At 72.9% G+C, this 46,292-nt stretch carries 38 protein-coding genes and 3 pseudogenes; 19 read left to right on the plus strand and 22 right to left on the minus strand.

What is annotated here, in order from left to right; genetic code table 11:
• Positions 1–497 (plus strand): annotated as a pseudogene (locus tag ABVB68_RS33140) (pyridoxal phosphate-dependent aminotransferase); the annotation flags it as partial.
• Between the two features lie 392 nt (positions 498–889).
• Positions 890–1,927, plus strand: a complete 1,038-nt coding sequence (locus ABVB68_RS33145) for an MBL fold metallo-hydrolase (RefSeq protein ID WP_353604891.1) — start codon at positions 890–892, stop codon at positions 1,925–1,927.
• Positions 1,928–2,380: 453 nt separating this feature from the next.
• Here ABVB68_RS33145 and ABVB68_RS33150 read toward each other — a convergent pair whose 3' ends face one another.
• Together ABVB68_RS33150 and ABVB68_RS33155 are read right to left on the minus strand one after the other, a co-directional pair.
• Positions 2,381–3,013, minus strand: a complete 633-nt coding sequence (locus ABVB68_RS33150; RefSeq protein ID WP_503006441.1) for a DedA family protein — start codon at positions 3,011–3,013, stop codon at positions 2,381–2,383.
• On the minus strand, positions 3,010–3,783 hold the full coding sequence (locus tag ABVB68_RS33155; RefSeq protein ID WP_353604925.1) for an MBL fold metallo-hydrolase: 774 nt from the start codon (positions 3,781–3,783) through the stop codon (positions 3,010–3,012). Before ABVB68_RS33155 ends, ABVB68_RS33150 begins: the two co-directional genes overlap by 4 nt.
• A gap of 84 nt (positions 3,784–3,867) precedes the next feature.
• Here ABVB68_RS33155 and ABVB68_RS33160 point away from each other — a divergent pair, with 84 nt between their 5' ends.
• The 5 genes from ABVB68_RS33160 (at position 3,868) to ABVB68_RS33180 (ending at position 10,362) form a co-directional block, all read left to right on the plus strand.
• Positions 3,868–4,299, plus strand: a complete 432-nt coding sequence (locus tag ABVB68_RS33160; RefSeq protein ID WP_353604893.1) for a hypothetical protein — start codon at positions 3,868–3,870, stop codon at positions 4,297–4,299.
• Between the two features lie 95 nt (positions 4,300–4,394).
• Positions 4,395–6,710 carry a proline-rich domain-containing protein gene (locus ABVB68_RS33165; protein WP_353604894.1) on the plus strand — a complete coding sequence of 772 codons (2,316 nt, stop codon included), beginning with the start codon at positions 4,395–4,397 and terminating at the stop codon, positions 6,708–6,710.
• A gap of 309 nt (positions 6,711–7,019) precedes the next feature.
• The gene (locus ABVB68_RS33170; RefSeq protein ID WP_353604895.1) at positions 7,020–8,081 is read left to right on the plus strand and encodes an ATP-binding protein; all 1,062 of its coding nucleotides are present in this window, start codon (positions 7,020–7,022) and stop codon (positions 8,079–8,081) included.
• Between the two features lie 56 nt (positions 8,082–8,137).
• The gene (locus tag ABVB68_RS33175) at positions 8,138–9,871 is read left to right on the plus strand and encodes a vWA domain-containing protein (RefSeq protein ID WP_353604926.1); all 1,734 of its coding nucleotides are present in this window, start codon (positions 8,138–8,140) and stop codon (positions 9,869–9,871) included.
• Between the two features lie 65 nt (positions 9,872–9,936).
• Complete coding sequence (locus tag ABVB68_RS33180; RefSeq protein ID WP_353604896.1) at positions 9,937–10,362, plus strand: OsmC family protein; 426 nt, start codon at positions 9,937–9,939, stop codon at positions 10,360–10,362.
• A gap of 350 nt (positions 10,363–10,712) precedes the next feature.
• On the opposite strand, the gene narJ is transcribed toward ABVB68_RS33180, so the two are convergent.
• The 5 genes and pseudogenes from narJ to ABVB68_RS33200 all read right to left on the minus strand — a co-directional run bounded on the left by narJ (position 10,713) and on the right by ABVB68_RS33200 (position 13,466).
• Positions 10,713–11,207 carry a nitrate reductase molybdenum cofactor assembly chaperone gene (narJ, locus tag ABVB68_RS33185; RefSeq protein ID WP_353604897.1) on the minus strand — a complete coding sequence of 165 codons (495 nt, stop codon included), beginning with the start codon at positions 11,205–11,207 and terminating at the stop codon, positions 10,713–10,715.
• Entirely contained in the window at positions 11,207–11,353 is a 147-nt protein-coding gene (locus tag ABVB68_RS33190) for a hypothetical protein (RefSeq protein WP_353604929.1), read from the minus strand. The genes narJ and ABVB68_RS33190 overlap by 1 nt, the downstream gene beginning before the upstream one ends.
• A pseudogene (locus ABVB68_RS37090) lies at positions 11,341–11,560 on the minus strand (hypothetical protein); the annotation flags it as partial. The pseudogene ABVB68_RS37090 and the gene ABVB68_RS33190, both read right to left, overlap by 13 nt.
• A gap of 114 nt (positions 11,561–11,674) precedes the next feature.
• Positions 11,675–12,538, minus strand: a complete 864-nt coding sequence (locus tag ABVB68_RS33195) for a Sco1979 family transcriptional regulator (protein ID WP_353604898.1) — start codon at positions 12,536–12,538, stop codon at positions 11,675–11,677.
• 100 nt (positions 12,539–12,638) lie between these two features.
• The gene (locus ABVB68_RS33200) at positions 12,639–13,466 is read right to left on the minus strand and encodes a helix-turn-helix domain-containing protein (protein WP_353604899.1); all 828 of its coding nucleotides are present in this window, start codon (positions 13,464–13,466) and stop codon (positions 12,639–12,641) included.
• A 152-nt stretch (positions 13,467–13,618) separates the two neighbouring features.
• Here ABVB68_RS33200 and ABVB68_RS33205 point away from each other — a divergent pair, with 152 nt between their 5' ends.
• The 3 genes from ABVB68_RS33205 (at position 13,619) to ABVB68_RS33215 (ending at position 15,834) form a co-directional block, all read left to right on the plus strand.
• Positions 13,619–13,924: a 4a-hydroxytetrahydrobiopterin dehydratase gene (locus ABVB68_RS33205; protein ID WP_353604900.1), complete on the plus strand. Its 306-nt coding sequence runs from the start codon at positions 13,619–13,621 to the stop codon at positions 13,922–13,924.
• A gap of 5 nt (positions 13,925–13,929) precedes the next feature.
• The gene (locus ABVB68_RS33210; protein WP_353604901.1) at positions 13,930–14,679 is read left to right on the plus strand and encodes a class I SAM-dependent methyltransferase; all 750 of its coding nucleotides are present in this window, start codon (positions 13,930–13,932) and stop codon (positions 14,677–14,679) included.
• A 198-nt stretch (positions 14,680–14,877) separates the two neighbouring features.
• Positions 14,878–15,834, plus strand: a complete 957-nt coding sequence (locus ABVB68_RS33215; RefSeq protein WP_353604902.1) for a class I SAM-dependent methyltransferase — start codon at positions 14,878–14,880, stop codon at positions 15,832–15,834.
• A 295-nt stretch (positions 15,835–16,129) separates the two neighbouring features.
• Here ABVB68_RS33215 and ABVB68_RS33220 read toward each other — a convergent pair whose 3' ends face one another.
• The gene (locus tag ABVB68_RS33220) at positions 16,130–16,837 is read right to left on the minus strand and encodes a glycoside hydrolase family 75 protein (protein WP_353604903.1); all 708 of its coding nucleotides are present in this window, start codon (positions 16,835–16,837) and stop codon (positions 16,130–16,132) included.
• 208 nt (positions 16,838–17,045) lie between these two features.
• On the opposite strand from ABVB68_RS33220, the gene ABVB68_RS33225 reads away from it, so the two are divergent.
• Positions 17,046–17,657 carry a hypothetical protein gene (locus ABVB68_RS33225; protein WP_353604904.1) on the plus strand — a complete coding sequence of 204 codons (612 nt, stop codon included), beginning with the start codon at positions 17,046–17,048 and terminating at the stop codon, positions 17,655–17,657.
• 256 nt (positions 17,658–17,913) lie between these two features.
• Here the strand turns inward: ABVB68_RS33225 and ABVB68_RS33230 are convergent, their stop codons facing one another.
• The 3 genes from ABVB68_RS33230 to ABVB68_RS33240 all read right to left on the minus strand — a co-directional run bounded on the left by ABVB68_RS33230 (position 17,914) and on the right by ABVB68_RS33240 (position 22,044).
• On the minus strand, positions 17,914–18,750 hold the full coding sequence (locus ABVB68_RS33230) for an aldo/keto reductase (RefSeq protein WP_353604905.1): 837 nt from the start codon (positions 18,748–18,750) through the stop codon (positions 17,914–17,916).
• Positions 18,751–18,966: 216 nt separating this feature from the next.
• Positions 18,967–20,793: an AMP-dependent synthetase/ligase gene (locus tag ABVB68_RS33235; protein ID WP_353604906.1), complete on the minus strand. Its 1,827-nt coding sequence runs from the start codon at positions 20,791–20,793 to the stop codon at positions 18,967–18,969.
• 381 nt (positions 20,794–21,174) lie between these two features.
• Positions 21,175–22,044 (minus strand): LysR substrate-binding domain-containing protein, encoded by an 870-nt coding sequence (locus tag ABVB68_RS33240; protein WP_353604907.1) that lies wholly within the window; start codon positions 22,042–22,044, stop codon positions 21,175–21,177.
• 204 nt (positions 22,045–22,248) lie between these two features.
• Between ABVB68_RS33240 and ABVB68_RS33245 the strand changes: the two genes are divergently transcribed.
• Entirely contained in the window at positions 22,249–23,292 is a 1,044-nt protein-coding gene (locus tag ABVB68_RS33245; protein ID WP_503006445.1) for a bile acid:sodium symporter family protein, read from the plus strand.
• Positions 23,293–23,391: 99 nt separating this feature from the next.
• Here the strand turns inward: ABVB68_RS33245 and ABVB68_RS33250 are convergent.
• From ABVB68_RS33250 to ABVB68_RS33275, 6 genes and pseudogenes are all read right to left on the minus strand, one after another.
• Positions 23,392–23,511, minus strand: a pseudogene (locus ABVB68_RS33250) (zinc-binding dehydrogenase); the annotation flags it as partial.
• A gap of 153 nt (positions 23,512–23,664) precedes the next feature.
• A complete protein-coding gene (gene fdhD, locus ABVB68_RS33255; RefSeq protein WP_353604908.1) occupies positions 23,665–24,513 on the minus strand; it encodes a formate dehydrogenase accessory sulfurtransferase FdhD in 849 nt (282 codons plus the stop codon).
• A gap of 7 nt (positions 24,514–24,520) precedes the next feature.
• Positions 24,521–25,381, minus strand: a complete 861-nt coding sequence (locus ABVB68_RS33260; RefSeq protein ID WP_353604909.1) for a 2Fe-2S iron-sulfur cluster-binding protein — start codon at positions 25,379–25,381, stop codon at positions 24,521–24,523.
• Positions 25,378–27,201 (minus strand): NADH-ubiquinone oxidoreductase-F iron-sulfur binding region domain-containing protein, encoded by a 1,824-nt coding sequence (locus ABVB68_RS33265; RefSeq protein ID WP_353604910.1) that lies wholly within the window; start codon positions 27,199–27,201, stop codon positions 25,378–25,380. Before ABVB68_RS33265 ends, ABVB68_RS33260 begins: the two co-directional genes overlap by 4 nt.
• A gap of 4 nt (positions 27,202–27,205) precedes the next feature.
• Positions 27,206–29,125: a molybdopterin oxidoreductase family protein gene (locus ABVB68_RS33270; RefSeq protein WP_353604911.1), complete on the minus strand. Its 1,920-nt coding sequence runs from the start codon at positions 29,123–29,125 to the stop codon at positions 27,206–27,208.
• A complete protein-coding gene (locus ABVB68_RS33275) occupies positions 29,122–30,093 on the minus strand; it encodes a 2-dehydropantoate 2-reductase (RefSeq protein WP_353604912.1) in 972 nt (323 codons plus the stop codon). Before ABVB68_RS33275 ends, ABVB68_RS33270 begins: the two co-directional genes overlap by 4 nt.
• Positions 30,094–30,327: 234 nt before the next feature.
• Here ABVB68_RS33275 and ABVB68_RS33280 point away from each other — a divergent pair, with 234 nt between their 5' ends.
• The 4 genes from ABVB68_RS33280 (at position 30,328) to ABVB68_RS33295 (ending at position 33,686) form a co-directional block, all read left to right on the plus strand.
• Positions 30,328–31,656: an OFA family MFS transporter gene (locus ABVB68_RS33280; protein ID WP_353604913.1), complete on the plus strand. Its 1,329-nt coding sequence runs from the start codon at positions 30,328–30,330 to the stop codon at positions 31,654–31,656.
• Positions 31,631–31,759, plus strand: coding sequence for an MFS transporter small subunit (locus ABVB68_RS33285; RefSeq protein WP_353604914.1), 129 nt, complete (start codon positions 31,631–31,633; stop codon positions 31,757–31,759). The genes ABVB68_RS33280 and ABVB68_RS33285 overlap by 26 nt, the downstream gene beginning before the upstream one ends.
• 137 nt (positions 31,760–31,896) lie before the next feature.
• Positions 31,897–32,844, plus strand: coding sequence for a beta-ketoacyl-ACP synthase III (locus ABVB68_RS33290; RefSeq protein ID WP_353604915.1), 948 nt, complete (start codon positions 31,897–31,899; stop codon positions 32,842–32,844).
• Positions 32,845–33,008: 164 nt separating this feature from the next.
• Complete coding sequence (locus ABVB68_RS33295; protein WP_353604916.1) at positions 33,009–33,686, plus strand: GntR family transcriptional regulator; 678 nt, start codon at positions 33,009–33,011, stop codon at positions 33,684–33,686.
• 283 nt (positions 33,687–33,969) lie between these two features.
• Here ABVB68_RS33295 and ABVB68_RS33300 read toward each other — a convergent pair whose 3' ends face one another.
• The 5 genes from ABVB68_RS33300 to ABVB68_RS33320 all read right to left on the minus strand — a co-directional run bounded on the left by ABVB68_RS33300 (position 33,970) and on the right by ABVB68_RS33320 (position 41,976).
• The gene (locus ABVB68_RS33300) at positions 33,970–35,379 is read right to left on the minus strand and encodes an OFA family MFS transporter (RefSeq protein ID WP_353604917.1); all 1,410 of its coding nucleotides are present in this window, start codon (positions 35,377–35,379) and stop codon (positions 33,970–33,972) included.
• A 1-nt stretch (position 35,380) separates the two neighbouring features.
• Positions 35,381–36,772, minus strand: a complete 1,392-nt coding sequence (locus ABVB68_RS33305; protein ID WP_353604918.1) for an MFS transporter — start codon at positions 36,770–36,772, stop codon at positions 35,381–35,383.
• Positions 36,773–36,892: 120 nt separating this feature from the next.
• On the minus strand, positions 36,893–39,037 hold the full coding sequence (locus ABVB68_RS33310; RefSeq protein ID WP_353604928.1) for an acetate--CoA ligase family protein: 2,145 nt from the start codon (positions 39,035–39,037) through the stop codon (positions 36,893–36,895).
• Between the two features lie 4 nt (positions 39,038–39,041).
• Positions 39,042–40,283: a formyl-CoA transferase gene (gene frc, locus ABVB68_RS33315; protein WP_353604919.1), complete on the minus strand. Its 1,242-nt coding sequence runs from the start codon at positions 40,281–40,283 to the stop codon at positions 39,042–39,044.
• Between the two features lie 10 nt (positions 40,284–40,293).
• On the minus strand, positions 40,294–41,976 hold the full coding sequence (locus ABVB68_RS33320; protein ID WP_353604920.1) for a thiamine pyrophosphate-binding protein: 1,683 nt from the start codon (positions 41,974–41,976) through the stop codon (positions 40,294–40,296).
• Between the two features lie 211 nt (positions 41,977–42,187).
• Here ABVB68_RS33320 and sucC point away from each other — a divergent pair, with 211 nt between their 5' ends.
• From sucC to ABVB68_RS33335, 3 genes are all read left to right on the plus strand, one after another.
• Positions 42,188–43,345, plus strand: coding sequence for an ADP-forming succinate--CoA ligase subunit beta (gene sucC, locus ABVB68_RS33325; RefSeq protein WP_353604921.1), 1,158 nt, complete (start codon positions 42,188–42,190; stop codon positions 43,343–43,345).
• Positions 43,330–44,211 carry a succinate--CoA ligase subunit alpha gene (sucD, locus tag ABVB68_RS33330; RefSeq protein WP_353604922.1) on the plus strand — a complete coding sequence of 294 codons (882 nt, stop codon included), beginning with the start codon at positions 43,330–43,332 and terminating at the stop codon, positions 44,209–44,211. Before sucC ends, sucD begins: the two co-directional genes overlap by 16 nt.
• Before the next feature lie 397 nt (positions 44,212–44,608).
• Positions 44,609–46,174, plus strand: coding sequence for an aldehyde dehydrogenase family protein (locus ABVB68_RS33335; RefSeq protein WP_353604923.1), 1,566 nt, complete (start codon positions 44,609–44,611; stop codon positions 46,172–46,174).
• Positions 46,175–46,292 lie beyond the last annotated feature (118 nt).

Raw genomic sequence — 46,292 nt, forward strand, 5'->3', positions numbered from 1 at the left:
TGGGGGCGTGGAGCCCCCTCCCCGCCGCCGCGGCCGGGGGGTCCGCCCGGGCCGAGCCCCCGCCCGTCGTCGCGCGCCGCGAAACCACCGTAGGGCTGCTCGCGCGCGTGGCCGCCGCCGCGCATGCCGCGGTCGTCGGGGCCGGCGCGCTCGCCCGCCCGCCCCAGGCCGGGCGCCACCTGTACGCCGACCTCGGCCCGATGCGCGAACCGCTCGCCGCCCAGGGCGTCGGCGACGCCCAGGAACTGGAGGACCTCCTCACCGTGCGGCTCGGGATGCCCGCGCCCGGCGGCCACCGCTTCGGCGACGACCTCGGGGCCCTGCGCGTCCGGCTCGCCACCGGGCCGCTGCTGGGCGGCACGGACGAGGAGCGCACGGAATGCCTCACGTCACCCGAACCGTTGGAACTGCCGCAAGTGCAACGCGCGTTGACCTCCTTGCGGTCGGTCTTCGACGATCTCCGCGACGACGCTCGGCGATGGGAGCCTCCCCGATGACGCAGCAGACGCATGAGCCCGGACCGGCCACGACGACCACCGCCACGGCCGGGACGAGCGCGAGCCCCGCCACGACCACCACCGTCACGAGCCCCCCGGCGCCCGCCGGTTCGACGACTCCCGCTACCACCGCCTCCACGCCGTCCGCCACTTCGGCGGGTCCCGCGACCGCCACTCCCGCGACCGCCACTCCCGCGACCGCCACTCCCGCGACCGCCACTCCCGCGACCGCCACTCCCGCGACCACGACTTCCGCGACCGCCACTGCGACGAGCGCCCCGACGAACGCCACTGGGACGAGTGCTTCTACGATCGCCACTGCAACGAGCGCCCCGACGTCCGCCACCGCGACGGCGACGACCCTTGCCGACGGCGCGGCCGACGCCGCGGCGGTGAGGACTGCCGCGGAGGGCGCGGTCGATGCTCCGGCCCCTCCTGCGCCCGCTTTCCCGCCGCTCGCCGAGCCCCGCCCCCTCGGCGAGGAGCGGATCTGGCCGCGTACCTTCCACGACCGGCTCACCGCGCCCCTGCCCGGCCTGAAGGCACTCGCCCGCTTCGCCCGTGAGGGCGCCGTGCGCCCCGGCCCCGAAGGCCTCGCCGACGTCCTCCGGCTCCCGTACGAACCGGCGCCGCTGCCCCGCGTCGACGCCCGCACCCTCGCCGTCACCTGGGCGGGACACGCCAGTTGGGTCGTGCGGATCGGAGGTCTGACCGTCCTCACCGATCCCGTCTGGTCCCGCCGCATCCTCGGCACCCCGGCCCGCGTCACCCCCGTCGGCGTCGCCTGGGACGCGCTGCCTCCCGTCGACGCCGTCGTCATCAGCCACAACCACTACGACCACCTCGACGCCCCCACCCTGCGCCGGCTGCCGCGCGACACCCCCGTGTTCGTGCCGGCGGGACTCGGCCGCTGGTTCCGCCGCCGCCGGTTCACCCGCGTCACCGAGCTGGACTGGTGGGAGGGCGCGGAACTGTCCTCCGTGCGTTTCGACTTCGTGCCCGCACACCACTGGTCCAAGCGCAGCCTCACCGACACCTGTCACAGCCTCTGGGGCGGCTGGGTGCTCACCGGTCCGGACGGACAGCGCCTGTACTTCGCGGGCGACACCGGCTACGGCCACTGGTTCTCCCGCATCGGCCGTCGCTACCCCGGCATCGACCTCGCCCTCATGCCCATCGGCGCCTACGACCCCCGCTGGTGGCTCAGCGACGTCCACTGCGACCCCGAGGAGGCGGTCCAGGCCACCCTCGACCTGGGCGCGCGCCGGATGGCCCCCATGCACTGGGGCACGTTCATCCTCTCCGCCGAGCCGGTCCTGGAACCGCTCACCCGGGTGCGCGCGGCCTGGGAGAAGGCGGGACTGCGGCGCGAGGACCTGTGGGACCTGCCGGTGGGAGGCTCCAAAACGCTCGGCGGAGAGGCCTGTTGAGGGTGCGGGGTCCCGAGATGCCCGGGGGTGACGCCTGTTGAGGGTGCGGGGCGCCGAGGCGCCCGGGGGAGACGCCTGTTGAGGACACGCGGTCCCAAGGGATTTGGCGGAGAGGCCTGTTGAGGGTGCGGGGTTCCCGAGGCGCCCCGGGGAGAGGCATGTTGAGGCGTGCGGCCCCAAGGCGCACGGAGGATAGGCATGTTGCGGGTGCGCGATCCCAAGGCACCTTAGGAGAGACGCCTGTTGAGGGTGGCCGCTGCCGAGGCGGTCGGGGGCATGCCTCCCGAGCGTGCGCCACCACGCGACCTGGGCATGCGGGTTCCGCGACCTGGGCATGAGGGTTCCGGGACCCGGGCATGCGGGGGTCCCGCACGGGCGGGCGGGGTGCCACGACGAGCCGTCCGCTTCACCCGCTTCCCCGGACTCCGGAGGCGGCCCGGCTCCCCAGCGGCGCTACCGGACCCGCCGTACCAGTCCCGGCACCACACTGATCGCCACGGTCAGCGCGACCGCCACCACCACGCCCTCCCAAGGCTCCTCGAAGAGCGACCCGCCGAGGATCCCGATCACCTGATACGTCACCGCCCACGCCAGGCAGGCCGGCAGGTTCCCGCGGGCGAACCGGCTGAGCGGCCACTCGGCCATCAGACAGGCCAGCATCACCGGTATGCGGCCGGCGGGCACCAGCCGGGACAGGACCAGCACCGCGATCCCGTGCTCGGCCAGTTTCCCCCGCGCCTGCTCCAGCCGCTCCTGCGGCGCCCGCGACCGGATCGCCTTCAGCCAGCGTGAGCCGTTCTTCGAGCGCATCCCGCGCCGCCCCAGCCAGTACAGCGCCACGTCCCCGAGGAACGCCGCCAGCGAGGCCGTGACGAACAGCAGGGCCAGTGAGAACGGCGCCGTCCGATGGAACGCCACCACCGCCGCCGAACTCACCAGCGCCCCGGTCGGCACCACCGGCACCAGCGCGCCGATCAGCACCAGCAGGAACAACGACGGATAGCCGAGCGCCTGCCCCGTGGTCTGCGGCGCCACGGTCGAGGTGGCCGCGGCGCCGAGCACCGCGGCCGAGGCCACCGGGCTCACCGCGCCACCTCGAGCCGGACGCTCTCCCCGTGTCCCAGCTTGTGCACGGCCACCCCCGGAGCGGCCACGGCCGCCAGCCGCACGAACTCGTCGCCCGGAGCGTGGAACTCGTGCGGGCGCACCGCGTCCATACCGATCGGCCAGTACGTGCCGTAGTGCACGGGCACCGCGACGCGCGGCGCCAGCCGGGCCAGCGCCCGCGCCGCCCGCCCCGCGTCCAGATGCCCCTCCCCGAGGTAGGGCCCCCAGCCGCCCACCGGCAGCAGCGCCACGTCCACCGGGCCGACCAGGTCGGCCATCTCGTCGAACAGCCCGGTGTCACCGGCGAAGTAGGTACGCGCCTCGCCGGTCACGACGTAGCCGAGCGCGGGCGAGCGGTGCGGGCCCACCGGCAGCCGCCGTCCGTCGTGCAGGGCGGGCACCACCCGCACCCGCAGGTCGCCTATCCGCACCTCGTCGCCGGGGGCCACCTCGGTGAGGCGCAGCCGCCGCAGCCGGCGCAAGCCGGGTACCGCCCGTCGTGCGCCCCGGGGCACGAGCAGGCGCGTGCCCGGGGCGAGCCCGGCGAGCGACGGCAGGTGCAGATGGTCGGCGTGCAGATGGCTGACGAGCACGAGGTCGGCGCGGCGGGCATCTGCGGGCGGCACGGCGCCCTGGCGGCGCCGCAGATGGGCCAGCCGCCGGGCGAACAGAGGATCGGTGAGCACTCGTGTGTTCGTGTCCTCCACCGTGCAGGTGGCGTGACCCCACCAGGTGATCTCCACCGGCACCCTCTTCGCCTCCTTCACGCGACTCCCCGAAGCCTACGGGCAGGAGTAGGGTCGGCGGCGAAACCCGGAGGTGAGGGGGACGCCATGGGACAGCTGCGGGGTGCCTTCGGAGCGAGCACGCCGGTGCGGGTGACCGCCATCGCGAGTCTGACACCCCTGGAGGAACTGGAGTCCGACCCCTTCCTGGTGGACTCCCGCAGCCAGCACGCGATGTGCGCCCGCTGGGCGGCGGAGCACGGGTACGTGGTCGCCCGGGAACTTCTCGTGGGCGGCCTGCGTTTCGACCATTGCGCCCTGTGGGACGGGGTGCGGCCGGGGGTGGACGTGTTCGTCGCGCCCAGTGTGCGGGTGCTGGAGCGGGCCCTGTCGTCGGTGGAGGAGTTCACCGCCGAGTGCCGGCGCCGGGGGGTGGGCGTGGAGACGGTGGGGCGGGCCGAGCCGTCGTACGACGCCCGGATGAAGGCGCGCGTGCACCGGCGCCTGTCCATGCCGACGGCGGGGTACGACGGACGCTGACGCCCCTCGATGACCGCCCGAGTGGGCCCTGTCCGGTATGAAAAGGTGGACTCCGGCCCGGTCGGAGCGGGTCCGGGACGTGAGGTGTGCGGGGCGTGCGAGGCGTGCGGTGGCGGCGGATCGCCAGTCAGTTCGGTCGGAGCATCGCCGTATGGGCGGTCTCCACGGTCACCATGCTGGCCCTCGCCGCGCTCCTGCCCGACTTCCGGCTCCAGTCCCCCGACGGCGACAGCGCCACCCGCATAGCCGTCACCGCCGCCTGCGGCGCCGGTGCGTTCGGTGTGCTCTCGGCCGTCGTGTGGCCGCTCCTGGTCCGGCTGCTGCTGCTCGTACCCGCCCTGGTACTCGGCCTGCTGGTCTTCTTCCTCAACGGCTCGCTGCTGCTGCTCGCCCTGCGCATCAACCCCTCCGGACACGGGGAGGCCGCCCCGGAGACCGCCGTCATCGTCGCCGCGGTGATGTCCGCCGTCGCCTCGGCCACCGGTGCGGCCCTGGCCGTACGGGACGACGAGACCTACCGGCGCCGCCTGCACCGGCTCGCCACCCGTGGCAGCCGGGGCCGGCCGCCCTGCCCGACCGCCCCCGGCCTGGTCTGCGTCCAGCTCGACGGCGTGGGCCACGACGTCCTCGCGGACGCGGTCCGCAAGGGCCTGATGCCGACCGTGGCAGGCTGGCTGGCCACGGCCGGAGAGGTACCGGCGCCGGGCGACGGCGGTCGTCCGCCCGGTGCCGGTACGCGACCGCCGGGTACCGGCATGCAGTCGCCCGGCGACGGCGGCGGGTGGCCAAGTGCCGGGACGCGCCCGCCCGGTGACCTCAGACAGCCGCCGGCTGCCGGCGTGCGGTCGTCCGGCGACGGCAGCCGGGCGCACGGTGCCGGCAGCCGGCCGTCCGGCCGCCGCGGGCATCCCGGCCACCCCGCCCTTCCCGGCCGGCCCACCCACCGGCTCACGTCCTGGCACACCGACTGGTCCAGCCAGACCGGTGCCAGCCAGCTCGGCATCCTGCACGGCAGCACCTTCGACGTGCCGGCCTTCCGGTGGTACGAGAAGGACCGCGGGGAGGTGATGGTCTGCAACCGGCCGACGAGCGCCGCCGAGCTGCAGCGCCGCGCCATACTGCGCACGGGCGACGACGGGCTGCTCGCCGTCGACGGGGCCAGCCGCGGCAACCTGTTCAGCGGCGGCGCCGGCGAACAGGCCCTCGTCCTGTCCATCGCCGCCCGCCGCCGGGGCCGGGAGAACCGTTCCCGCGCCGGGTACTTCGCCTACTTCTGCGATCCCGCGGGCGCCGTCCGCACCGCACTGTCCTTCGTCGCCGAGGTGGTCCGCGAGATCGGCCAGTCCACCCGCGCCCGGATCCGCAAGGAGCGCCCCCGCGTCGGCCGTGGCGGCCTCTATCCTCTCGTGCGCGCCTTCGCCACCGTCGTCGAGCGGGACGTCGTCGTCGCCGCGGTCGTGGGCGACATGCTCGCCGGGCGCGCCGCCGTCTACGCCGACCTCGTCGCCTACGACGAGGTCGCCCACCACTCCGGACCGCGCAGCCGGGACGCCGAGAAGGTGCTGCAGCACCTCGACCGGTCCCTCGCCCTCCTGCACCGGGTCGCCGAACACGCCCCGCGGCCCTACCGGATCGTCGTCCTCTCCGACCACGGCCAGAGCCCCGGGGAGACCTTCCGCTCCCGCTACGGCCTCACCCTCGGCGACCTCGTCCGGGCCGGCTGCGGACTGCACGTGCCGCGCCGCGCCGAGCGCACGCGCAGCGGCACCGAGGCCCGCGCCGCCGTCCGGGCGGCCCTGCGCCGGCCCGTGGAGGAGAGGGGCGGGCACCACCCTCCCGCACGCGGGACGGAGCCGATCGTGCTGGCCTCGGGCAACCTCGGCCTGGTCTCCTTCCCGGACGTGCCGCACCGCATGACGAAGGAGCAGATCGACGCCCGCCACCCCGCCCTGCTCACCACCCTCGCCAACCATCCCGGCATCGGCTTCCTCCTGGTCCGCAGCGAGGAGCACGGCGGTCTGGTGCTGGGGGCGCACGGCGCCGAGATCCCGCTGGCCGAACTCGACGAGCGGTCCGGCCCGCTGGCCGGCTTCGGCCCCGGCGCCGCCGACGCCGTCCGCCGCACGCACTCCTTCCCGCACACCGCGGACATCATGGTGAACTCCGCCCACGATCCCGCCGACGGCGAAGTCCTCGCCTTCGAGGAGCAGATCGGCTCCCACGGCGGCCTGGGCGGCCCCCAGTCCCGGCCGTTCCTGCTCTCCCCGCTGGAGCTGTCCGCACCCGTCGAGGAGGGGGAGTGCCTGACCGGCGCGGAGCAGGTGCACCGCGTACTGCGCCGCTGGCTGGGCGAGCTGGACGGACCCCAGGTACCGCTCACCGCGGACGTGGCGGAGGAACGGGCCGCTTGAGGGTGCGGCCAGCTCGGGGGGAGCCGGCCGTCGGGGGAGCGGGCTGCCTGGGCAGCGGGCCGTCCGAAAGGCCGGCCGTCCGTGGAGCCGGCCGCTTGTGGAGCCGGCCGTCCGTGGAGGTCGCCTGAGAGCCCGGCCGGTCGCTTGTGGAGCCGGTCCTCCGCGGAGCCGGCCGTCCGTGGAGCCGGTCGCCTGGGAGCCCGGCCCGGTCGAGGAGCCGGTCGCCCGAAATTCGGCTGCGTCCGCCCCGCCGGACACCCACACTGTTCGAGTCGTACACCACTCGAACACCCCCAAGGGATCCCCGCTTTGCAGGCTGCCGTCACCGTCACTCCCGCCCGTGTCCCCGAACTCCTGCTCGGCCTCGCCACCGTCCGGCCCGTCTTCCTCTGGGGAGCCCCCGGCATCGGGAAGTCCTCCCTGGTGCGGGAGTTCGCCGCCTCGCTCGGTCTGGAGTGCGTGAGCCTGCTGGGTACGCAGCTGGCTCCCGAGGACCTGATCGGCGTGCCGCAGATCCGCGACGGCCGCTCGGTGTTCTGCCCGCCGGAGACGATCGCCCGGGACGAGCCCTACTGCCTGTTCCTCGACGAGCTGAACGCGGCCGGACCGGACGTGCAGAAGGCGTTCTACTCCCTGATCCTGGACCGCCGCATCGGCAGTTACGAGCTGCCCGAGGGCTCCGTCGTGATCGGCGCCGGCAACCGGGCCACCGACAACGCCCTCGCCCGACCGCTGGCCTCCGCCCTCGTCAACCGGCTCGCCCACGTCCATCTCGAGGTCTCCGCCGGGGACTGGCTCGCGTGGGCAGCGGCGGGCGGCATCCACCCGTGGATCCTGGACCACCTCACCGACCGGCCCGACCACCTGTGGTCCAAGCCCCCCAAGACCGAGGAGCCGTTCTCCACGCCCCGCTCCTGGCACATGCTCTCCGACGCCCTGCACTCCTTCGGCCCCCACCTGGACGAGCCCACGCTCACCGTCCTCGCGCACGGCACGCTCACCCCCGCGCACGCGACCGCGTTCTGCGGCTACGTCAAGGTCGTGCGCAGCCGGTTCGGGATCGAGGCGATCCTCAAGGGCGACGCCCGCTGGCCGCACCGCGTCCAGGACCGTGACCTGCTGTACTACCTCGCCGAGTCCTTCCGGGGCCGCCTCGTCAAGGAACTGCCCGCCGCGAAGGAGCACATGTCGGCGAGCGGCCGGCAGGTCGCCTACCGCGCCAAGTCGCTGCTGGTGCAGCTCGCCGAGATCTCCGTCGAGGTCGCCCAGACCGTCATCGCCTCCGACGCCGACGGCAACCCCGTGCTGCCGTCGTGGTTCCTGGTCGAGGCCGCCCGCGACATGCCCCGCCTGGTGGAGGCGCGGCGGTGAGCCGTACCCCGCCGAAGAAGAAGCGCGACCCCGCCGGCGAGGCGTTCGCCGCGGGGATGCGGCTGCTGCGCGCCAACCCCGCGCTCACCGCCGTGGACTTCACCGTCTGCCGCGGCGAGACGTGCTCGCTGGCCCCGCGCGACGGCCTGCTCGTGGTCGACTCCGACGGCACCGTGCACGCCCGCCCCGACCGGCTCGCCCGCCCCGGCGCCTGGGCGTGGGCCCTCGCGCACGCCGCCCTCCACCTCGGCTTCGGGCACGTCCCGGCCGCCAAGGGCCCGCGCGAGCAGCCCGACCGGTACGACCTCGCCGCCCGCTGCGTCGTCGTCAACCGCTTCCTGCTGGGCTTCCCCGTCGGCACCACCCCCGAGGACCTGCCCCCGAGCTACCCCGACGGGGACGAGGAACAGCTCGCCGCGCGCTGGCGGGCCCACGGCCTGCCGCCCGCCTACGAGCGCTGCGGCACCGCGGCCGGCGAGCCCGACCAGGTGCTCACCGAGTGGCTGCCCTGGCAGGGACCGGTACCGGACCGTCAGCTGGCCTTCGCCACCGCCCTCACCCGCACCGTGTCCGCCGCCATGGACATGGCCGGCGGGCGCCGGACCGGCCTCGACGGCGAACCGACCGAGCGGCAGCCCTGGGAGCGGGCGCTGAGCTGGTTCGTCAGCTCCTACCCGCTGCTCGGCGGCATCGCCGCCGGCATCACCCTGGTCGCCGACGCCGAACTCGCCCGCGCCCACGGCATCCAGATCGCCGCCGTCGATCCGGCGGCCGGCGAGATCTACGTCAACCCGCTGCGCCGCCTCGACGACGAGGAATGGCGGTTCGTCCTCGCCCACGAGATGCTGCACGCCGCCCTGCGCCACGGCGACCGCTGCGGCCCCCGCGACCCCCTCCTGTTCAACATCGCCTGCGACTACGTCATCAACGGCTGGCTGGTCGAGATGCGGGTCGGCACCATGCCGGAGGGCCTGCTGCACGACCCACGGCTGGCCGGCCTGTCCGGTGAGGAGGTCTACGACCGCATCGCCGGCGATCTGCGCCGTATGCGGCGCCTGGCCACGCTGCGCGGCAAGGGCACCGGCGACATCCTCGGCGCCCCGCTCGGCCCGCCCGGCGAGTACGTCGACCTGGACGAGTTCTACCGGCGCGGCCTGGGCCGCGGCCTCGACCTGCACCAGGCGCAGGAGCGCGGCTTCCTGCCCGGCGGCCTGGTGCAGGAGATCCGCGCCCTCAGCCACCCCCCGCTGCCCTGGGACGCCCAACTCGCCCGCTGGTTCGACGAGTTCGTCCCCCGACCGGAACCGGTGCGCTCCTACGCCCGCCCCGCCCGGCGCCAGGCCTCCACCCCGGACATTCCGCGCGCCGGCCGGTACTTCCCGCCCGAGGAGATCGCCCGCTGCACCTTCGGCGTGGTCCTCGACACCTCCGGTTCGATGAACAGCATCCTGCTCGGCAAGGCGCTCGGCGCGATCGCCTCCTACGCCGAGGCCCGGGACGTACCGGCCGCCCGCGTGGTGTTCTGCGACGCCGCCCCGCACGACGCCGGTTATCTGCCGGTGACCGAGATCGCGGGCCGGGTACGGGTGCACGGGCGCGGCGGTACGGTCCTGCAGCCCGGTATCGACCTGCTGCACCGGGCGGAGGACTTCCCGCCCACCGCCCCGGTGCTGGTCATCACCGACGGCTGGTGCGAGGCGCTACGGGTACGACGGGAGCACGCCTACCTGATCCCGCAGGGAGCCGGTCTCCCGTTCACCCCGCGTGGCCCGGTCTTCAGAGTGCGGTGAGCCCGGATGTGATCGGATAGGGAGACGCGGAAACCCCCTCCGTGTTTCTTGTGAAAGGAAGCATCGTGGCAACCACGCGCACCGCGCACACCGAATGGGAAGGTGACCTGCTCAAGGGGCAGGGCGTCATCACCTTCGACTCCTCCGGCATCGGCGAGTATCCGGTGTCGTGGCCGTCGCGCGCCGAGCAGGCGAACGGGAAGACCAGCCCCGAGGAACTGATCGCCGCCGCCCACTCCAGCTGCTTCTCCATGGCGCTCTCGCACGGCCTGGCCGGTGCCGGCACCCCGCCCACCCGGCTGGAGACCAGGGCCGACGTCACCTTCCAGCCGGGCGAGGGCATCACCGGCATCCACCTCACCGTGCGCGGCGAGGTGCCCGGCCTGGACGCGGCGGCCTTCGCCTCGGCCGCCGAGGACGCCAAGAAGAACTGCCCGGTCAGCCAGGCCCTGACCGGCACGACCATCACCCTGACGGCCGAGCTGGCCTGACGCCCGACCGTCCCGGCTGCCGCGTCCCCGCCGAAGGGGCGCGGCAGCGCCGTGTCCGGGCGCCCGGTGCCGTGACCGCACGGGTTCACCGGGTCGGATCGTTCACAGGTCGTCCAGGTGGAAGTCGCGGCCGGCATCGGCTCATCCCGACCGCCGGGGGCGAGGCGGCGCGCGGCCGCGCGCTCTCAGCGCTCGCGGCGGAGTTCGACCGCAGGCCGGCGAAGATCACCCAGCGGGACCGCACCGATCCGCGGCACACCCCGCTGGGGATGCCCAGGTCGCCGGAATGAGGCCATGATGACGGGCGGTTGGCCTTCCCCGTAGGGCAGGGCACCCCCACAGAAGTGTGGTCATGGGCGCCCCTCGGTGCTCGCGGTCGGCAGTGTCACGCACACCGCGTCCAGGACGCCGGCGTACGGTGTGCCGTGGTCGGTCAGCCGGTTACGCAACCGTTCCAGCCCGGCGCGGTGGTCGGTCAGCAGCGTGGTGTCGCCGGTGCGGGCGGTGAACTCCAGCACGGCGGGCAGGAAGTCCGGCAGCTCCTCGCCGCTGAACTCCAGGCCGTGCCTGCGGTAGACCTCCTTGAACCGGACCAGGGACATCCCGCGCCGCCGGGTGTCGCCGTCGTGCCACCAGCTCAGGTACAGGCTGTGCCGGTTCTTGAAGTCGAAGACCTGCACGTAGTGCGCGGCCAGCTCCCGCAGCGGGATCACGGCCGCGTGATCGGCGAACGCCCGCAGCTGCGGGGCGGCCTCACGCAGCAGCGGCAGCCGGGCGACGAAGTCGTCGTCCGGGTAGGTCAGGCACAGGGCGGCCGCCTGGTACAGCACCGCGTCCGAGGGCATCACGCCTCCTTCGCGTCGTCGGACGTCTGCCGCCGGCGCAGCAGGTGGAATTTCTCGACGGACACCAGCGACAGGGTCATGCGGCCGCCCGAGTCCTGCCCGAACGGTCCGTCGCCGCCCGTGCCGGGGCCGCGTACCCCTTCCACCGGCACGATCCGGTGCAGTCGACCCCGTGCGTGGAGTGCGCGACCTTGTCGTGGCCGCACCGGTCCCGGTGGCAGGCGTCCCCCTCCCGCCCGCCGGCCGGCGTCACGCTGTGCGGGTCGGGCGCGGGGCGTGCCGGGCCGCAGGTACCGCCCGGCGGCCGGCAGTGCCACGCCCGGCTCCTCGGGCGGTATGTGCGTGTCGCTCACGTGCGCTCCCTGGGCTCGCCCTCTGCTTCGAACCTAGGGGCGAGGGCGGGAGCGCACCTGTTCACAGACCCGTACGGGTCACCGGGCGGACGCCCCCGGTGCCCGCGGACCGGGTCAGAGCCGTTCGCGGTGCTCCCGCAGCAGTTTCTTCGTGCGGGAGGCGGAGGCCGCCCGGGCCGTCATGTGGTCCAGCACCTCCAGATGCGCGGCGACCTCCTGGCGCGAGTCCAGGTAGAGGGCGCCCGTCAGGTACTCGGTGAACACCATGTCCGGCAACTCCGGCTCGGCGAACCGGAACAGCGTGAACGGCGCGTACGTCCCGGGATGCGGGCCGGCCGCGAACTCGGCGATCTGCAGCGTGACCCGGTCCCGTTCCGCGTACTCCAGCAGCCGGTCCAGCTGGTCGCGCAGCACCCTCGGCCGTGCGCTCACCGGACGTCTGAGCACCGTCTCGTCCATGATCACCCACAGGTGCGGCGGATCGTGGCGCTCCAGCAGCCGCTGCCGCTCCATCCGCAGCGACACATGCCGTTCGACGGACGTCGGCTCGGTCTGCCCTATCGTGCCCGCCTCCAGCACCGCCCGCGCGTACTCCTCCGTCTGCAGCAGTCCCGGCACGAAGTGCGGCTCGTAGGAGCGGACGACCCGGGCGGCCCCCTCCAGGCTGACGTACAGGCTGAACCAGTCCGGCAGCACGTCGTGGTACCGCTGCCACCAGCCCGGCTGGTTGGCCTCCTCGGCCAGCCGCACGAACGCGGCCCCCTCGGCCTCGGGCACCCCGTAGGTGGACAGCAGCACCTGCACGTACGGGATCTTGAGCGAGACCTCGGCCATCTCCATGCGCCGCACGGTCGCCGACGCCACCCGCAGCACCCGGGCGGCCGCCTCGCGGCTCAGCCCGGCCGCCTCCCGCAGCTCCTGCAGCCGTTTGCCGAGCACCACCTGCCCCACCGTGGGCGCGGTCCGCCGCTCACTCACGCCACGCCCTCCCCTACGCGCCGAAGCATGCGGGCAGTCTGTCACGCGACGCCGTCTCGCACACCAGGTCGAGGCAACCCGCCCGCGCACCGAACGGGGATCAACCCACCAAGGTGTGCAGGTACTTGGTCGTCGCCCGGTCCGCCGGCAGGAACGTCTCTATGGCGATCTCGGCCACCGTGACGTCCATCGGCGTGTTGAACGTGGAGATCGACGACACGAAGGACAGGATCCGGCCCTCGTGCTCGATCCGCATCGGCAGCGCGAAGTACGGGACGGGCTCGTCCGGTTCGGCGACCGGCGCCTCCTCGGGCACCGGGTAGGCCGACACCTCCTCGTACAGGGCGCGGAGCCGGTCGGAGCGGTGCAGAGCGATCTCCCGCTCCATCTGCGCGAGCAGGTGCCCACGCCACTCGCGCAGATTCCGGATGCGCGGTGCCAGCCCCCTCGGGTGCAGGGTCAGCCGCATCGCGTTCGGGGCCGGTGCCATCAGCTCGTCCGGCACGCCCTCCAGCAGCATGGCGATGCCCCGGTTCGCCGCGAGGACCGTGTAGCAGGCGTCGACCACGAGCGCGGGGTACGGCTCGTAGCCCTGGATGAGGCGCTCCATGCCGTCGCGCAGCGCGTCCAGGGCCGGATCGGCCAGCGGGGTCTCCGGGAAGCGCGGAGCGTGACCGGCCGCCAGCAGCAGGGCGTTGCGCTCACGGACCGGCACCTGAAGATGCTCGGCGAGCCGCAGCACCATCTCCTCGCTCGGCCGGGACCGGCCGGTCTCGACGAAGCTGATGTGCCGGGCGGAGGAGCCGGCACGCAGCGCCAGCTCCAGCTGGGAGATCCGGCGCCGCTCCCGCCAGGCGCGCAGCAGCGGGCCGGCACCCTTGCCGGTGACGGCGGCGGGCGCGGAGACACGGGAGGTGGCCACGGTCATGTCGACGACCCTAGTCGAGGAGCGGGCGCGGCAACGAGCCGTTTCCGGGCGGCCGCCGCCGCGGCGCGGCCGGCGTGCGCACCCCCGTGGCGTGGCAGGCTGAACACGTACCCGCAGACTCGGGCGACACCGGCGTGAAGGGAGACAGGGCCATGGCCGTCGAACCGCTGTCCCAGAAGGAGATCGAGGACCGGCTGGCGGAGCTGCCCGGCTGGTCGGTGGACGGGGACCGGCTCACCCGCTCCTACCGGCTCGCCTCGCACTTCGCGGCGGCGGCGCTGGTCGTGCACATCGCCGGCATCCAGGACGAGCTGGACCACCACTCGGACCTCACGCTCGGCTACCACACCGTCTCCCTCGGCGTGAACACCCACTGCGCGGGTGGCGTCCTCACCGAGAAGGATTTCGCTCTCGCCCGCAGGATCGAGGACATCGCACCAGGCCACGGCGCACACTGAGCGGTGTGCTCGACTACGAGAAGGAAGCCGACCACTACGACGCCTCCCGGGGCGGTGAAGCCCGCGCCGTCACGGCCGCTGAGGCCGTTCTCCGCCTGCTGCCGACGACCCGGGGCCGTCTCCTCGACGTCGCCTGCGGCACCGGCATCGTCACCCGGCGGCTCGCCGGCGCGCGTCCCGGACTGCGGGTGACGGGCGCCGACCTGACCCCCGCCATGGTCCGCGCGGCCGCTGCCCGGCTGCCCGGCGGTGTCGTGCGCGCCGACAGCCGCCGGCTGCCCTTCCGCTCCGGCAGCGCCGACGCGGTCACCACCGTCTGGCTGCTGCATCTGCTGGACGGCCCCGAAGACGTCGCCGCCGTCGTCGCCGAGTGCGCCCGGGTGCTGCGGCCCGGCGGGGTCTACGTCACCACCGTCGACAAGGCGGCGGCGCACGACGTCGGCAGCGACATCGACGCCGTCCTCGCCTCCCGTCCGCGCCGCCCCGCAGCGGACGCCGCGGACACGGTCACCACGCACGCCGCACGGCACGGGCTGGTGCCCGCGGGCCGCACGACCTTCCAGGGCGCGGGACAGGGCCGCAGCCCCCGCGCCACCATCGCCGATCTGCGCCGCGGCTGGTTCACCGTGCTGCCGCCCGGCGATCCGCGCACCGAGGAGTTCGCCACCCGGTTGGCCCGGCTCCCGGACCAGGACCGCCCGCGCGCCGACCCGTCCTTCAGCCTCCGTGCCTTTCGCAAACCCCCGACCGGCTAGGCGCGCCCACCGGCTGGCCGGGGACTGCACGCCGGGGCCGGCCGGTCCACACGGGTGGGGTTCGGCGCCCCAGCGCCGCGCGCCCCACCGCCTGGTGCGCCCGGTCCGGGCGCCGCCGTTGCCGTAACGGCAACGCGGGTTGCTTGTCGCCGGTGTGTCGTCGCAGGCTGACCGCACCCCGACGAGAGGCTGACCACCATGGCCCGTGACACCGAGCACCACGACCGCGAGCACCTCGAGACCGACCGTCACGAGACGGGGCATCACGACACCGGGCATCGACAAGGGCACGGGCACGGGCACCGTCAGGGCACCGACGTCGACTGGATCGAGATGGGCCACCGGCTGGAGATCCAGGCGGAGTTGTTCGCCCCCGTCTACCAGCGGGCCATGGCCTGGCTCGCGCAGGAGGTGACCGAGCCGGGGCTGATCGTGGACGCGGGCAGCGGCCCCGGAGTGGTCTCGTGCCTGTTCGCCGAGGCTTTTCCGGGGGCCCGGGTGGTCGCCGTCGACAGTGCCGAACCGCTGCTCGGGCGTGCCGCCGACCGGGCCGCGCGCCTGGGGTTCGCCGACCGCTTCGACACCCTCGCCGGTGAACTGCCGGGCGTGCTCGGCGAGTTGGAGTACCCGGCCGACCTGCTGTGGGCCAGCCGCAGCCTGCATCACCTCGGCGACCAGCGATCCGCGCTCGCCGCGTTCGCCGGGCGACTGGCCCCCGGCGGCACCCTGGCCCTCCTCGAAGGCGGGCTGCCCTCCCGTTTCCTGCCCCGGGACATCGGCATCGGCCGTCCCGGACTGCAGGCGCGGCTCGACGCGCTGGAGGCGGAGTGGTTCGCCCGGATGCGGGCCGACCTGCCCGGCTCCGTCGCCGAGGTCGAGGACTGGGCCGCCCTGCTGACCGCGACCGGCCTGCGGCACGCACGCTCGCGCAGCTTCCTGCTCGACCTGCCCGCCCCCGCGAGCGACCGCGCCCGCTCCTACGTCGCCGACACCCTGTCCCGCCTGCGCGACGGCTTCGGCGAGGCCCTCGACCCCGAGGACCGGGCCACCCTGGACCGCCTGCTCGACCCGTCCGACGCGGCGAGCGTGCACCGCCGGCCGGACGTGTTCCTGCTGGGCGCCTACACCGTGCACACGGCGGTACGGCCGCTCTGACACAGGGCCCCGCCCGCTGCGGCCCGGCGGACACCCAAGGTCTCAGAGCCTCTGAGCCTCGGTTCCGGCGGCCACAGAACGCCCGGACCGCCGTGCGGACGCGCGGTACGCCCATCCGTACCGCTCCACCTGCGGCGGCTCCTGACACCGAGAGCCCCCCGAGTGCCTGGCTCCCCGGCTCATCCGCACCCGGGCGGACGCCCTGAACGGACGCGCGGCCCTGCTACGCCGGCTGGGCCGGTCCGCCCGGCCTGGTGATCAGGTCGGGCGGACCGGCCCAGGGCCGCGTCCCGGTTCAGTTGTTCGCCAGGAACTGCTTGGCCAGCTGGTCCCCGAGGGAGACGGCCGCGCTGTGACTCTCGATGGGGGAGACCTTGGAGTTCTTGAACAGGATGTACGTCACGCCCGAGTCGGCTCCGCCGGTCGCCGGGTCGGGGTCGATGCCGAGGGCCTTGGCGGTGGCGTACGACGCCTCACCGATGATCTTCGTGGGCCCGGTGTCGCCGACGACGGCGTACTCGACCTTGTTGTTGTAGATGACGGCGACCACTCCGCCGCCCTTGATGCCGGCACCGGAGTAGTTCCAGATGCTGCTGGAGCTGGGCACCACGACGTACGGCAGGGTCTCGGCCTTGAGCGGCTTGCCGTCGGACTGGTGGAAGGCCGTGTCGTCCTGGTACCAGGGGTCGCGGTCCTCGTTGCAGTTGGTGGTGCGCTGGCCGTCGCAGTCGACGTCCATGTCGGCCTTCCAGAACACCGCGCCGTTCTTGCCGCACACGGGGACCGTGGCCGAGGTCTCGTCGTCCGTCTTGTACTTGCCGTTGGAGATCTGCGAACAGGACTGCACCTTGGCGAGCAGGTCGGCGGCGCTGACCGAGCCCTCCTGGGCGGACTTGGGGCCCGCCGTCGACGGCGCGGTCGCGGAGGCGTTCGCGGGAAGGACTCCGGCGGCGAGCAGGGCGGCCCCGGAGGCCGCGGCGAGGGTCAGTGTTCGAAGACGCACTGGGGGGGGACCCTTCTGTTAGGAAAGTTTCCTTACCGGGTGCCGTACACGGTGGCCCTCACGACATGTTCTCGTCAAGCCCTGGGTGGCCACGGAGTGAAAGCGGTGCGCATTGCGGTGGTTTCCGAGCCGGGCAAGACTGGAAGCGGGGGGCTGTTCGGGGAAGTGTCCGACCCCTTCGTGGTCACCGACCGAGAGGCCAAGCCTCATGTTCGTTCGCACGGTGTACGCGACCGGCGATCCCGCCGAACTCGGCACGGCGATCCGGGCCCTCAACTCCGAGGGACGCGACCTGCTCGAGGAGCGGCCCGGCTACCGGGGCGCCGGCGTCTTCGTCGACCGGAACCTCGGCAAGCTGCTCACCGTCAGCTGGTGGGAGTCCGAGCAGGCCCGGCACAACAGCGACGAGGTCATGCGCGAGCGGCGGACCGCACTGCTGGCACCCTTCGCGGGCACCCTCGCCGTCGAGAACTACGAGGTCGCGGTCTTCCACGTGCTGCCGCGTCCCACCGCCCACGGCGGGCTGCACCTGATCCGGCTGGAATTCGAGCCGGCCGACGCGGACCAACTCGCCGACGCGTTCCACGCGACCGTGGTGCCCCGGCTCGAAGCCCTGCCCGGCCTGGCCAGGGCCGCCCTGTTCCTGGACCGGGAGCGCGGCCACGGGCTGGCCGGCACGCTCTTCACCGACCACCACTCCCTCGCGGCCTCGCGCGCGGCCCAGGCGGCGGCCCGGCAGGCGGGGGCGGCCAAGGTCCAGATGGCGGTGGTCGGCCTGGAGGAGTTCGAGGTCGTGCACGCGGACGCACACGCCGGCTGACCGGCGGCACACCGCGCACACGCTGACCGCCCCGCACAGCCGTACCCACGCGGGCCGACGTGCCGTACGCACGCGGGCCGACCTGCCGTACTCCCCGCCGGCCGGCGTGCCGCACGGCCGGCGTGCGCCGTACACACGCCGTCTGACCCGCCGCACAGCCGTGCGCCCCGCCTGGGCGGCGGGGCGCACGATGCTGCGTGACCGGTGAGACCGGTGAGACCGGCGCGGGCCGTCGGTCCGGGCCGGAGGGGGCGGGTCAGGCGACGTCGAAGGTGGCCGGGTCGGGGCCCAGGCGCCGGTCCTCGTTGAGCGCGCTGATCGCCGCGAGGTCCTCGTCGTCCAGGCTGAAGTCGAAGACCTCGATGTTCTCCTTGATCCGCGACGGCGTCACGGACTTCGGGATCACGATGTTGCCGAGCTGCACGTGCCAGCGCAGTACGACCTGGGCCGGGGTGCGGTCGTGCTTCCGCGCGATCGCCACGATCGCCGGCACCTCCAGCAGGCCCTTGCCCTGACCGAGCGGCGACCAGGCCTCCGTCGCGATGCCCCGCTCCGCGTGGAACTCGCGGGCCGCGCGCTGCTGCAGATGCGGGTGCAGCTCGATCTGGTTGACCGCCGGGACGACGGAGGTCTCGGAGCTCAGCCGCTCGAGGTGCTCGGGGAGGAAGTTCGACACACCGATGGCGCGGACACGGCCGTCGGCGTGCAGCTTCTCGAAGGCCCTGTAGGTGTCCGTGTACGTGTCCCGGGACGGCAGCGGCCAGTGGATCAGGTACAGGTCGAGGTAGTCCAGACCCAGCTTCTTCAGCGACGCGTCGAAGGCGCGCAGCGTCGAGTCGTACCCCTGGTCGGCGTTCCAGAGCTTGGTGGTGACGAAGACGTCCTCGCGGGGCAGGCCGGAGGCGGCGATGGCCTTGCCGGTGCCCTCTTCGTTGCCGTAGATCGCCGCTGTGTCGATGCTGCGGTACCCGGCCTCGAGCGCCGTGGCGACGGCCTGCTCGGCCTCGTCGTCCGGCACCTGCCATACGCCGAAGCCCAGCTGGGGCATCTCGACGCCGTTGTTGAGGATGATCTCAGGGACCTTGCTGCTCACGAGCTCTTTGATCCTTCGGTTGTGGACAGGTGACACACCCATCGTCAACGATCACGCGCCGCGATGCATTCCTGCCGGCGGGATCGGCCGAGACCGACCGGTTCGGCGGGGACCGGCCGCAAGCCGACCGACCGGTTCGGCGGCGGGACCGGCCGGCGCCTGGGCCCGGCGCGGGGCCGGCCGGCGGTGGTCCGCACCGGGGCCGGACGGCGGGCGTCAGCTGCTGTAGAGGGCGTCGACCTCATTGGCGTACGCCTTCTCGATCGCCTTCCGCTTCAGTTTCAGCGACGGCGTCAGCAGGCCGTGCTCCTCGGTGAAGGGCTGGGCCAGTATCCGGAAGGTGCGGATGGACTCGGCCTGGGAGACGAGCGTGTTGGCGGCGACCACCGCACGCCGCACCTCCGTCTCCAGGTCCCGGTCACGGACCAGCTCGACCGGGGACATCCCCGGCTTCCCCCGCATCTGCAGCCAGTGCTCGACCGCCTCCTGGTCGAGGGTGATCAGGGCGGCGATGTAGGGGCGGTCGTTGCCGACGACGATGCACTGGTTGACCAGCGGGTGGTCGCGGACCCGCTCCTCCAGCACGCCCGGGGAGACGCTCTTGCCCCCCGAGGTCACGAGGATCTCCTTCTTGCGGCCGGTGATGGTGAGGTAGCCGTCCTCGTCCAGCGAGCCGAGGTCGCCGGTGGCCAGCCAGCCGTCGTGCAGCGTCGCGTCGGTGGCCTTCTGGTTGTTCAGGTAGCCCTGGAAGACGTTGCCGCCGCGCAGCCAGATCTCCCCGTCGTCCGCGATGTGCACGGTCATCCCCGGGATGGCCTGGCCGACCGTGCCGTACCGGGTGCGCTCGGGAGGGTTGGCGGTGGCCGCGGCCGTCGACTCGGTCAGGCCGTACCCCTCGTAGATCTGCACGCCCGCGCCGGCGAAGAAGAGTCCCAGTCGGCGGTCCATCGCGGAACCACCGGACATCGCGTTGCGGATGCGGCCGCCCATCGCCGCCCGCACCTTGGAGTACACGAGCTTGTCGAAGAGCTGGTGCTGCATGCGCAGCCCCGCCGAGGGGCCGGGCCCGACGCCCCACGCCTTCGCCTCCACGGCCTCGGCGTACTTCACCGCGATGTCGACCGCCTTCTCGAACGGTCCGTGCCTGCCCTCCTTCTCCGCCTTCCGGCGGGCCGCGTTGAACACCTTCTCGAAGATGTACGGCACGGCGAGGATGAACGTCGGCCGGAACGCGGCCAGGTCGGGCAGCAGGGCGGCGGCGTGCAGCTGGGGCTGATGGCCGAAGCGGACCCGGCCGCGGATCGCGGCGACCTCCACCATCCGCCCGAAGACGTGCGCCAGCGGCAGGAACAGCAGGGTGGACGCCGCGTCGTCCTTCTTGGTGTGGAACACCGGCTGCCACCGCTCGATCATCGTGTCCGCCTCGAACATGAAGTTCGCGTGGGACAGGACGCAGCCCTTGGGGCGGCCGGTGGTGCCGGAGGTGTAGATGATCGTGGCGACCGAGTCGGGGGTGACCGCCTGCCGGTGCCGGTGCACCAGCTCGTCGTCCAGCGGCGCCCCGGCGTCGTACAGCTCCTGCACGCAGCCCGCGTCCAGCTGCCACAGCTGGCGCAGCTGCGGCAGCCGGTCGATGACCGTGGCGATGGTCATCGCATGGTCCTCGTGCTCCACGACGGCCGCCGAGACCTCGGCGTCGTACAGCATCCAGAAGCACTGCTCGGCCGAGGACGTGGGGTAGACGGGCACCACCTGGGCGCCGATGGTCCACAGGGCGAAGTCGAACAGCGTCCACTCGTAGCGGGTGCGGGACATGATGGCGACGCGGTCGCCGAAGCGGATGCCGCGCGCGAGGAGTCCCTTGGCGAGCGCCAGCACCTCGTCGCGGAACTCCGCGGAGGTCACGTCCCGCCACTGCCCGGCGGCGTCCTTGCGGCCGAGGGCGACGTGCAGCGGGTCCGTGAGGGCATACTCGAAGACGACGTCGGCCAGACCGCCCACCGGCGGCGACGACGCCAACGGCGGGTTGGTGAACTCGCGCAAACCTCGCTCCCCGATCCTCGCTGCTTGGTCCCACGCCCCGATGCTCGGCACAGCGCGGTGAAAGCTACCTCACGGTTCCGCCGGGCGGGAGGGGGGCGGAAACCGAGCAAACCTCACGTTTTTCCCGCACGGTGGCCAGAAAATGCCCCCACATGGGGAAGGGCCGGACACAATACTTACGGGTCGGTAAGTTCCGGGACCGTAATCTCCACCGAATCTGTACGCGCCCAGCACGGTGTCGGCCCCGCCGTACCGCACGGAGAGGCGCGCCATGGAACCGCTCGTGCGGGCCCCTCGCCGTCCGCTTGTGGCGCGGGAGCCGCGGCCGGGTGGACCGGCCGCGGTCCGGTGCCGGGCGGGGCGGTCGTGCGGGCGGGTCCGTCAGCCGCTGTGGTGGCGCAGGTGGTCGCCGCCCGTCAGGATCGCCGCCGCCAGGGCGTTCGCCGCGTCCTGGGCCGCAGCCCGGCGCGGGCCGTGGACGAGGACGAAGTCGACCCTGCCCAGTTCGGGCAGACCCGCCCGGTCGGGCAGCCGCGACAGGCCCGGCGGGATGAGGCGGCGGGAGTGCGCCATCACCCCGAGGCCGGCGCGGGCCGCCGCGATCAGCCCGTTGAGGCTGCCGCTCGTGCACACGATCCGCCACTCGCGGCCCTGCCGGTCCAGAACCTCCAGGGCGCGGGCCCGGGTGATGCCGGGCGGCGGATACACGATCAGCGGTACGGGCCGGTCGGCGTCCAGGCGGAGCCGTTCGGCGCCGATCCACACCAGGTCGTCGCGCCAGACCAGCTCACCGCGGGGATCCTCCGGGCGCCGCTTGGCCAGCACCAGGTCGAGCTTCCCGGCGGCCAGCTGTTCGTGCAGCGTGCCGGACAGTTCCACGGTCAGCTCCAGGTCGACCTCCGGATGGTCGTGGCGGAAGCCCTCCAGGATCTCCGGCAGCCGGGTCAGGACGAAGTCCTCGGAGGCCCCGAACCGCAGCCGGCCGCGCACCCGCGTGCCCGTGAAGAACGCCGACGCCTGCTCGTGCACCTCCAGGATCCGGCGGGCGAAACCCAGCATCGCCTCGCCGTCCTCGGTCAGCTCCACCGAGTGGGTGTCCCGGGAGAACAGCTGCCGGCCGACGGCCTCCTCCAGCCGCCGCACATGCTGGCTGACCGTCGACTGGCGCAGGCCCAGCCGGTGGGCGGCCTGCGTGAAGCTGAGCGTCTGGGCCACCGCCAGGAACGTCCGCAGCCGCGTCGGGTCGTACACGGCCGCAGCTTACCCCGTCATCATGGAAGACGATGACAGTCAGAGTGGTATGCCGGATTCCCGATCGGCGAGGGAGGGAGGACGATGGAGAGGGGCGCCGCGGCCCCGGACCGCAGGCCGCCCGACACGTACGGACGCCGTACCCCCGACCCGTGCGGACACCGTCCGCCGACACGTACAGACCCGCACAGCAAACGGAGCACCGTGAAACGCCTGCGTTGGCCGAACTGGATGCCGATCGACCCGTACATCGTGCTGCTGCTCGCCACGGTGGGCCTCGCGACGCTCGTCCCGGCCCGGGGCACCGCCGCCGACGTGGCCTCGGGCGCCTCCACGGCCGCGATCGCCTTCCTGTTCTTCCTCTACGGCGCCCGGCTGTCCACCCGGGAGGCGCTGGACGGGCTCAGGCACTGGCGGCTCCACGTCACGGTGCTGGTCTGCACCTTCGTCCTCTTCCCGGTGTTCGGGATCGCCCTGCGCGGTGTGGTGCCGGTCCTGCTGACGCAGCCCCTCTACCAGGGCCTGCTGTTCCTGACCCTGGTGCCGTCCACGATCCAGTCGTCCATCGCGTTCACGTCGATCGCCCGGGGAAACGTGCCGGCCGCCATCTGCGCCGGCTCCTTCTCCTCCCTCGCCGGCATCGTCCTCACCCCGCTGCTCGCGGCGGCGCTGCTCGGCAACAGCGGCGCCGGGTTCTCCACCGACGCGCTGGTGAAGATCGTGCTGCAGCTGCTGGTGCCGTTCCTCGCCGGGCAGCTGCTGCGGCGCTGGATCGGCGCGTTCATCACCCGCCACAAGAAGGCCCTCGGGCTGGTCGACCGCGGCTCGATCCTGCTCGTCGTCTACACCGCGTTCAGCGAAGGCATGGCCCAGGGCATCTGGCACCAGGTCAGCCCCGTCCGGCTGGCCGGGCTGCTCGCCGTCGAGGCCGTACTGCTGGCCGTGATGCTCGCGCTGACCTGGTACGGCGGCAAGGCGCTCGGCTTCGGCCGGGAGGACCGGATCGCCATCCAGTTCGCCGGCTCGAAGAAGTCCCTCGCCTCGGGGCTGCCCATGGCGAGCGTCCTGTTCGCCTCCCACGCCTCCCTCGCCGTGCTGCCGCTGATGCTCTTCCACCAGATGCAGCTGATGGTGTGCGCCGTCATCGCCAAGCGCCGGGCCCGCGATCCGGAGCCGTCCCGGGACCCGGCGCGCGAGTCAGCCCCGCACGCGGTCCAGGGGCAGCCGCAGGACCGTGTCCTCAGGTGACCGCAGCACCCTCGGGTCCGGCAGCTCCTCGGCGCTGAGCGCCCGCCGCCGTGTCGAAGGTGGTGGGGCGCGGGCGGCTCACAAGGAGCGTGCGGGCGGTTACGGACGCAGGACGACCTTGCCGAGGTTGACCCGGTCCTCGATCGCCGCGTGGGCCTTCGCCGCGTCCTCCAGGGCGAACTCCCCGTACACGGCGGGCCGCACGGCGCCTTCGGCGAACCGAACCCGGGCCCCAGGTCGTCGGCCGGGGTGCGAGCGGACTCGGGGGTGCGGATGGTGCGCACCGGCCGGCGGTGGAGGTGAGGCGGGGCCCCGGGGCGCAGGGGGCGCTCCCCGCCGGCGGGGCCCCGCCGCCGTGCCGCGGGGAACCGGTCAGCCCTGGGCGGCCGCCTCCCGCAGGGCGATCCGGTCCTCACCCGCGTACACGTTCATGGAGCTGCCCCGCAGGAATCCCACCAGGGTGAGGCCCGTCTCCGCGGCCAGGTCGACGGCCAGCGACGACGGCGCGGACACCGCGGCCAGCACCGGAATGCCCGCCATCACCGCCTTCTGCGCCAGCTCGAAGGAGGCCCGGCCCGAGACGAGCAGGATCGTCCGGGACAACGGCAGGTCACCGTTCTGCAGCGCCCGCCCGACCAGCTTGTCCACCGCGTTGTGCCGGCCGACGTCCTCCTTGATGTCCAGCAGCTCCCCGCCCTCGGTGAACAGCGCCGCCGCGTGCAGGCCGCCGGTCCGGTCGAACACCCGCTGGGCCTCCCGCAGACGCTCGGGCAGGCTCGCCAGCAGCTCGGGGGTCACCCGGACCGCCGGAGTGTCGGCGATCGGCCAGCGGGCGGTCGTGCGCACCGCGTCCAGGCTGGCCTTGCCGCACAGCCCGCAGGAGGAGGACGTGTACACGTTCCGCTCCAGGGTGAAGTCCGGCAGTTGCACGCCGGGCGCGGTCCGCACGTCGACCACGTTGTAGGTGTTCGTGCCGTCCGCGGTCGCCCCCGCGCAGTAGACGATGTTCTGCAGGTCGGAGGCGGTGGCCAGGACGCCTTCACTCACCAGGAACCCCGCCGCGAGCGCGAAGTCGTCGCCCGGCGTGCGCATGGTGATCGCGAGCGGCTTGCCGTTCAGCCGGATCTCCAGTGGTTCCTCGGCGACGAGCGTGTCCGGCCGGGTGGAGACCGCCCCCTCCCGGATCCGGAGGACCTTGCGGCGTTCCGTCACTCGTCCCATGGTCTGATCAGCCCCGGTTCTGTACGTGCTGGTAGCCGAAACGGCCCTTGATGCAGAGGTTGCCGTGGGTCACCGGGTTGTCGTGCGGCGAGGTGACCTTGACGATCTCATTGTCCTGCACATGGAGCGTGAGCGTGCAGCCCACCCCGCAGTACGCGCACACCGTGCTCGTCCGCGTCTGGCGGGACTCCTCCCAGGTACCCGCCGCCCGCATGTCGAACTCCGACTTGGGCGACAGCGCCCCCGTCGGGCACACCTCGATGCAGTTCCCGCAGTAGACGCACGCCGAGTCGGTCAGCGGCGCGTCCTGCTCGACGGCGATCCGCGCATCGAAACCCCGCCCGACGACCGAGATGGCGAAGGTGTTCTGCCACTGGTCACCGCAGGCGTCGACGCACTTGTAGCACAGGATGCACTTGCCGTAGTCGCGCACGTACAACTCGTTGTCGATCCTCGGCTCCTCGTTCAGCCGGGCCGCGCCGGGACCGAACCGGTCCGGCTTCGCCTCGTACTCCTTGATCCACTCGGCCGCCCCGGGGGTGGTCGACAGGTCGACGGCCGAGGCGAGCAGCTCCAGGACGAGTCTCCGGCTGTGCCGGACCCGCTCGGTGTCCGTGCGGACCTCCATGCCGGGCTCCGCGCGGCGGGAGCAGGCCGGCACCAGGGTCCGCGAGCCCTCCACCTCGACCACGCAGACCCGGCACGCGTTCTTCGGCCGCAGGGTGTCGCCCTGGCACAGCGTCGGCACGTCCTTCCCGGCGGCCCGGCAGGCGTCCAGGACGGTCGAGCCCTCCGGGACGCGCGCCGGTTCGCCGTCGAGCGTGAACTCCAGCAGCCGGCGCGGGATCCCCAGCGGTGTGATGGTCATTCGTACGCCCCCAGTCGGTCGATGGCGGATTCCACGGCGTTCCACGCGGTCTGCCCGAGACCGCAGATCGAGGCGTCCCGCATCGCCCGGCCGACCTCCCGCAGCAGGGCGACGTCCGCCGCGGCGGCCGTCCCGGTGCGCTCGGCGATCCGGCGCAGCGCCTCCTCCTGCCGCACGGTCCCGATCCGGCACGGCACGCACTGCCCGCAGGACTCCTCCCGGAAGAACTCGGCGATGCGCAGCAGCAGCCGGGGCAGTGGCACGCTGTCGTCGAAGGCCATCACCACCCCGGAGCCGAGCGTGGTGCCGGCCTGACGGGTGCCTTCGATGGTGAGCGGGATGTCCAGTTCGTCGGGCCGCACGAACCCGCCCGCCGCCCCGCCCAGCAGCACCGCCCGCAGCCCCGGACGCACCCCGGCCCGCTCCAGCAGTTCGCGCAGCGTGGCCCCGAACGGCAGTTCGTACACCCCGGGGCGGGCCACGCTGCCGGAGACGCAGAACAGCTTCGGCCCGGTGGAGCCCGCGGTGCCGATCGCCGCGTACGCCGGGGCGCCCATCGTCAGGATCGGCAGGACGTTGACCAGCGTCTCCACGTTGTTCTCGGCCGTCGGCCTGCCGAACAGGCCCTTCTCGACCGGGAAGGGCGGCTTGGAGCGCGGTTCGCCCCGGTAGCCCTCGATGGAGTTGAACAGGGCCGTCTCCTCGCCGCAGATGTAGGCGCCGGCACCCCGCCTGATCTCGATGTCCAGGCTGTAACCCTGGCCGAGGATGTCGTCGCCGAGCAGGCCCCGGGCGCGGGCCTGGCCGATCGCGTGCCCGAGGCGCCGGATCGCCCGCGGGTACTCGCCGCGGACGTACACGAACGCCCGGTGCGCGGAGACCGCGTACGAGGCGATCGTGATCGCCTCCACGAGCGCGAACGGGTCGCCCTCCATCAGCACCCGGTCCTTGAAGGTGCCGGGCTCGGACTCGTCGGCATTGCACACCAGATAGTGCGGACGGTCCGGCTGGGACGCCGTGGCCTGCCACTTGCGGCCGGTGGGGAACGCGGCGCCGCCGCGCCCGACCAGGGCCGAGTCGGTCACCTCGCGGATCACTCCGGACGGCCCCAGCTCGAAGGCCCGGCGCAGGGCCGCGTAGCCGCCGTGCGCGCGATAGTCGTCCAGCGAGGACGGATCGACCACGCCGACGCGGCGCAGCAGCAGCAGCGAGGGATCCCCCGCCTGGGGCACCGCCGCCACGGCCGGCGGCTCCTCGGGCGCCGCGTCCGGTGCGCTCGCCGCGCGGACGGCCGCCGTGACGGACGCCGGGGCCGACACGGCCGTACGGACCTGCTCGCCCGCCCGGACCGCGAGGGCCGCCGGGGCGCGTTCGCACAGTCCGAGGCACGGGGAGCGCTCGACGCTCACCCCGCTGCCGGGGCCGAGCCGGGCCTCGGCGCCGGCGCACAGCCGGTCCGCCCCGGCCGCCGTGCACGCCAGGTCGGTGCAGACGCGCAGGACCGTCGCGGGACGCGGCCGGACCGAGAACATGGCGTAGAAGGTGGCGACGCCGTACGCCTCGGCCGGAGGCACGGTCAGTCTGCGGCACAGGTAGGCGAGGCCGCCCTCGCTGATCCAGCCGACGCGGTCGTTCAGGGCGTGCAGCCCCGGCAGCAGCAGGTCGCGCCGGTCACGGGCCTCCCGGCCGCCGCGCGCCCACCTCAGGTCGGCGTCGGTGCGGTCGGCGCCCTCCCAGGAGGACTCCGGCGGCCCCAGCAGGGCGTCCACGGCCGCCCGTTCCTCGTCCGTCGGCTTGCTGTCGCCGAAGTGCAGGTCCACGCCCTCACCTCACATTCGTCGTGGCCGGGAGCTTCTCGATCCGGATCGCCGACGCCTTGAACTCCGCCGTCCCCGCGATCGGGCAGTTCGCCTCGATCGTCAGCTGGTTGGTGTCCACCTCGTCGGGAAAGTGCATCGTCATGAAGGCCAGGCCCGGCCGGAGCGCGGTGTCGATCCACACCGGCGCCACCACCGCCCCGCGCCGCGAGGAGACCCGGACCTCCTCGCCGACCACGACCCCGTACCGCTCGGCGTCCTCCGGGCACAGCTCCACGTACTCGCCGCGCCGCAGCGGTGAGGCGAAACCACCGCTCTGCACACCGGTGTTGTACGAGTCCAGGCGCCGCCCGGTGGTGAGCCGGATCGGGTACCGCTCGTCGGTGAGGTCCACCGGCGGATCGTGCCGGACCAGGCCGAACGGCGCGGGCGCCCCGCGCCTGCCGGGATCGCTCTCCCACAACCTGCCGTGCAGGTACGGCGGTTCGAGCCGTACGGGGTCCGGGCAGGGCCACTGGATGCCCTGGTGTTCCGCCAGCCGCGCGTACGTCATCCCGTAGTGGTCGGGGGAGACCGACCGCAGCTCGTTCCAGACGGCCTCCGCGTCGGGGTACTTCCAGTCGTGGCCCAGCCGGCCGGCCAGCGCGCAGATGATGTCGATGTCCTCGCGGGCCTCGCCGGGCGGGGCCACGGCGCGGCGCACCCGCTGCACCCGGCGCTCGCTGTTGGTGGTCGTGCCCTCCGTCTCCGCCCACCCGGCGGTCGCCGGCAGCACCACGTCGGCCAGTTCGGCGGTCTTCGTGAGGAAGATGTCCTGCACGACCAGGAAGTCCAGCGCGCGCAGCCGCCGTACGGCCTGCTCGCTGTCCGCCTCCGACTGCGCCGGGTTCTCCCCGATGCAGTACACGGCCTTGAGCGAGCCCGTCTCCATCGCCTCGAACATCTCGGTGAGGTTCAGTCCGTGGTACGGCGGGATCACCGTGTCCCAGGCCGACTCGAACTTCAGCCGTACCTCGGCGTCGAGGATGTCCTGGAATCCGGGCAGGCGGTTGGGGATCGCGCCCATGTCCCCGCCGCCCTGCACGTTGTTCTGGCCGCGCAGCGGCTGCAGCCCGGAGCCGTAGCGCCCCACATGGCCGGTGAGCAGGGACAGGTTGATCAGCGCGCGGACGTTGTCGGTGCCGTTGTGGTGCTCGGTGATGCCGAGGGTCCAGCACAGCTGGGCGCGCTCGGCGCGGGCGTAGGCGTGCGCCAGCTCCCTGATGGCACGTGCGGGTACCCCGGTCACCTTCTCGGCCAGCGACGGCGTCCACGGTTCGACCAGCGTGCGGTACTCCTCGAAACCGGTGGTCGCCCGCGCGATGAACGCCTCGTTGGCGAGCCCGGCGTGGATGATCTCGCGGCCGATCGCGTGCGCCATCGGGATGTCGGTGCCGACGTTGAGGCCGAGCCAGCTCTCCGCCCACTCGGCGGTGGACGTCCGGCGCGGGTCGACGGCGTACATCCGGGCGCCGTTCCTGATCCCCTTCAGCACGTGCTGGAAGAAGATCGGGTGCGCGAAGCGGGCGTTGGAGCCCCACATGACGATGACGTCGGTGTGCTCGATCTCCTCGTACGACGACGTGCCGCCGCCCGAGCCGAACGCCGCCGACAGGCCCGCGACGCTGGGGGCGTGGCAGGTCCGGTTGCAGGAGTCGACGTTGTGGGTGCCCATCACGACCCGGGCGAACTTCTGCGCCACGTAATTCGTCTCGTTCGTGGCCCGGGAGCAGGAGAACAGGCCGAACGCGCCCCGGTTGCGTTCCAGGCCCCGGGCCGCCCGGTCCAGCGCCTCCTCCCAGCCGGCCGGCCGCAGCGGCCCCTCACGGGTGTCCCGGACCAGCGGGTGGGTGAGCCGGGTGTAGGTCTTCGGTTGCCGTTTCCTCATGCGGCGCTCCTCAGCGCGAGCAGGTCCGAGATGGCGTGCACGGTGCGCAGTGTGGGCACCTCGACGCCGGTGATGTCCGCGAGTTCGATGACGGCCGCGAGCAGCACGTCCAGTTCCAGCGGCTTGCCGCGCTCCAGGTCCTGGAGCGTGGAGGTGCGGTGGTCGCCGACGCGCTCCGCGCCCGCGAGCCGCCGCTCGATGGAGACGCCGACCTCGCAGCCCAGCACCTCGGCGACGCGGAGCGTCTCGCGCATCATCGTCTCGATGACCCGGCGGGTGCCGCCGTGCCGGCACATCTGCCGCATGGTGGCGCGGGCCAGGGCGCTGATCGGGTTGAAGGAGATGTTTCCCAGCAGCTTGAGCCAGATGTCGGCGCGCAGGTCCCGCTCCACGGGGCACTTGAGCCCGCCGGCCCGCATCGCCTCGCTGAGGTCCAGGCAGCGCGCGGACACACTCCGGTCGGGCTCGCCGACGGAGAACCGGGTGCCCTCCAGGTGCCGGACCACCCCGGGTGCCTGGAGTTCGGTGGCCGCGTAGACGACGCAGCCGACGGCCCGTTCGGGCGCCAGGACCGCGCTGACCGCCCCGCCCGGGTCCACGCTCTCCAGGCGCCGGCCGTCGTAGGGGTCACCGTGCCGGTGGAAGTACCACCAGGGGATGCCGTTCTGCGCGGCCACCACGGTGGTGCGCTCGTGCAGCAGCGGCGCGATCAGCGGCCCGCACGCCGCGTACGCGTTCGCCTTCAGGCCCAGGAAGACGTGGTCCACCGGGCCGACCTCGGCCGGGTCGTCGGTGGCGTGGGGGTGCGCGGTGAAGTCCCCGCGCGGGCTGAGCACCCGTACACCGTGCCGCCTCATGGCCGCCAGGTGCGGTCCACGGGCGACGAGATGCACGTCGGCGCCGGCGCGGTGGAGCGCGGCACCGACATAGGCGCCGATCGCACCGGCGCCGAGGACTGCGACTTTCACGGAACGCTCCGTTCGGTTTGAGGGATACCGCGGAGGTGGTGGAGGAGCCGGAACACGCTCGGCTGAATCCTGTCGACGAAATATTGTCTACAGTATGGAGAAGTGCGCGGCAAGGGTGCGCGCGGCAACCGGTGCGCGGCCGGCGACCGTTGAGCGCAGTCCGCATACCGTTCACCGCATACGGTCGACGCCGCACCTTCTCAACACACGGCTCCCGCCCTACCGTCCGGCATCATGAGCAGCCCCCCTCTCGCACCGCCGGGCTGGAGCCGTTGGCTCGTCCCGCCCGCCGCCCTCTCCGTCCACCTGTCCATCGGCCAGGCCTACGCCTGGAGCGTGTTCAAACCGTCGCTGGAGTCCGCGCTCGATCTCGACGGCACCCAGAGCGCACTGCCCTTCCAGCTGGCGATCGTGATGCTCGGGCTGTCCGCCGCGTTCGGCGGCACGCTCGTGGAACGCAAGGGGCCCCGCTGGGCGATGTCCGTGGCCCTCGCCTGCTTCTCCTCCGGTTTCCTGATCGCCGCGCTCGGCGCCCAGACGAAGCAGTTCTGGCTGATCGTCCTCGGCTACGGCTTCGTCGGCGGCATCGGCCTCGGCATCGGCTACATCTCGCCCGTCTCCACCCTGATCAAGTGGTTCCCCGACCGCCCGGGCATGGCCACCGGCATCGCCATCATGGGCTTCGGCGGCGGTGCGCTGATCGCCTCGCCCTGGTCGGCGCAGATGCTCCGGTCGTTCGGCACCGGCCACTCCGGGATCGCGCTCGCCTTCCTCGTCCACGGCCTGACGTACGCCGTCTTCATGTCGCTCGGCGTGCTGCTCGTGCGCGTCCCCCGCACCGAGAAGCCCGCGGACGGCGGCCCTGCCGCCTCCGACGGCGTGCAGGTGTCCGCCCGCACTGCGGTGCGCACGCCGCAGTTCTGGTTCCTGTGGGTCGTGCTGTGCACGAACGTCACCGCCGGGATCGGGATCCTGGAGAAGGCCGCCCCGATGATCACGGACTTCTTCGCGCACACCGCCGCCCCGGTGTCGGCCTCCGCGGCCGCCGGCTTCGTCGCGCTGCTGTCTGCCGCGAACATGGCCGGCCGGATCGGCTGGTCGTCCGCCTCCGACCTGATCGGACGCAAGAACGTCTACCGCGTCTACCTCGGCGTCGGCGCGCTGATGTACCTGCTCATCGCGCTGTTCGGCGATGCGTCGAAGCCGCTGTTCGTGCTCTGCGCGCTGGTGATCCTCTCCTTCTACGGCGGCGGCTTCGCGACGATCCCCGCCTACCTGAAGGACCTCTTCGGCACGTACCAGGTCGGTGCCATCCACGGCCGGCTGCTCACCGCCTGGTCGACGGCGGGCATCCTCGGGCCGCTGATCGTCAACTGGATCGCCGACCGGCAGGAAGCGGCCGGCAGGCACGGCTCCTCGCTGTACGGGCTCTCGTTCGGCATCATGATCGGCCTGCTCGCCGTGGGCTTCGCCGCCAACGAACTCGTCCGCCCCGTCCACGTCCGCCACCACCTCCCCGCCCCGAGAAAGGCCGCCGATGCCCAGCGACACCAGTCCGCCTGAGCGCCGGGGCCTGATCGCCCTGGCCTGGCTGTGGGTGGGAGCACCCCTCGTCTACGGGGTGTACGAACTCGTACAGAAGGCGACACAACTGTTCACCGGATGAGTGCTCGGGCGTCCGAGGGTCTAGGCGAAGCCGACAACTCGGGCGCCCGTTTCCTGTGGCTTCACCTGTCCTCGTACCCGCGAGTCACTGATCAGACTGGGGACCCGCCACCCACGGCAACGAGGGGAACCCACGACATGATCGGCTCGCGCATCGCCGCCGTCGGCCACTACCAGCCCGCCAGGGTGCTCACCAACGACGAACTGGCCCGCATGGTCGACACCAGTGACGAGTGGATCCGCAGCCGGGTGGGCATCCTGACCCGGCACATCGCGGGCCCCGACGAACCGGTCGACGAGCTCGCGGCCCACGCCGCCGCCAAGGCCCTCGCCGCCGCCGGCCTCACGCCGGGCGACGTCGACCTGGTCGTCGTCGCCACCTCGACCGCGATCGACCGGTCCCCGAACACCGCCGCCCGGGTGGCCGCCCGCCTCGGCATCCCGCAGCCGGCCGCCATGGACGTCAACGTCGTCTGCGCCGGCTTCACCCACGCCCTCGCCACCGCCGACCACGCCGTCCGGGCGGGCGCGGCGAGCCGGGCGCTGGTCATCGGCGCGGACAAGATGTCCGAGGTCACCGACTGGGCCGACCGCACCACCTGCGTCCTGGTCGGCGACGGGGCGGGAGCCGCCGTGGTCGAGGCGTGCCCGCCGGGCCAGGAGCCCGGGATCGGGCCGGTGCTGTGGGGATCGGTGCCCGAGATGGGGAACGCGGTGCGCATCGAGGGCACCCCGCCCCGGTTCGCCCAGGAGGGGCAGAGCGTCTACCGCTGGGCCACCACCCAGCTGCCGCCCATCGCCCGGCGCGCCTGCCTGAAGGCCGGCATCGACCCCGCCGACCTGGCCGCGGTCGTCCTGCACCAGGCGAACCTGCGGATCATCGAGCCGCTCGCCGAGAAGCTCGGCGCGGTCAACGCGGTGATCGCCCGCGATGTCACCGAGTCCGGCAACACCTCCGCGGCCAGCATCCCGCTCGCGCTGTCCAAGCTGATCGAACGGGGCGCGGTCCGCAGCGGGGACCCGGCCCTGCTGTTCGGCTTCGGCGGCAACCTGTCGTACGCCGGGCAGGTCGTGCGGTGCCCGTGAACCCCTCCACGGGGGCGCGCCGGACCTTGTGACCCGCTCGACTCCCGCCTCCTCTGGCTTTTGTGCACCGTAGACTGTAGACGAAAGACAATCCATAGTGGGCAGTCCACCGTGTACCGCGGACCGCCCGCCGTGTACGGCAGCCAGCTCAGGAGGGGGACGCGATGTTGTCGACCGGACTGCCGCAGGGAGCCGTGCCGAAGCTGGAACGGCCCGGCCCGTTGCGTGACCGTGTCTACGAGGCACTGCTGGAACTGATCACCACGCGCGCCCTGCAGCCCGGCCAGCATCTCGTGGAGAGCGAGCTCGCCGGGCACCTCGGCGTCTCCCGGCAGCCGGTGCGCGAGGCGCTCCAGCGGCTGAACACCGAGGGCTGGGTCGATCTGCGGCCCGCCCAGGGCGCGTTCGTGCACGAGCCCACCGAGGAAGAGGCCGACCAGCTCCTGACGGTCCGCACGCTGCTGGAGGCGGAGGCGGCCCGGCTGGCCGCGGCGCACGCGGACGGCCCCGGCATCGCCCTCCTGGAGGAGCTGTGCGCCGAGGGCGAGAAGGCGGTGGCGGCCGAGGAGGTCGACCGTGCGGTCGCCCTCAACGCGGCCTTCCACACCAAGGTGATGGAGCTGGCCGGCAACACGGTCCTCGCCGAACTCGCCGCCCAGGTCGACCGGCGCGTCCGCTGGTACTACACGCCGGTGGCCCGGCAGCGCGGCCGGCAGTCGTGGATCGAGCACCGTGAACTGATCGCCGCGATCGCCGCCCGTGACGAACAGGGCGCCACTCGCCTGATGCGGGAACACACCGAGCACACCCGGCGCTCGTACCACGACCGCAACGCGAGCTGAACCGGCACCCGTTGTCGACACCCGCCTGAGCCCGGCGCCCGAGCGCCCGCCTGTCGCCCGACGCTCGTTCCCGGCCGTCAGCCGTCAGCCGTCAGCCGTCAGCCGTCAGCGCCGGCCGTCAGTCGTCAGCCGCCCGTGTCCGTCGCCTGTGCGCGCGCCGGCCGTAACCGGCCGCCCCGGCGCCCCCGGGTGAGACGTACGAAGCCCTCCGGTGCTCCGCGCGTGACGGGCGGAGCACCGGAGGGGAGCCGGCCGGGCGGGCCGGTGGGGGAGTGCGGGGCCGTCAGGCGGCCGGCCGCGGGTCGGTGGCCGGTGCCTGCCCGGCGTCGGTCCGGCCCGGCTGGCGCAGCAGCAGGGCGATCCCCGCCGCCACCATCGAGACACCGCCGGCCAGCGCGTAGGCGCCGTTGTAGCCCCAGGCGCCCACCACCATCGAGCCGAGTCCGCCGCCGAACAGCCCGCTGACCAGCTTGCCGCTGTACACCAGGCCGTAGTTGGTGGCGTTGTAGTTCTCACCGAAGTAGTCCGGGGTCAGCGCGGCGAACATCGGGTAGAACGCGCCGCCGCCGAAGCCGGAGAGGAAGGCGAAGAACAGGAACAGCCACTCGTTCTTCATGTCACCGGCCCAGATGACGCCGAACTGGGCGAGCCCGAGCACCACGATGACGAACACCAGCGTCGACTTGCGGCCCCACAGGTCGGACAGCCAGCCGACCACCGCGCGTCCGATGCCGTTGATGACGGCCATGACGCCCATCGAGGAGGCCGCCACCAGGGGCCCGAAGCCGATGTCCCTGGCGAAGTCGACCTGGAAGGAGATCCCGAAGATCGACACGCCCGCGGTCATCACCACCGTGATCCACATCAGCGGGAGCATGCCGCTCCGGATCGCCTCCTTGGGGGTGTACTGGCGCACCGCCGGGGGGTTCTTCGCCAGGCTCGCGGAGCTCTTGCCGTTCCCGGTGTGCGACAGCGGGTCGACGTCGGCCGGCCACCAGTTCTTCGGCGGGTCCTTGAAGAAGAAGGCGCAGACCGCGACCACGGCCAGGACGTAGACGCCGATCAGATCGAGCACCGTGTGGTAGTTCCCGGTGTCGAAGGCGTAGTTGAAGATGAAGATGAAGGGCAGCGAGCCGTAGGCGAAGCCGCCGTTGACGAAGCCGGTCCTCGCGCCGCGCCGCTCCGGGAACCACTTGCCGACCATGTTGATGCACGTCGCGTAGATCAGCCCGGAGCCGACACCGCCCACCACACCGAAGCCGACGACGGCCAGCAGTACGTTGTCGAGGTGGGAGAGGGCCAGGAAGCCGAGCAGGCACATCCCGGAACCCGTGTACATGGCCCGCCGTGCCGTGAGCACGCCGCGCTCGCGCAGCCAGCCTGCCGGGAAGGCGATGCCCGCCTGGAAGAAGACCCAGACGCTCAGGATCCAGAACGTGTTGCTCTGGCTCCAGCCGTGGGCCGACGACAGGGTGTCCTCCGCGGAGCCGTAGGCGTACTCGGAGACGCTGATGGCCATCATGGAGATCCACGGGAGATACACCATGAACTTGCGCGAGTGGCCGAGGATGTCCCGGTCCGTCTCACCGACGCGGTAGATCCGGCCCCGGGCGTCGGTCACTTCACGGTACGGGCGGTTCGGCGTGCCGGGGTCGGCCGGAGTGTTCCTTGCTGTCGTGGGATCTGCCGTCATGTCAGGCCATCTCCTCGCCGAGGGGGTGCGGATTGGGGACGATGCGCCGGGCACTGGGCCGGCCCGGAGCCTTGAGGAAGAGCGCCGGCACGGCGCAGGCGAGCCCGGTGCAGCCCGCCAGGACGAGGGCGCCGTGCGGATCGTGGCCGCCGGGAGTGCCGGCCGCCGTGCCGAGTCCGGCGGCGAGCACGGCGACGGCCAGGGAAACGGCCACCACCAGCCCGTAGACGCTCGCACTGTGGTTCTCGCCGAAGTGGTCGGCGGCCGTCGCGGCGGCCAGCGGAAGGACCGCGCCACCGGCGAGCCCGGTGGCCGCCGCGCAGCCGAGGAAGAGCGGCACACCGCCGAAGGCGCCCGCGGCCAGCGCCCCGAACTGCGCGCCGCCCAGCACCAGACAGGCCGCGAGCACGGTGGTGCGCCGCCCGACGCGGTCGGAGAGCGCACCGACCGCCACCGCCCCCGCGCCGGCCGCCACGGCCAGGGTCAGCGCGGCCCGCACGGCCCCCTCGGTGAAGCCCGCCGCCCGGCCGAACGGCACCAGGAAGCCGGCGCCGAGGGCCGCGCCACCGGCCGTGCCCGGCACCCACAGGCACATGAGCCACAGCGCCGGGGTGCGGACGGCCTCCCTCGGCGTGCACTGGCGCACGGCGGGCGGATTCTTCTCCCGCACACGCCGGGCGACGGGATCGGCCGGCACCCGGAGCGGTTCGGCGTCCGGCGGCCACCAGTTCTCCGGCGGATCCCGGAAGAACCGGCCCGCCGACGCCACCACGAGGCACACGCCCGCCCCGGTCACGGCCAGCAGGGCCCGGTGGTCGGCCCGGCCGAGCACGGGATCGAGGACCGGGAGGAACGGTACGGCCCCGAAGGCCCAGCCGCTCGCCACCAGGCCCGTCGGACCGCCACGGCGTTCGGGATACCACTTGCCGGGCAGCGTCAGGCAGGTCGCGTGGACGAGGCCGGCGCCGGCGCCGCCGACCACCCCGAAGCCCAGCGCGGCGACCGGGAGGTTCGGGGCGAACGCGAGCGAGAGGCATCCGAGGAGGGTGCCGAACGCGCCGGTCGTCACGACCGCGCGGGCAGGCAGCCGGCGGTTCTCCCGCAGCAGCCCGGCGGGAAGGGCCACGGCGGCCTGGCACAGCACCCACAGGCCCGCCGGCAGGCGGAGTTCCGCGGCACCCCACCGGTGGGCGTCACGAAGGCCGTCCCACGCGGCGACGACGGCGTACGCGGCACAGGCGATGCCCGTCACGCCCAGCCAGGGCAGGACGACCATCCAGACGCGGCCGCGGCCCATGAGGTCGGCATCGCTCTCGCCGACCCGGTACACGCGCCCCTTGCAGTCCCTCACCTCCCGGCACAGCGGGGAGGAGGGTGGATCGGTGGTTTCCATTGCGGCTGTACCCCTTGCGTCGAAAGAACTGGCCAGCGCCCCCTGTCCCATGCCTTTCGTGCGCGCGCGGGTCCCGGGGCCGGCCGACGCGCACCGCCGGCCGGCCCCCGCTCACTCACCTCATGAGCCGCCCCCCAGCAAGCCGGCCGCCCGCGCCCACCGGTACTTCGCGCCGAGCACGGCCACCGGCAGCTCGGTCGTGTACGGGTAGGCCACGACCCCCCGCTCGTACAGGTACTGACAGGCCTCCTCGACCTCGACGTCCCCGGCCAGCGACGCCACGACCGGCTTCTCGATCCCCCGCTCGCGGAACTCGGCGACCACGCGTGCGGTCAGTTCGGCGAAGACCATGGGCGGGGTGACGATGGTGTGCCAGTAGCCGAGCACGAGCGCATGGACGCGGGGGTCCTCCAGCCCCAGCCGGATCGTCGCCTCGTACGTCGACGGCGGCTCGCCTCCGGTGATGTCGACGGGGTTGCCGGCCGCGCCGAACGGCGGGATGTACCGGCGGAACGCCTCGTCCAGGTCGGGCGGGATCTCCATCAGGGACAGCCCGTTGTCCGTCACCGCGTCCGACAGCAGGACGCCGCTGCCGCCGGCCCCCGTGATGATCACGACGTTGTCGCCCTCCGGGGCGGGCAGTACGGGCAGCGCCCGCGCGTACTCCAGCATGTCGCGCAGGCCCGGTGCCCGGATGACGCCCGCCTGCCGCAGGATGTCGTCGTACACCGCGTCGTCACCGGCGAGGGCCCCCGTGTGCGAACCGGCCGCCTTCGCGCCCGCCGCCGTACGCCCCGCCTTCAGCACGACGACCGGCTTCTTCGGCACGGTGGCGCGGGCCGCCTCCACGAACGCCCGCCCGTCCTTGAGGTCTTCGAGGTGCATGGCGATGCACTCGGTGTGCGGGTCCTCGCCGAACCAGGTCAGCAGGTCGTCCTCGTCCAGGTCCGACTTGTTGCCGAGGCCGACGATCGCCGACACCCCGGTCTTCGTGGTGCGGGCGAAGCCCAGGATGGCCATGCCGATACCACCGGACTGCGACGTCAGCGCCACGCCGCCCTTCACGTCGTACGGCGTGCAGAACGTGGCGCACAGGTCCTGCCAGGTGGAGTAGTAGCCGTAGATGTTCGGGCCCAGCAGGCGGACGCCGTGCCGTTCGGCGATCTCCACGATCTGTGCCTGGAGTTCGTGCTCGCCGGTCTCCGCGAACCCGGAGGGGATGAGGACGGCGTTGGGTATCCTCTTGCGTCCCACCTCCTCCAGAGCCGCGGCCACGAACTTGGCGGGAATGGCGAAGACGGCCACATCCACCTCACCGGGAACGTCCGTGACACTCTTGTACGCCTTGCGGCCCAGAATGTCATCGGCCCGGGGGTTCACCGGATGGATCTCCCCGGCGAAGCCGCCGTCGAGGAGGTTGCGCATCACCGAATTGCCGATCTTGCCCGGCTCGTTGGAGGCACCGATCACGGCGACGGACGCCGGCTGCATCAACCGCCGCATGGACGCGAGGATCTCCTCGCGGGTGTACGTCCTCCGAGGCACCGGCTGCTCGCCGGCGAGGATCACCCGGATGTCGGCGGCGACCGCGCCGTCCGCCGTCGCGATCACCGGGTTGAGGTCGACCTCCGCGATCTCCGGGAAGTCCGTGACCAGTTGGGAGACCCGCCGGATCTGTTCCGCGACGGCCCACCGGTCCACCCCGGCCTGTCCGCGCACGCCGCGCAGGATCTGTGCCGACCGGATCGAGTCGAGCATCGACAGCGCCTCGTCGGCGCCGACCGGTGCCAGCCGGAAGGTCACGTCCTTCAGCACCTCGACCAGCACCCCGCCGAGCCCGAACGCCACCACCTTCCCGAACGTCGGGTCGGTGACCGCGCCGACGATGACCTCCTGGCCCCGCGGCAGCAACTCCTGCACCTGCACGCCCAGAATGCGGGCCCCGGCGTCGTAGGCGCGGGCGTTCCCGACGATCCGGTGGAACGCGGCCCGCACCTCGGCCGCGCCCTCGACCCCGACGACCACCCCGCCGGCCTCGGTCTTGTGCAGGATGTCCGGCGAGACGATCTTCATGACCACCGGCCGGCCGAAGCGCGCCGCCGCGGCCACCGCCTCGTCGACGTCCGCCGCCAGCTCCTCGCCCGGCACGGTGATCCCGTAGGCGTCGGCGAGCACCTTGCCCTCGGGCGCCGTCAGCGTGGTACGGCCCTCGGCCCGCACGGCGTCGAGGAGAGCGCGCACCCTCAGCTCCCGGTCTTCCGCCATCACGTCAGATCACCCCGTTCGACTTCAGCAGGCGCAGTTCCTCGTCACCGAGGCCCAGTTCACCCACGTAGACCTCGGCGTTGTGTTCGCCGAGCAGTGGCGAGGTGCGCACGTCGACGGGGGAGTCGGAGAGCTTGAGCGGACTGCCGACGGTCACGAACTCGCCGCGCTCGGGGTGCGGGACGCGCACCACCATCTCGTTGGCGGCCAGCGAGGCGTCCTCGATGATCTCCTTGGTGGACAGGATCGGGCCGCACGGGATGCCGTGCGCGTTGAGCCGGTCCAGGACCTCCCACTTGGGGAGCGTGCTGGACCACTCCTCGATCAGCTGGAACATCTTGTTCAGCTTCGGCAGCCGGGCCTCGGGTGTCGCCCACTCGGGATCGGCCGCGAGTTCGGGCCGGCCGATGAGTTCGCTGATCGGCTTCCAGCCGACGGGCTGCACGATGACGTACACGTAGTCGTTCGGACCGCCCGGCGCGCATCGGACCGCCCAGCCGGGCTGGCCGCCGCCCGAGGCGTTCCCGGACCGGGGAACCTCCGTGCCGAAGTCGTCGTTGGGGTATTCCCGGAGCGGCCCGTGTGCCAGGCGTTGCTGGTCGCGCAGCTTCACCCGGCACAGGTTGAGCACGGCGTGCTGCATGGCCACGTTGACCCGCTGCCCCCGCCCGGTCCGCTCCCGCTGGAACAGCGCCGCGAGGATCCCCGCCACGGCGTGCACACCCGTGCCCGAGTCTCCGATCTGGGCCCCGGTCGCCAGCGGCGGCCCGTCCTCGAAACCGGTGGTCGACATCGACCCGCCCATGGCCTGCGCGACGACCTCGTAGGCCTTGAAACCGGTGTACGGGCCGTCCCCGAACCCCTTGATGGAGGCGTAGACGATCCGCGGGTTGATCTCCTTGATGCGGTCCCAGGTGAAGCCCATCCGGTCGACCGCGCCGGGGCCGAAGTTCTCGACCATGACGTCCGAGCGCCGGATCAGCTCGGTGAGGATCTCCCTGCCGCGCTCGGTCTTGGTGTTCAGCGTGATGCTCCGCTTGTTGCAGTTGAGCATCGTGAAGTAGAGCGAGTCGACGTCCGGCAGGTCCCGCAGCTGCGTACGGGTGATGTCGCCGGACGGCGCCTCCAGCTTGACGACGTCGGCACCGAGCCAGGCGAGCAGCTGGGTGGCGGAGGGACCGGACTGGACGTGCGTCATGTCCAGCACCCGGATGCCGTCCAGGGCCCTGGTGGGCGTTGTGGTCATGCGGTCCACCTCACTTGTACATCGTCTGGTTCATGGTTCCGGGGGCGTACGCGTCCGGGTCGACCCAGACGTTGATCAGGGACGGCTTGCCGGACTCGCGGGCCCGGCGCAGAGCGGGACCGATGTCGGCGGGGTCGCGGACCTCCTCGCCGTGACCGCCCAGCATCCGCGCGAACTCGTCGTACGGCACGTCGCCGAGGGTGTTGCCGACCCGCTCGCGCTCCTTGCCGTACTTGACGGCCTGGCCGTAACGGATCTGGTTCATCGAGGAGTTGTTGCCGACGATGCCCACGAAGGGCAGGTCGTAGCGGACGAGGGTCTCGAAGTCCCAGCCGGTCAGGGAGAAGGCGCCGTCCCCGAAGAGGGCGACGACCTCCTTGTCCGGGCGCGCCTGCTTCGCGGCGAGCACGAAGGGGATGCCGACGCCGAGAGTGCCGAGGGGGCCCGGGTCCATCCAGTGGCCCGGCGACTTGGGCTGCACCACCTGCCCGGAGAAGGTGACGATGTCACCGCCGTCGCCGATGTAGACCGAGTCCTCGGTGAGGAAGTCGTTGATCTCGCTGACCAGTCGGTACGGGTGGATGGGCGAGGCGTCGGACCGCAGCTGCGGCAGCCGCTTGTCGAGCGCCGTCCGCTCCGCCGAGCGCAGCTCCTCCAGCCACTCCTTGCGCCGGGCCGCGCCCGCGTCGATCCGTCCGGAGGCGGCCTCGGTCACCGACTTCAGCACCAGGCCGGCGTCGCCGACGATGCCCAGGTCGATGTCGCGGTTCTTGCCGACGGTGCGGTAGTCGAGGTCGATCTGCACGACCGTGGCGTCCGGGGACAGCCGTTTGCCGTAGCCCATGCGGAAGTCGAAGGGCGTGCCGACGATCACGATGACGTCGGCGTGGGAGAACGCGTAGCGGCGCGAGAGCTGGAAGTGGTGGGGGTCGCCGGGCGGGAGGGTGCCGCGGCCGGCACCGTTCATGTACCCCGGGATGTTCAGCGTGCGCACCAGCTCGACGGCGGCCTCGGTGCCCCGGGTGGTCCACACCTGGCTGCCCAGCAGGATCGCGGGCTTCTCTGCGTGCACCAGCAGGTCGGCGAGGCGCTCGACCGCCTCCGGGTCGCCGGCCGAGCGGGTCGAGGCGCGGTAGGCGCCGGTGCGGGGCACCCGGGCCTTCGCGACCGGCACCTTGGCGTCCAGGACATCACGGGGGATCTCCAGGAAGGCGGGGCCGGGCGCTCCGTGGTAGCACTCGCGGAAGGCCATCGACACCATGTCGGCCGCGCGTGCCGTGTCCGGCACCGTCGCCGCGAACTTGGTGATCGGCGTCATCATGTCGACGTGCGGCAGGTCCTGCAGGGAGCCCATCTTGTGCTGGGTGAGGGCGCCTTGACCGCCGATGAGGAGCATCGGGGACTCCGCGCGGAAGGCGTTGGCGACCCCCGTGACGGCGTCGGTGGTACCGGGCCCCGCGGTGACGACCGCGCAGCCCGGCCGTCCGGTGATGCGCGCGTAGCCGTCGGCGGCGTGGGCGGCGACCTGCTCGTGGCGTACGTCGACGACTTCGATGCCCTCGTCGACGCAGCCGTCGTAGATATCGATGATGTGGCCGCCGCACAGCGTGTAGATGCGGTCGACCCCCTCGGCCTTGAGCGCCTTGGCAACGAGATGACCACCGGAGATGACGTCCTGGGTGTCGTCGGGCATGGCGGAGTCCGTCCCTTTCGTCGGGGTGCGAGCGGCTCACGGCGCGCTGTATGCAGTAGATTGCATACAGTCGACGAATACTGTATGAAGCTTGTTATCCCGCATCCGGTGGGTGGTGTCCAGGGGGCGAACGCACTTTTGGGTCACCGGAATCCGGCCGCCTCGGCCGTCGCCCCCGGAGCCGCTGGCGACCTCGCAGACAGGAGCCGGAATGGACCTGTACGAACACCAGGCAAGGCAACTCTTCGAGGAGTACGGCATATCGGTGCCGCGGGCGGAGGTCACCGACTCCCCCGAGGAGGCCCGCGAGATCGCGCGCCGGCTCGGCGGCCGGGCCGTGGTCAAGGCCCAGGTGAAGACGGGCGGCCGCGGCAAGGCGGGCGGAGTCAGGCTCGCCGCCGACCCGGCGGCCGCCGAACTGACGGCACGGCAGATCCTCGGCATGGACATCAGGGGCCATCGGGTCGGCCAGGTGATGCTCGCCCAACCCGTCGACATCGCCGAGGAGTTCTACGTCTCCTATGTGCTCGACCGGACGGCCGGCGGCTTCCTCGCCATCGCCTCCGCGCAGGGCGGCATGGACATCGAGGAGGTGGCCGCGAGCCGGCCCGAGGCGGTCGCCCGGATCCCGGTCGACCGGACCGAGGGCGTGACCTCCGCCCTGGCCGGACGGATCGCGAGCGCGGCCGGGCTGCCACCGCAGACCGCCGACGTCCTGATGCGGCTGTGGCGGGTACTGGCCGACGAGGACGCGCTGCTCGTCGAGGTCAATCCGCTGGTGCGCACCGCCCAGGGGCGGATCCTCGCCCTCGACGGCAAGGTCACCCTGGACGACAACGCGCGCTTCCGGCAGGCACGTTGGGGCGCGGACGCCGACGAGCACGCCGATCCGCTGGAGGCGATGGCCGCGGACCGCGGGCTCAACTACGTCAGGCTCGACGGCGAGGTCGGCGTCATCGGCAACGGCGCGGGGCTGGTCATGTCGACCCTGGACGTGGTCGCCGGCTGCGGCGCCCGCCCCGCGAACTTCCTCGACATCGGCGGCGGGGCCTCCGCGCAGGTCATGGCAGACGGACTGGCGGTGATCCTCGCCGACCCGGCCGTGCGGTCGGTGTTCGTCAACGTGTTCGGCGGGATCACCGCATGCGACGCGGTCGCCGACGGGATCGTGGCGGCCGTCGACCGGATCCGGCTGACCAGGCCGCTGGTCGTCCGCCTCGACGGCAACAACGCGGCCCGGGGCCGCGCGATCCTCGGCGAGCGCGCGCACCCGCTGATCGAACAGGTCACCACGATGGACGGCGCCGCCCGCCGGGCCGCCGAACTCGCCCACGCGGACCAGGGAGCCGGCACATGGCCATCTATCTGACCAAGGACAGCAAGGTCCTCGTGCAGGGCATGACCGGCGCCGAGGGCATGAAGCACACCCGGCGCATGCTCGCGGCCGGTACGGACGTGGTCGGCGGGGTCAACCCGCGCAAGGCGGGGCGGAGCGTCGACTTCGACGGCCGGACGATCCCGGTCTTCGGGTCCGTCGCCGACGGCGTCCGCTCGACCGGCGCCGACGTCACGGTCGTCTTCGTGCCCCCGGCCTTCGCCAGGGCCGCGGTGACCGAGGCCGCCGACGCGGGCGTCCGCATCGCCGTCGTCATCACCGAGGGCATACCGGTCCACGACACCGTCGCCTTCACCGCCTACGCGCGCGGCAAGGGCACCCGGGTCATCGGCCCGAACTGCCCCGGCCTGATCAGCCCCGGCCAGTCCGACGCGGGCATCATCCCCGCCGACATCACCAAGCCCGGCCGCATCGGACTGGTGTCCAAGTCGGGCACCCTCACCTACCAGCTCATGTACGAACTGCGGGACATCGGCTTCTCCACCTGCGTCGGCATCGGCGGCGACCCCGTCGTCGGCACCACACACATCGACTGCCTGGCCGCCTTCCAGGACGACCCCGACACCGAACTCGTCGTCCTCATCGGCGAGATCGGCGGCGACGCGGAGGAGCGCGCCGCCGCCTACATCCGCGACCACGTCACCAAGCCGGTCGTCGGCTACATCGCCGGGTTCACCGCGCCGGAGGGCCGCACCATGGGCCACGCCGGCGCCATCGTCTCCGGCTCCACCGGCACGGCCCGGGCCAAGCAGGAGGCCCTGCAGGCCGCGGGGGTCCGGGTCGGCGGCACCCCGAGCGAGACGGCACGACTGGTCATGGACGCCCTGACCGGCGGCTGAGCGAGCTCTGGCGGGCGGCGCGTTCGGCTGCGTCACGCACCGGTTCATCCCGCTCGGACTGCGAGCGGGCCATGTCCGGCGCCAGGTTCGGCTGTCCACGCCCGTTCCGATCGAGGGCGGCCTCCGCCCGGCACGACCTACGGCTGTCCAACGCCGCCCGGACCGTGAGCGGGTCCTGCTCGGCACCACCTACGGCTGTTCAGCCCCGCCCGGACCCTGAGCGGGTCCTGCCCGGCACCACGTACGACTGTTCGCGTCCGTTCCGATCGTGAGCGGGCCCTGCCCGGCACCACGTACGGCTGTTCACGCCCGTTCCGAACGTGAGCGGGTCCTGCCCGGCACCACCTACGGCTGTCCACCCCCGCCCCGACCGTGCAGCGAGAGCGGAGACGACGTTATGGCACCCACCCTCAGCCCGACCCCCGAGTCCCCGGCCGTCCTGAAACCCGGCACCGCCTACGCGGACGCCTGGCGGCGCTGCCGGACCGCCGCCCCCGAGGCCTTCCGGGACGACCACGTCCTCAATCTCTGGGACGCCGCCTGGCGGCCCGGCGGGCGGACGCTCCCGGCGACCACGCCCGTGGACGGCACCCCGATCGCCGGCGCCCCGCGGCTGGACGGCGCCACCGCCCAGCGCGCCGTACGCGCCGCCCTCGACCAGCACCGCGCCTGGCGGCACGTGCCCCTGCCGGAACGGCGGGCCCGGATCGCCGCCACCCTGGACGCACTGGCCGAACACCGCGACCTGCTCGCCCTGCTGCTCGTCTGGGAGATCGGCAAGCCCTGGCGGCTCGCCCGCGCGGACGTCGACCGGGCGATCGACGGCGTCCGCTGGTACGTCGACGGCATCGGACCCATGCTCACCGGCCGGTCCCCGCTGGACGGACCCGTCTCCAACATCGCCAGCTGGAACTATCCGATGAGCGTCCTCGTGCACGCCGTCCTCGTCCAGGCCCTGGCCGGCAACGCGGTCATCGCCAAGACCCCGACCGACGGCGGGGTGGCCTGCCTCACCCTCGCCGCGGCGCTGGCCGCGCGCGAGGGGGTGCCGGTCACCCTGGTCGGCGGCAGCGGCCGCGAGCTGAACCAGGCGCTGGTCCGGGCGCCGGAGATCGGCTGCGTGTCGTTCGTCGGCGGCCGCGACACCGGCGCCGCCGTCGCCACCGCCGTCGCCGACCTCGGCAAACGGCACATCCTGGAACAGGAGGGACTGAACACCTGGGGGGTGTGGGACTTCTCCGACTGGCCACGGCTGACCGAACTGATCCCCAGGCTCTTCGACTACGGCAAGCAGCGCTGCACCGCATACCCGCGGTTCGTCGTGCAGCGCTCCCTATTCGACGCCTTCCTGGCCGCCTATCTGCCGGCGGTCGGGAGCGTCCGCGTCGGCCACCCGCTCGCCGTCGCGGACCCCGCCGACCCCCTGCCGGACCTCGACTTCGGCCCGCTGATCAACGCGGCCAAGGCCAAGGAACTCGCCGACCAGGTCGCCGAGGCGATCGACCGGGGCGCCGTACCCCTGTACCGCGGCCGCCCAGAGGCCGCGCGCTTCCTGCCCGGCCAGGACACCTCCGCGTACGTCCACCCCGTCACCCTGCTCAACCCGCCGCCCTCCTCCCCGCTCCATCACGCGGAGCCGTTCGGCCCGGTCGACACGATCGTCCTGGTCGACACCGAGGCCGAACTGCTGGCCGCCATGAACGCGTCCAACGGCGCCCTGGCGGCCACCCTCGCCACCGACGACCGTGCCACCTACGAACGGCTCGCCCCGCAGATCCGCGCCTTCAAGACCGGCCACGGCGTGCCCCGATCCCGCGGTGACCGGGACGAGCTGTTCGGCGGGTTCGGCGCGTCCTGGCGCGGCGCCTTCGTCGGCGGCGAACTGCTGGTGCGCGCGGTCACCCGGGGACCGGCGGGGGAGCGGCTGCCCGGAAACTTCCCGGAGTACCAGCTCATGCCGTGACCTCGCGAGGGCCGGCCGGTGCGAAGGCGGGCGGGGCATGCCCCGTGCGCGGTGCGCGGCCCGTGCGCGGTGCAGATCACGGTTGAGCCGTGCAGATGCCGGGCGGGGTGGCAGACGC

Origin of the sequence: Streptomyces sp. NPDC096012 (assembly GCF_040426375.1) — a bacterium.
Classification (GTDB): domain Bacteria; phylum Actinomycetota; class Actinomycetes; order Streptomycetales; family Streptomycetaceae; genus Streptomyces.

What these genes read in the sequence shown, in the direction of transcription:
- ABVB68_RS33290 (WP_353604915.1), top strand. Translation starts at nt 31,897, where the DNA reads ATGATCGGCTCGCGCATCGCCGCCGTCGGCCACTACCAGCCCGCCAGG.
- ABVB68_RS33320 (WP_353604920.1), bottom strand. Translation starts at nt 41,976, where the DNA reads ATGCCCGACGACACCCAGGACGTCATCTCCGGTGGTCATCTCGTTGCC.
- fdhD (WP_353604908.1), bottom strand. Translation starts at nt 24,513, where the DNA reads ATGGGACGAGTGACGGAACGCCGCAAGGTCCTCCGGATCCGGGAGGGG.
- ABVB68_RS33310 (WP_353604928.1), bottom strand. Translation starts at nt 39,037, where the DNA reads ATGGCGGAAGACCGGGAGCTGAGGGTGCGCGCTCTCCTCGACGCCGTG.
- ABVB68_RS33270 (WP_353604911.1), bottom strand. Translation starts at nt 29,125, where the DNA reads ATGAGGAAACGGCAACCGAAGACCTACACCCGGCTCACCCACCCGCTG.
- ABVB68_RS33225 (WP_353604904.1), top strand. Translation starts at nt 17,046, where the DNA reads ATGTTCGTTCGCACGGTGTACGCGACCGGCGATCCCGCCGAACTCGGC.
- narJ (WP_353604897.1), bottom strand. Translation starts at nt 11,207, where the DNA reads ATGCCCTCGGACGCGGTGCTGTACCAGGCGGCCGCCCTGTGCCTGACC.
- ABVB68_RS33205 (WP_353604900.1), top strand. Translation starts at nt 13,619, where the DNA reads ATGGCCGTCGAACCGCTGTCCCAGAAGGAGATCGAGGACCGGCTGGCG.
- ABVB68_RS33260 (WP_353604909.1), bottom strand. Translation starts at nt 25,381, where the DNA reads ATGACCATCACACCGCTGGGGATCCCGCGCCGGCTGCTGGAGTTCACG.
- ABVB68_RS33305 (WP_353604918.1), bottom strand. Translation starts at nt 36,772, where the DNA reads ATGGAAACCACCGATCCACCCTCCTCCCCGCTGTGCCGGGAGGTGAGG.
- sucC (WP_353604921.1), top strand. Translation starts at nt 42,188, where the DNA reads ATGGACCTGTACGAACACCAGGCAAGGCAACTCTTCGAGGAGTACGGC.
- ABVB68_RS33295 (WP_353604916.1), top strand. Translation starts at nt 33,009, where the DNA reads ATGTTGTCGACCGGACTGCCGCAGGGAGCCGTGCCGAAGCTGGAACGG.
- ABVB68_RS33175 (WP_353604926.1), top strand. Translation starts at nt 8,138, where the DNA reads ATGCGGCTGCTGCGCGCCAACCCCGCGCTCACCGCCGTGGACTTCACC.
- frc (WP_353604919.1), bottom strand. Translation starts at nt 40,283, where the DNA reads ATGACCACAACGCCCACCAGGGCCCTGGACGGCATCCGGGTGCTGGAC.
- ABVB68_RS33285 (WP_353604914.1), top strand. Translation starts at nt 31,631, where the DNA reads ATGCCCAGCGACACCAGTCCGCCTGAGCGCCGGGGCCTGATCGCCCTG.
- sucD (WP_353604922.1), top strand. Translation starts at nt 43,330, where the DNA reads ATGGCCATCTATCTGACCAAGGACAGCAAGGTCCTCGTGCAGGGCATG.
- ABVB68_RS33300 (WP_353604917.1), bottom strand. Translation starts at nt 35,379, where the DNA reads ATGACGGCAGATCCCACGACAGCAAGGAACACTCCGGCCGACCCCGGC.
- ABVB68_RS33160 (WP_353604893.1), top strand. Translation starts at nt 3,868, where the DNA reads ATGGGACAGCTGCGGGGTGCCTTCGGAGCGAGCACGCCGGTGCGGGTG.
- ABVB68_RS33215 (WP_353604902.1), top strand. Translation starts at nt 14,878, where the DNA reads ATGGCCCGTGACACCGAGCACCACGACCGCGAGCACCTCGAGACCGAC.
- ABVB68_RS33280 (WP_353604913.1), top strand. Translation starts at nt 30,328, where the DNA reads ATGAGCAGCCCCCCTCTCGCACCGCCGGGCTGGAGCCGTTGGCTCGTC.
- ABVB68_RS33335 (WP_353604923.1), top strand. Translation starts at nt 44,609, where the DNA reads ATGGCACCCACCCTCAGCCCGACCCCCGAGTCCCCGGCCGTCCTGAAA.
- ABVB68_RS33200 (WP_353604899.1), bottom strand. Translation starts at nt 13,466, where the DNA reads ATGACCGTGGCCACCTCCCGTGTCTCCGCGCCCGCCGCCGTCACCGGC.